Source organism: Streptomyces sp. NPDC017890 (genome assembly GCF_044328675.1).
In the GTDB taxonomy this organism is placed as follows: Bacteria; Actinomycetota; Actinomycetes; order Streptomycetales; family Streptomycetaceae; genus Streptomyces.
Genome location: NZ_JBIRHU010000035.1, coordinates 1 through 40,898 on the forward strand (window position 1 = coordinate 1; position 40,898 = coordinate 40,898).

Here is a 40,898-nt window from a genome sequence, read left to right on the forward strand (position 1 = left end):
TGGCCGGCGACCCGCGCCTGCCCGCCGTCGGCGGTGATGAGCGTGGAGAGGATCTTCACGGCGGTGGTCTTGCCGGCCCCGTTCGGCCCGAGCAGGGCGAACACGGAGCCGGCCGGGATGTGCAGGTCGATGCCGTCGAGGACGGTCTTGTCGCCGTACGACTTGCGCAGACCGACGGCGGAGACGGCGGCCGGGGATGCGTGACCGCTGCCCTGCCTGGGCGTGGGCATGACAGATGAAGGCATGGAGCCCTCCCGTTCGAAGGGTGAGGTGATCGGGGTGAGTGAGCGGGGTCGCGGAGGCGGAGGCGGGGGTGCGGGGCGGGCTCAGGCCTTGGCGCGGCGGACGTCGATGTTGCCGTACCGGGTGCGAGCGCGGACCTGGACGGTGTCCTCGGTCTTGTGCGGGGTCTCGGACGCGGTGAGCGAGTTGCGCACCTGGCCGGAGCCCGAGTGGACGTCGAGCCAGGCGGCCGTGCCCTCCCGGACGCCGACCTCGATGGCGCCGTAGCCGGTCTCCAGCTGGACGGTGCCCCGGACCGCGTCGGCCACCCGCAGGGTGCCGTGGGCGGTGGTGGCGGTGACCGAGTCCTCGGCGCGGGCGATGTCGATGTCACCGTTGGCACCGCTCACCCGCAGCTCGCCGGTCGCGGCGCCGACGGTCGTGGTGCCGTGCGAGTTCTTCAGGACGGCCGGGCCGTCGAGGAGGCCGACGCGCAGGCTGCCCGAGCTGGTGGTGATCTCGGCCGCGCCCTCGACCCGGTCCACGCTGATCGTGCCGTGCGACGCGGTCAGCTTCAGCGGGCCGGTCGCATCGAGGCGGACGTCACCGGACGAGGTCTTCACGCGGACTTCGCCGAGCCGGCCCTCGCCGAGCACCTGGGTCCAGGCGCCGGTCAGGTCGACGTGCGAGCCCGTGGGCAGTTCGACCGTCACGTCGACGGTGCCGGTGCGCCCGAACAGACCGGCCTTGGGCGTCCTGACGGTCAGTACGCCGCTCGCGTAGGTGACCTCGGTCTGGTCGGCCGCCCGCACGTCCACGTCCTTCTCGGGGTCGCGGGGCCGCACCTCGACGACGGTGTCGATGCGGTCGCCCGCGGCGAACTGGATGGAACCGGCCTCCACGCGCGCCGTGGCCGAGATCGCTTCGGGAGTGTCGAAAGAAGGCATGGCTGTCCCGTCCTCTTGGGTCTTCAGGACGTCCCGGCTGATGGGACGTGATGTGGGTGAGGTGGTGCGGGTGAGCTGCTGCTTGGTGATGCGGGTGAGGCGGTTGCTTGGTGATGCGGGTGAGGCGGTGCGGTGAGCTGGTGCTCGGTGAGGCGGCGGCGCGGCCCGGGAGAGGCCGGGCCGGGCCGGGCGTCGCTAGCGCACCCAGCCCGTGAAGCTCTGCCCGAGGGTCCGGGTCTTCTCCGTCGTACGCGGCCGGGGGCCGCCGTCGACCGCGGCCGACACGGCACGCACCAGCCACGCGTTGACCGACAGTCCCTCGCGGCTCGCGGCCTCCTCCGCGCGCGCCTTGAGGTGGGCCGGCAGGCGCAGGTTGACGCGGGCGGTGCCACCCTCGTCACCGTCGGCCGGGGCCGGAGCCCTGGGCGGTTCGACGGGTGCGGTCGGCTCGGCGGGGGCGCGGTCGTCGGTGGGCGGCGGCGTCACCACGAAGTCCGGGTCGAGCCCCCGCAGCCGTACGTCGACCGAGCCGGGGGCGAGTTCGCGGGTGATCTCGTCCATCGCGGCGGAGAGCACGTTGAGCATCGTCAGCCGGGTCGCCGACTCCAGCGGAGCGGTGAGCCTCTCGGCGAGCTCACGGGCGTCTTCCCCGCCGGCTTCGGCGGCCACCGCGAGTTCACGGCGGAGAGTGTCGACATACGGGGTGAGGTCCATGACGCCATCATGGCACCATCATGGCGCCACACGCAAGCGTCAGTGGTGCCGGACTCGACAGAACCTCATGAAGACCGCCCCGACCTGCGGAAACGTAACAGCTGCGGTTCGGGTGGCGACGCCGTCGGCGTGTTGACACCTTCCCAGCGGCCTCGAAGTGGCACCACCTGGCACCGCCTGGCGCCACCTGGCACCGGATGACACCGGGTGGCGCCGGATGGCGCCAAGCGAGCCAGCAGACGGCGTCACCGCTCGCTCGGACCTTCGTCTTCTTCGGCCGGGTGCGCGGTGTTCGACGCGTTCGCGCGCGCCGCGTCGGCACAGCGCGCGGCCAGTTCGGCGAACGCGCTGGTCAGTTGCGGTGGACCGACGACGTCGAGATCGGTGTCGAAGCGGCAGAGCGCGGCGGCGAGGCCGGTCCACGACCAGGAGCCGAGGGTGAGGCGACAGCGGTCGGGGCCGAGTTCTTCGACGATCGCGTCCTGCGTGAAGGGGGCCACGGTCCGCGCGGGGAGGTTGAGGACAGCCGTGCCACGGCAGGGCCAGTCGGTGGTGGAGCCGTCGGTGCCGCGGAAGCGGCCGGTGACGAACGCGGCCACGTCGCCGCCGGGGACCTCGCGCGGACGGAAGCGCGGGCCGGTGGGAGTGCGCGGGCGTACGCGGTCGACGCGGAAGGTGCGCCAGTCGTCACGGTCGAGATCCCAGGCGACCAGGTACCAGTGGCCGCGCCGGGTGACGAGGTGGTGGGGCTGTGCGCGGCGGGGCCGCCCGGCGCAGTCGGCGGCGTCGTGCCCGTAGTCGAAACGCAGCTCCTCGCGGGCGTGGACGACGCGGCTCAGTTCCGTCAGGACCTCCGTGCCGACCGGCGCCGCGTCACCGGTCCCGGGTGACGGGACGGCGGTGATCCGCACCATGTCGATGCGCTGACGCAGGCGGGGCGGCATGACCTGGCGAACGGTGGACAGCGCGCGTGCGGCGTCTTCGCCGATCGTGCCGCTGGTGACCGCGGACTGCAGGGCGACGGCCAGGGCGACGGCCTGGCCGTTGTCGAACAGCAGCGGGGGCAGTTGCGAGCCGGCGTCCAGGCGGTAGCCGCCGGAGGGTCCCTTGAACGCGAGGACCGGGTAGCCCAGCTCCCGCAGGCGGTCGATGTCGCGGCGCACGGTGCGCGGGGTGATGCCGAGCCGCTCGGCGAGGTCGTCACCGGACCAGTCGCGATGCGCCTGAAGCAGCGAGAGCAGTGCGAGCAACCGCGAGGACGTTTTCCGCATGCCCACCATTGTCCCGAAGTACAGGACACGACCTGTCCGCTACCCGTGGAACGGTGAACCCCGGGATCCACCGGAGAACAAGAACCGGCTCCACCGGCGAGCAGGAAACACCGAACAGCAGGGAGAAGGCCATGTCCGTCACGACCACCACCCATCTGAACTTCCGGGGCGACGCACGGGCGGCGCTGGAGCACTACCGGTCCGTCTTCGGCGGACGCGTCACCGCCGTCACGTACAAGGACACCGGCAACACGCGGAACGAGAACGAGGCGGACTGGGTGGTGTGGGGCGAGGTGGTGGGCGACAACGGCTTCCACGTCATGGCCTACGACGTGCCCTCCCAGCTGCCCTGGGACCAGGGCAGCCGCCCCTTCTTCGTCTCCGTGCGCGGTGACGACACGGACGAGATCAGCGCCCTCTGGCAGAAGCTGGCGGAGGGGTCGACGGTGGTGCAGCCGCTGGAACCCTCGCAGTGGGCCCCGCTGTACGGCATGCTCACCGACCGCTTCGGCGTGACCTGGGTCCTGGACGTGGCGGCCCCGTACAACGGCTGATCCGCACAGGGGCACAGCGGGTGGCGCGTGCGGACGGCGGACGGCCGGGCCGCCGGCCGCATCCGGCGCCCGCGGCAGGACCCACCGCCCGCGGCGGCATCCGGCACCCGCCCGCTCAGCCGTGGAGGACGGGCGGCCCCCCGGTGAGCGGCCCGTCCTCGGCGGCCCCGCCGACCGTGAACCCGCCGACCGTGAACCCGACCACCGACCCTCCCCCGTCCCGCCGGTACGCGAACGGCGCTCCCCCGTGCGCCAGCGCCACCTCCCGCACGATGGACAGGCCGAGGCCGGAACCGGGCAGTGAACGGGCGTCGGCGGTGCGGAAGAAGCGGTCGAAGACCCGGGTCAGGTCGGCGGCGCCGATGCCCGGACCGCGGTCGCGGACCTCGACGCGGATCGGGCCCTCGAGGGCGGGCCCGGCGACGGCGACCTCGATGGGCCCGGTGCCGCCCGGGTCGAACTTCGCGGCGTTCTCGACCAGGTTGGACAGCGCACGGGTCAGCATGGCGGGCCGGCCCTCCGTCACCGTCTCGCCGCGGACGCTCACGCCGATCTCCCGCCCGGTGCGGCGCCGGGCCAGGCTCGCCACGTCGCGCGCGACCCGCGCCAGGTCGACCCGCTGCGGGGGCTCCCCGGCGGACTGTCCGGCCGCCAGCTCGACCAGTTCGTTGACCAGGTCGGTCAGCTCGCGGGCCTCCTGGCCCAGGTCGGCGACCAGTTCCTCGCGGGCGCCGGACGGCAGCTCGTCGATCCGGCGCAGCAGCGAGATGTTGGTCCGCAGCGAGGTGAGCGGCGTCCGCAGCTCGTGCCCCGCGTCCTGGACCAGGCGCCGCTGGTCCTCCTCCGACTGGGCGAGGCGGACCAGCATCAGGTCGATGGCGCGGCCGAGGCGGCCCACCTCGTCGGGCCCGGTGACCGGCACCTGGACGCCCAGCCGACGGGTGCGGGCCACGTCCTCGGCGGCGGAGGTCAGGAGCACCAGCCGCCGGGTCATGCGCCGCGCCAGCCACCAGCCGAAGAGCCCGGCGGCCGTCACCACCGCGGCCATCAGCAGCAGCGTCCGCCGCTGCAGCGCCCGCAGCAGGTCCTCGGTGTCGCTGAACTCCTGCGCCACCTGCACCGCGCCCCGGCCACCGCCCAGCGACACGGTCGCGACCCGGAAGACGTCGCGCCCGACCCCGACGTCCTCGTGCTGGACCGTCCGCCCGGCCACGGCGGCGTGCGCGGTCCGCCGGTCGGCGTCGGTGACCGGCAGCGGCGGACCGGCCGGGTCGGACACCTCGCCGTCCGGCCCCAGCACCTGCACGTCCGTACGGGCCGGCCGCACGATGTCGTGGCCGGGCGCGGAGGAGGAGAAGTCGCCGGGCGACAACCGTTGCCGGCGCACCTCGGCCCGCAGGTCCTGCACGACCTGCTCGAAGACGGATTCCTGGTCCACCCGGACCAGCCGGGCCGCGCCGTTGTACGACAGCACGCCGACGACGACCGTGACCACGGCGGTGACCGTGGCGAACGACACCGCGAACGTCGTCCGCAGCGACAGCAGCCGGGGCCGGCGCCCGAGCGGGGAGGGGCCCACTCAGTCCTCCCGCAGCACGTAACCCACGCCGCGCACGGTCTGGATCAGCTGCGGCGCACCCGGCTGGTCGAGCTTGCGGCGCAGGTAGCCGACGTAGACGGCGAGGTTCTTGGAGCCGGGGCCGAAGTCGTAGCCCCAGATACGGTCGTAGATGGTGGAGTGGTCGAGCACGATGCCGACGTTGCGGACCAGCAGCTCCAGCAGCTCGAACTCGGTGCGGGTCAGCTCCAGTTCGCGCCCGCCCCGCCAGGCCCGGCGGGCCCGCGGGTCCATGCGCAGCCCGGCCGCCTCCAGGCAGCGGGCGGCGTCCGGCTCCTCCGGCACGTCGGCCGCGGCGGATGCGGAGGCGGATGCGGATGCGTTGTCCGGGGTGCCCGCCTCCTCACGGCCGGTGCGGCGCAGCAGGGCGCGCAGGCGGGCGAAGACCTCCTCGACGTCGAAGGGCTTCACGACGTAGTCGTCGGCGCCCGCGTCCAGGCCCGCGATGCGGTCGGCGGTCTCCACCAGCGCCGTCAGCATCAGGATCGGGGTGGGGTCGCCCTCGGCGCGCAGTTCCCGGCAGACCTGGAGGCCGTCGACGCCCGGCATCATCACGTCCAGCACGACGACGTCCGGCCGGCCGTCGCGGGCCCGCGCCAGCGCCTCGGTGCCGTCGGCGACCGCGGTCACCCGGTACCCCTCCAGGGTGAGGGCGCGCTCCAGGGCGTGCCGGATCGCGCGGTCGTCTTCGGCGAGCAGAACAGTCCGGGGCACGCGCCCAGTCTGCCAAGGCCAAGGGCCCTGGAACCGGACGGCCGGGCTTCTTACCGAGATCTCACCCGGCGGACCGCAGCGCGGCGGGCCGCTCCTCGAACGGCACCATCTCGTCGGCGTCCGCGGCCGGCCGCACGGCCGGTTCCCGGGCCGCCGACAGCCCGCCCATCAGCGCGTCCGGCGGTCCCGCGGGGACGACGAGCTTCAGGCCCGTACTCCTCCCCCGGCCGTGTCCTCACGGCCGGCCAGCAGGGACGCGTGGGTCGGCGCGTCCGGCACGCTCGCCGGGCGGTTCTTGGCGAACTCCTCGCGCAGCACCGGCACGACCTCCTCGCCGAGCAGGTCGAGCTGCTCGAGGACGGTCTTCAGGGGCAGCCCGGCGTGGTCCATCAGGAACAGCTGGCGCTGGTAGTCACCGGCGTACTCGCGGAAGGCCAGCGTCTTCTCGATCACCTGCTGCGGCGAGCCCACCGTCAGCGGCGTCTGCTCGGTGAAGTCCTCCAGCGACGGCCCGTGCCCGTAGACCGGGGCGACGTCGAAGTACGGCCGGAACTCGCGCACCGCGTCCTGGCTGTTCCTCCGCATGAACACCTGGCCGCCCAGGCCGACGATGGCCTGCTCGGGGGTGCCGTGCCCGTAGTGGGCGTAGCGGTTGCGGTACAGCTCGACCATCCGCTTGGTGTGGTCGGCGGGCCAGAAGATGTTGTTGTGGAAGAAGCCGTCGCCGTAGTACGCGGCCTGCTCGGCGATCTCCGGGGAACGGATCGAGCCGTGCCAGACGAACGGCGCGACGCCGTCCAGCGGGCGGGGCGTGGACGTGAAGCCCTGGAGCGGCGTGCGGAACCTGCCCTCCCAGTTCACGACGTCCTCGCGCCACAGGCGGTGCAGCAGGGCGTAGTTCTCGACGGCGAGGTTGATGCCCTCGCGGATGTCCTTGCCGAACCACGGGTAGACCGGCCCGGTGTTGCCGCGCCCCATCATCAGGTCCACCCGGCCGTCGGCCAGGTGCTGGAGCATCGCGAAGTCCTCCGCGATCTTCACCGGGTCGTTGGTGGTGATGAGGGTGGTGGAGGTGGAGAGGATCAGCCGCTCGGTACGCGCCGCGATGTAGCCGAGCATCGTGGTCGGCGACGAGGGCACGAACGGCGGGTTGTGGTGCTCGCCGGTCGCGAAGACGTCCAGCCCGACCTCCTCGGCCTTCAGCGCGATGGCGACCATGGCCTTGATGCGCTCACGCTCGGTCGGCGTACGACCCGTGGTCGGGTCCGGCGTGACGTCGCCGACGGTGAAGATGCCGAACTGCATGGTCGCTCAACCTCCGAATTGTTTACGGTTCAACTACACCGGCAACGGATGACCCCCGGACGTTATTCCGGCCACCGGCAGGTGGCCCGTCGGCCGACCCGGGACGCGAGCGCCCCGCCCCCGCCGTGCGAAGCTGCCCGCATGCTCGTGCTCCGCTCCGCCGCCCTCTTCGTCGTAGCCGCTCTCTTCGAGATCGGCGGGGCCTGGCTGGTCTGGCAGGGCGTACGGGAGAACCGCGGCTGGCTGTGGGCCACCGGCGGCGTCCTCGCCCTCGGCGCGTACGGCTTCGTCGCCACCTTCCAGCCCGACGCCCACTTCGGCCGCATCCTCGCCGCGTACGGCGGGATCTTCGTGGCCGGATCGATCCTGTGGGGCATGGCCGCCGACGGCTACCGCCCCGACCGCTGGGACATCACCGGGGCCCTGGTCTGCCTCGCGGGGATGGCCGTGATCATGTGGGCGCCGAGGAACGGCGGCTGACTACCCTGGGCGGCGACCGCCGTACCGCCCCGTGCACACCTCAGGAGCAGCCCATGGCCACCGCAGCCGCCCCGTCCGCCGCCTCCCGCATCGCCGTCGTCACCGGTGCGAGCAGCGGCATCGGCGCCGCCACGGCCCGGCAGCTCGCCGCCGCCGGCTACCGCGTCGTCCTCACCGCCCGCCGCAAGGACCGCATCGAAGCACTGGCGGAGGAGATCCAGGCGGCCGGCCACAAGGCGACGGCGTACCCCCTGGACGTCACCGACCGTGCGGCGGTCGACGAGTTCGCGACCGCGTTCAAGACGGTCGGCGTCCTCGTCAACAACGCGGGCGGCGCGCTCGGCGCCGATCCCGTGGCCACCGGCGACCCGGACGACTGGCGCCGCATGTACGAGACGAACGTCATCGGCACCCTCAATCTCACCCAGGCCCTGCTCCCCCGGCTGGAGGCGAGCGGCGACGGCACGATCGTCGTCGTCTCCTCGACCGCCGGCCTCTCCACCTACGAGGGCGGCGCGGGCTACGTCGCCGCCAAGCACGGCGAACACGTCCTCGCCGAGACCCTGCGCCTGGAGATCGTCGGCCGCCCGGTCCGCGTCATCGAGATCGCGCCCGGCATGGTGAAGACCGACGAGTTCGCCCTGACCCGCTTCGGCGGCGACACGGACAAGGCGGCCAAGGTCTACCAGGGCGTCGCCGACCCCCTGACCGCCGACGACGTCGCCGACACCATCACGTGGGCGGTCACCCGCCCCGCCCACGTCAACATCGACCTCCTGGTCGTCCGCCCCCGCGCCCAGGCGTCGAACACGAAGGTGCACCGGGAGAGCTGAGGCCCGGGGCGCACCCCGGGCGTCAGCCCTTCACGCAGACGACCTGCTTCAGCTTCGCCACGACCTCCACGAGGTCGCGCTGCTGGTCGATGACCTGCTCGATCGGCTTGTAGGCGCCCGGGATCTCGTCCACGACACCGGAGTCCTTGCGGCACTCCACGCCCCGCGTCTGCTCCTCCAGGTCCTTGGTGGAGAAGCGGCGCTTGGCGGCGTTCCGGCTCATCCGCCGGCCGGCGCCGTGGGAGGCGGAGTTGAAGGACTTGGCGTTCCCGAGGCCCTTGACGATGTACGAACCCGTGCCCATGGAGCCGGGGATGATTCCGTACTCGCCGGAGCCGGCCCGGATCGCGCCCTTGCGGGTGACGAGCAGGTCCATCCCGTCGTAGCGCTCCTCGGCCACGTAGTTGTGGTGCGCGCTGATCTCCTGCTCGAAGACGGGCTTCGCCTTCTTGAACTCCTTGCGGACCACGTCCTTCAGGAGCGCCATCATCAGGGTGCGGTTGTACTTCGCGTACTCCTGCGCCCAGAACAGGTCGTTGCGGTACGCCGCCATCTGCGGGGTGTCCGCGACGAACACCGCGAGGTCGCGGTCGATCAGCCCCTGGTTGTGCGGAAGCTTCTGGGCGACGCCGATGTGGTGCTCGGCGAGCTCCTTGCCGATGTTGCGGGAGCCGGAGTGGAGCATCAGCCAGACAGAACCGGTCGTGTCCGTGCAGATTTCGACGAAATGATTTCCCCCGCCAAGCGTTCCCATCTGCTTCCCGGCCCGCTCGTGCCGGAACCTCACCGCCTCCGCGACCCCGTCGAACCGCCCCCAGAAGTCGTCCCACCCGGCCGTCGCCAGCCCGTGGAAGCGCCCCGGCTCGACGGGACTGTCGTGCATCCCCCGCCCCACCGGGATCGCCTGCTCGATCTTCGACCGCAGCCGCGACAGGTCGCCCGGCAGGTCGTTCGCCGTCAGGGACGTCCGCACCGCCGACATCCCGCAGCCGATGTCCACGCCCACCGCCGCCGGGCACACCGCGCCCTGCATCGCGATCACCGACCCGACCGTCGCGCCCTTGCCGTAGTGCACGTCCGGCATGACCGCGAGGCCCTTGATCCACGGCAGGGTCGCGACGTTGCGCAGCTGCTGGAGCGCCACGTCCTCCACGGTCGCCGGGTCGGTCCACATCCGGATCGGCACCTTCGCGCCCGGCATTTCCACGTACGACATATCGTCCTCATTCCCCCGGAAACAAACAGAAGTCTCAATGCGCAAAACCGGCGCCAAGGTCGGCCAAAGGGACAGTCGACCGGCGTTCACGGCAGCGCGTGCGATACACATTGTCTGCAGGGCGAGCCCCGCAGCGGCAAGCGAATAACCAGCGGGGACACTGGAGCACCGACCACAGCCACACCGGCGAGAGGAGCCGCACCGTGCAGCGGAAGGCCTACGTACCCGGCGTCGCCGCCCTCCTGGCGGCGTTGCTGGCCGGCTGCACCGGCGGCTCGGGCGACGGCGCCACGTCGGACGACTCCAACCCGGGGCAGCCCGGTGTCGCGACCGAGGCGGCCGAGCCCGGCAAGTACCGCACCCTTCCGGAGCCGTGCGGCGCGATCGGCGACAAGTCGCTCGGCGCGCTGTTGCCCGGCCTCGAGGAGATCGCGGACGAGGAGCAGCGGGAGAGGGCGTACGCGGGCGAGGCGACGCTCGCCTACGACACGGACCGCAAGGTCGGCTGCCGCTGGAAGGTGGAGTCGGCGGATGCCACCAACCATCTCTTCGTCGACTTCGAGCGGGTGGTCTCGTACGACAACTCGGTGAGCGACGACAGCGAGGCCGAGCAGCTCTTCGCGGAGCAGGTGGAGGCGGCCGACCTGCCCGAGCCGGTCGCCTCGGAGTCGGAGTCGGAGTCGGAGTCGGCACCGGAATCCGCATCGGGTTCGCAGTCCGCGTCGGCATCGGCCTCGGGGCCCGCGTCCGGCGCCACGTCGGGTCCCGTGTCGCCGTCCGGCACCGCGTCGCCCCGCCCGCCCTCCGCCACGGCTTCCGGCTCCACGGCTTCCGGCTCCGCGTCGTCCGGCGCCCCCTCGTCGAGCCCGTCCGCCGACGCCACGCCCACCGATCTCCAGCCCCGGCTCCTCGACGACCTGGGTGACGAGGCGTTCGTGGACGACGAGCTGAGCAGCTCCGGTTCGACGGCGAAGCGGCGCACGGTGACTGTGGCGTTCCGCACGTCGAACGTCATGGTGACCATCGAGTACGCGGAGCAGCCGGCGACGCTCGGAGTCGAGCCGGACAGCGAGGAAATGCAGGACATGGCGCGGAAACTGGCCTCCCAGCTGGCGGATTCACTGAGCGGTTGAGCCCCGCGCGGGCGCCCCGGCGTCCGCGCGCGGAGCACCGGAAGCGGACCGCGCGGTTTCGCCAACGCGTACCGTGGCCCCCCGGACCCGTTCCGGACCGCAGGAACCACGAGTGTCATGAGTGAAGGAACCATGCAGCGACGAGCCCAGCGTGATCAGCGAGCGAAGCGACTTACCCGCGTCCTTGTCGGCGCGGCCGCCGTACCCGTGATGCTGGTGGCAGCCGGCTGCTCCTCGGACTCCGGCTCCGACGACGGCAAGGACAAGGCCGCGGACAAGAAGTCCGCGTCGAAGTCGGCGAGCCCGTCCCCGACGGTGCGGGCGGCGGCGTACGGGAAGCTTCCTGAGCCGTGTTCGGTGCTGTCGGAGAAGACGCTGGACGACCTGGTACCGAAGGCCGGCGCCGGCAAGGAGAGCACGTCCAACGACACCGCGACGCGCGCCGGTTGCTCCTGGGACAGCCTGGACGACAACGGTGTGAAGGGCTCTCAGTTCCGCTGGCTGAGCGTGTCGATGCTGCGCTTCGAGTCGGACGTGGCGCGCGGCGAGGGCGACAAGCTGGCACGCGACCACTACGCGAAGCAGCTGAAGGACGCCCAGTCCGCGCAGGGCGCGACGGGCCTGAAGACGACACCGGTGAGCGGCACGGGCGACGAGGCCGCGATCGTGGGCTACGACCTGAAGAAGAAGGAAGGCACCTTCAAGCAGCAGACGGTCGTGGCACGCGTCGAGAACGTCGTCGTCACCGTCGACTTCAACGGGGCGGGCCTGGCCGGTGACAAGACGCCGGACGCCGGTGACCTGGCCGAGGACGCGCAGAAGGCTGCCAAGGAGGCGGTGGCCTCGGTGACGAAGGCCAACGGCGGCGGTGCCGTGGGCGGTACGTCGAGCGGCTCGTCGGCGCCCTCCGGGACGGATTCCGGCTCGGACGCGAAGGCACCGTCCAAGTCGTCGTCGAAGTCGTCCGCCAAGTCGTCGTCGAAGTCGAGCTGACGGGTCGTACCGACCCACCGGCCACCCGCCCCCCGCACACATGTGCCACTCTGTTGCGCGCAACAACAGGCAATGGGAGGGGAGTACGGGTGGCCGCGCCACTAGAGCTGACCCGGACGCATCGCGTTCTCATCGGCATGGTCGTCTTCGGTGCCGTCATCATCGCCGGGATCGGCTTCGCGGGTTCCTACGCGGCGGTGCGGGAGCTGGCCCTGCAGAAGGGCTTCGGGAACTTCAGCTACGTCTTCCCGATCGGCATCGACGCGGGCATCTGCGTGCTGCTGGCCCTGGATCTGCTGCTGACCTGGATCCGCATCCCCTTCCCGCTGCTGCGGCAGACGGCGTGGCTGCTGACGGCGGCGACGATCGCGTTCAACGGCGCGGCGGCCTGGCCCGACCCGCTGGGTGTGGGCATGCACGGGGTGATCCCGGTCCTGTTCGTGGTGTCCGTGGAGGCCGCCCGGCACGCGATCGGCCGGATCGCGGACATCACCGCCGACAAGCACATGGAGGGCGTCCGCCTCACCCGCTGGCTGCTCTCGCCGGGGCCCACCTTCCTGCTGTGGCGCCGCATGAAGCTGTGGGAGCTGCGCTCCTACGAGCAGGTCATCAAGCTGGAGCAGGAGCGTCTGGTGTACCAGGCCCGGCTGCGCTCCCGCTTCGGCCGCGGCTGGCGCCGCAAGGCCCCCGTCGAGTCCCTGATGCCGCTGCGCCTGGCCCGCTACGGCGTGCCCCTGGCGCAGACGGCCCCGGCGGGCCTGGCGGCGGCGGGCATCGAGCCGGCCCTGCTCCCGCCGGCGCCGCAGCCTGACGCGGTCGCGGGCGGCGGGGCGGCGCTCTCCCTGCGGAAGGCGGAATCCGCCGGTGGGCAGCGCCCCGAGCTGACCGGCGGCCGGGAGCCGGAACCGGCGCGGGAGGAGCCCGTGGCGGACCGGGCACAGGACCCGGACCAGGACCAGGACCGGAATCAGGACCAGGACCGGAGCCAGGCCCAGTCCCAGGCCCGGAACCAGGACCAGGACCGGCCCGAAGGCGCCGCGGCGGACCAGAACCCGTGGCTGCACGCCCGGGACCCGCAGTCCGTCGAGTACCACGGCGACTACGACCCCGCGTACGACCCGGATCAGTACGCCCAGTGGGAAGCGGAACAGCGGCAGGCCGAGCAGTACCGGCAGCAGTTCGAGGAGGAGCCCCCGGTCCAGGAACCCTCCCCGGAGGAGACCGGCAGCTTCCCGATCCCGGTCGGCCCGACCCGCACCCGCGAGCTGGGCGAGGGCGGCGGCATGCCCGAGCCGGCGCCGACGCCGGACGACTACTACACGGTCTTCCGGAAGTCGATCGACGGCAGCTACCCCACGGCCGCCCAGTTCATGGACGACGTGGAGGCGACCTTCGGGGTGCCGCTGGCTCCGCGTGAGGCCGACCGCATGGTCAAGGTGTTCAGTGAGCGCCACACCCGGGAGCTTCAGGAGGAGCACATCGCGTAGCAGGCACGTGAAAGGGGGCCCTCCGTCGGCGGAGGGCCCCCCTTTCACGTGGTGCTCGCCTACTCCCCGAGCAGGGTCCGCACCCGGTCCTGTCCCACCGCCAGCAGCAGCGTGGGCAGGCGCGGGCCGGTGTCGCGGCCGACGAGCAGGTGGTAGAGCAGCGCGAAGAACGACCGCTGGGCGGTCTTGATCTCCGGCGGCAGTTCCTTGGCCGTGGCGTCGGCGGAGAAGCCGGCCTGGACCTTGGGCACTCCGTAGACGTGGTGGGTGAGCCCGTCGAGCGACCAGTGGCCGGCGAGCCCGTCGAGCAGCAGCCGCAGTGACTGCCGGCCCTGCTCGTCGAGGGACTTCAGCAGCTCGGCGTCGGGCTCCTCGCGCACGACGGTGCGCTGGTCGGCGGGTACGTGGGTGTTGATCCACGCCTCGGCCTTGTCGTAGCGCGGCCGGGCCTCCTCCAGCGTCCGCAACGGGTTCGCCGGGTCGAGCTCGCTGAGGATGCGCAGCGCCTGGTCCTCGTGCCCGGCGGTGATGTCGGCCACGGACGCGAGCGTCCGGTACGGCAGCGGCCTGGGCGTCCGCGGCAGCTCACCGGCGGCCGTGCGCACGGCGCGCGCGTGGGCGGCGGCGTCGGCGGGCAGGGCGGAGCCGTCGGCGACCTTGGCGTCGAGGCGGTCCCACTCGTCGTAGAGCCGCTGGATCTCCTGGTCGAAGGCGATCTTGAAGGACTGGTTGGGCCGGCGGCGGGCGTACAGCCAGCGCAGCAGCTGCGGCTCCATGATCTGCAGCGCGTCGGCCGGGGTGGGCACGCCGCCCTTGGACGAGGACATCTTCGCCATGCCGCTGATGCCGACGAAGGCGTACATCGGCCCGATCGGCTGCTTGCCGTCGAAGATGCCGACGATCTGCCCGCCGACCTGGAACGACGACCCGGGAGAGGAGTGGTCGACACCGCTGGGCTCGAAGATCACGCCCTCGTAGGCCCAGCGCATCGGCCAGTCGACCTTCCAGACCAGCTTGCCGCGGTTGAACTCGCTGAGGCGGACCGTCTCACCGAAGCCGCACTCGGTGCAGGCGTAGGTCAGCTCGGTCGAGTCGTCGTCGTACGCGGTGACCGTCGTCAGGTCCTTCTCGCAGTTGCCGCAGTACGGCTTGTACGGGAAGTATCCGGCGGCCGAGCCGGAGCCGTCGTCCTCGGCGGCGGCGCCGGAGCCCTCGGCGGCCTCCAGCTCGGCCTCGTCGACGGGCTTCTGCTGCTGCTTCTTCGCCGGAGCCTTCTTGGTCCGGTACTGGGCGAGGATCGCGTCGATGTCCTGCCGGTGCTTCATGGCGTGCAGGATCTGCTCGCGGTAGACACCGGAGGTGTACTGCGCGGTCTGGCTGATCCCGTCGAACTCCACGCCCATCTCGGCGAGCGAGGCGACCATCGCGGCCTTGAAGTGCTCGGCCCAGTTCGGGTACGCGGAGCCCTCGGGGGCCGGGACGGAGGTGAGGGGCTTGCCGATGTGCTCGGCCCACGAGTCGTCGACGCCCGCGATACCGGCCGGCACCTTGCGGTAGCGGTCGTAGTCGTCCCAGGAGATCAGGTGCCGGACCTCGTGGCCGCGGCGGCGGACCTCGTCGGCGACCAGGTGCGGGGTCATGACCTCGCGCAGGTTGCCCAGGTGAATGGGACCGGACGGGGAGAGTCCGGACGCGACGACGACCGGTTTGCCCGGGGCACGACGCTCCGACTCGGCGATGACCTCGTCCGCGAAACGGGAGACCCAGTCGGTGGTCTCTGTGCTCTGAGCCACGATCGGCACGTCCTCTTCCCTGGAACTTCTCTGGAACTACTCCTGAGGCAGCCCGTACGGTCGCACGGCTGACCGCTCCATTCTCCCAGCCCGGCCCGCATCCGCGAAAACCGCTTTTCACCAGCGCCCCGCAGGGGCGGCGGGACCGCGTCGCCGTGCGGCTCCGCCGCGCGGGCGCGACCGGCCCCCACCGGCCCGCGGCCGAAAACCGCTTGTCCACCCATGGGATACTGACCAGGTCTATCTGAACCCACGAGGAGAACGGCACCCACTCCTATGGCCTCGGTCACGTCGCTCACCGATCTCGTCAACCAGCAGCTGACGTCCGCCCTCTCCGCCACCCGGCCGGAGGCGCCCGCGGACCCGCTGCTGCGACGAAGCGACCGGGCGGACTACCAGGCCAACGGCATCCTCGCCCTGGCCAAGAAGGCGAAGGCGAACCCTCGTGAGCTGGCCGCCGAGGTCGTCGCGCACATCACCACCGGCGACCTGATCAAGGACGTCGAGGTCTCCGGGCCCGGCTTCCTCAACATCACCATCGGCGACCGGGCGATCACCGGGAACCTCGCCGCGCGGCTCGCGGACGGCGAGCGCCTCGGCGTGCCGCTGAAGGAGAACGCGGGCACCACGGTCGTCGACTACGCCCAGCCGAACGTGGCGAAGGAGATGCACGTCGGCCACCTGCGGTCTGCGGTCATCGGCGACGCCCTGCGCGGCATGCTCGACTTCACCGGCGAGAAGACGATCGGCCGGCACCACATCGGCGACTGGGGCACCCAGTTCGGCATGCTCATCCAGTACCTGTTCGAGCACCCCGGCGAGCTGGCCCCGGCCGAGGACGTCGACGGCGAGCAGGCCATGTCGAACCTGAACCGGGTGTACAAGGCGTCGCGTGCGCTCTTCGACTCGGACGAGGAGTTCAAGGAGCGGGCCCGGCGGCGGGTCGTCGCCCTCCAGTCCGGTGACAAGGAGACGCTCGAACTGTGGCAGCAGTTCGTGGACGAGTCGAAGGTCTACTTCTACTCCGTCTTCGAGAAGCTCGACATGGAGATCCGCGACGAGGAGATCGTCGGCGAGTCCGCGTACAACGACGGCATGCCCGAGACCGCCCGCCTCCTGGAGGAGATGGGTGTCGCGGTGCGCTCCGAGGGCGCGCTCGTGGTGTTCTTCGACGAGATCCGCGGCAAGGACGACCAGCCGGTCCCGCTGATCGTGCAGAAGGCCGACGGCGGCTTCGGCTACGCGGCGTCCGACCTGACCGCGATCCGCAACCGCGTGCAGGACCTGCACGCCACCACGCTGCTGTACGTCGTCGACGTACGCCAGTCGCTGCACTTCAAGATGGTCTTCGAGACGGCCCGCCGGGCGGGCTGGCTGAACGACGGCGTCACCGCGCACAACATGGGCTACGGCACGGTGCTCGGCGCGGACGGCAAGCCCTTCAAGACGCGTGCGGGCGAGACCGTACGCCTCGAGGACCTGCTGGACGAGGCGGTGCAGCGGGCTGCCGGGGTCGTACGGGAGAAGGCGCGGGACCTCTCCGAGGACGAGATCCAGGAGCGGGCCGCGCAGGTCGGCATCGGAGCCGTGAAGTACGCGGACCTGTCGACGTCGCCGAGCCGCGACTACAAGTTCGACCTGGACCAGATGGTCTCGCTCAACGGCGACACCAGCGTGTACCTCCAGTACGCCTACGCCCGTATCCAGTCCATCCTCCGCAAGGCCGGCGAGGTCCGCCCGGCCGCTCACCCGGAGCTGGAGCTGCACGAGGCGGAGCGGGCGCTGGGCCTGCACCTGGACGCGTTCGGGGACACGGTCTTCGAGGCGGCCGCGGAGTACGCCCCGCACAAGCTGACCGCGTACCTGTACCAGCTGGCGTCCCTGTACACGTCGTTCTACGACAAGTGCCCGGTGCTGAAGGCCGAGACGCCCGAGCAGGTGGAGAACCGTCTGTTCCTGTGCGACGTCACGGCCCGCACCCTGCACCGGGGCATGGCCCTGCTGGGCATCAGGACGCCCGAGCGGCTCTGACGCCTACCGGGGTGAGGGCGGCCGCCCTCACCCCGGTAGGCCCCACCGTATGCGCGGGTGCGGCGCCCACGCCTCGGCCTTTGGTCCTGGGCCGGGGACCTACGCCTCCCGCGACGCCTCCCGCAGCCCCTCCCCCAGCCTCCGCAGCCCCTCCGCGATCTCGCCCGGCGTCTGGGTGACGAAGCACAGCCGCAGGGTGGCGCGGTCGGGCTCACCGGCGTGGAAGGGGGCGCCGGGGACGTACGCCACGTCGTGCCGGACCACCCCGGGGAGCAGGGCGGTGGTGTCGTAGCGCTCCGGCAGGCGCGCCCACAGGAACATGCCGCCCTCGGGGCGCGTCCACACCGACCCCGCCGGCAGCGCGTCCGCCAAGCCCGCGAGCATGGCGTCCCGGCGTGCTCCGTAGGCCGCGGCGACGCGCGCGACGTGGGCGTCCAGGTCGCGGTCGGCCAGGTAGCGGGCGGCGGCGAGCTGGTTGACGGTCGGGGTGTGCAGGTCGGCGGCCTGCTTGGCGACCGCGCAGGCCCGGCGCAGTTCGTCGGGGGCCCGCAGCCAGCCCAGGCGCAGACCGGGTGCCATGACCTTGGAGAAGGAGCCCAGCAGCACGGTCCGGTCCCGGGCCCCCTCGCAGGAGGCGATCCACGGCACCCGCTCGCCCTCGAAGCGCAGCTCTCCGTACGGGTCGTCCTCGACGATCCACAGCCCGCACCGGCCGGCGACCTCGGCCACAGCGGCACGGCGGGCGGCGGGCATGGTGCGGCCGGTGGGGTTCTGGAAGGTGGGGACGGTGTAGAGCAGCTTGGGGCGCTCACGCGCCACCAGTTCCTCCAGCGCCTCGGGGTCGATCCCGTCCTCGTCACCGGGCACGGCGACGACGCGGGCGCCCGCGAAGCCGAAGGCCTGGAGCGCCGCCAGGTAGCAGGGGCTCTCGACGAGGACGGTGTCGCCGGGTTCGAGGAGGGCGGTGGCGAGAAGCGAGAGTGCCTGCTGCGAGCCGGTGGTGACGAGGACGTCGTCGGGTCCGGTCTCCAGGCCGCGCGCCGAGGTGCGGGCGGCGAGCGCGGCCCGCAGGGTGGGCTCGCCCTCGGTGGTGGAGTACTGCAGTGCCCGCGCGGGCGCCTCGGTGAGGACGGCCCGGTACGCGGCGGCTATGCCCTCCGCGTCGAACAGCTCCGGCGCCGGCAGCCCGCCCGCGAAGTTGATCACCTCGGGGCGGGCGGTGACGGCCAGGATGTCCCGTACGGGCGACCCGCCGATCGACCGGGCCCGCGCGGCGAGCGGCGGCAGCGCGGCCGGCGGCGGGACGGCGGCGGGGACGGCAGGTGCGGACACGTTCTCTGTCACGGTCATGCCCGCACCCTAGGGAAGTACGTGCCGCCTACACGAGACTTTCCGCGATCCGGACACCCGTGCGCGTGCCGAGCCGTCAGTCCTTGACGCCCAGCGCCCCGTACACGTTGATGTCGGCGTCCGTGACGTCGTTGATGTCCCTGTACCGGACCTTCTCGATGTCGTCGAGGCCCGCCAGGTAGGACTCCTCGGGCTGCTCGGGGACCGGCGCCGCGTGGTCCGGACGCCAGTGGTGCACCGGGACGACACCCGGCTCGGCGATCTCCAGCCCGGCCTCCTTGAAGAAGCGTGCCACGTCGTCGCGGGAGCGCAGCACGAAGGTGAAGCCCCGCTCGGTGTACGTCCGCTGGACCGCGCGGATGTTCTCCGGGTTGAGGTCCTCGGTGAGGTGGCTGAGGACGAGCCGGCTGCCGGCGGGCAGCTCGTCCATCAGCCCGCGGACGATCGGGTACGCCTCCTCGTCCTCGACGAAGTGCAGGACGGCGACGAGGCAGAGCGCGACCGGCCGGCCGAAGTCGAGTGTCCTGGCCGCCTGTTCGAGGATCTGGGCCGGGCTCTTCAGGTCGGCGTCGATGTAGTCCGTACGCCCCTCGGGACCGCTGGTGAGCAGGGCGCGGGCGTGGGCGAGGACGACCGGGTCGTTGTCGACGTAGACCACCCGCGACTCGGGGGCCACACCCTGGGCGATCTGGTGCACGTTCTCGGCGGTCGGCAGGCCGGTGCCGATGTCGAGGAACTGGCGGATGCCGTGCTCCTCGGCCAGCGTGGTGACCGCGCGCCGCATGAAGTCCCGGTTGTGCCGTACGTCGAGGTAGCCGCGCGGGTTGGCGGCGAGCCCGGCGGCGGCCGCGTCGCGGTCCGCGGGGTAGTGGTCCTTGCCGCCGAGGAAGACGTCGTAGACGCGGGCCGGGTGCGCCTTGCTGCTGTCGATTCTTCTTCTCAGCTCCGCGGGGTCCTGGCTGAGGGCGTCACCGGGCATGGGCGTCTCCTGACGAGGGAACCGTTGTCTGGTCAACAACCTATCCCCCGGCCCGGTTTGACGGTGCCCGGCCGCTCACCCGGCTCACCTCCCCCGCCTCGGCTCAGTCGCCCGGGAAGTACTCCCAGACGCCTTCGCCGCCCAGCATCTGCCCGTAGTAGGAGCTGCTCTTGGAAGCACTGGTGCGGAACGGCTTGCCGTGGTCGTCGACCCGCATGATGCCCTTCCGGCCGCCGCTGGACCACTCCAGTTCCAGGTACCAGGTGACGTCGTGGTCGCTGGTGTGCGCGTTGACGTAGAAGAGCTCGGGGTCGGACTCGGTGACCGTGTACGGGAAGGGCTTCTGTCCGGCGATCGGCATCGCCAGGGGGTTGCCCAGGTCGAGGGAGACGTCGAAGGACTTGGTGCTCGCGTCGCCGCCGCAGCCGACGCCCATGGCGTACTCGTTCCAGTCCAGCGGCTCTTTGCTGTCCACCACACGGACGTGCAGGTTCTCCAGGACCACGGTCTCCGGGCCGGTGCCCTGCACGGTGAACACGGTCATCTGCCGGTCGGCGGCGACCGCGCCGAAGGCGGTGACCCAGCCGACCACGTCCGGCTGGGCAGGCGGGTTCAGCACGTTCTGCGGACTGCGGTCCACCAGGAAGGACTGCTCGCAGGGGACGTCCCAGAAGTACGGGGTGGTCGTCACGGTGAGCGCGGGGCCGCTGTTACCCGGGGCTCGGCCGCTCGGCGTGGCGGTGCTCCGGCGCGTCGCGGACGGGGAGGGGACGGAGGACGCGGACACGGACGCGGACGGGGAGGCGGACGACGCGGACGCAGACGCACTCGCGCTGGGAGACGCCGACCGGGTGCCGCTCCCGGTCACCGACGCGGAGGTTCCGGCGGCGGCTCCGGCCGGACCGTGCTTCTCCCCTCCGTCGCCCATGCCCGGCAGGAGGCTGACGGCGACAGCCACAGCGGCGACGCCGGTCGCGGCGTACAGGGCGGCGCGCGGTACCCGGCGACGTCGTTCGACGGGGGCGGAGGACGCGGACGGCGCGGACGGCGCGCCAGGTACGGACGGCGCGGACAGTGCGTCAGGCGCAGGGGATGCGTCCGGTACGGACGGCCCGTCAGGTGCCGGCGGTGCCTCTTTCTCCGCGGCGGAGGCCTCGGGCACCTCGGCGACCTCGGGCACGACGGCTTCGGCTGACTCCCCCTTTTCCGTCCCGCCCTTTTCCGTCCCGCCCTTTTCCGTCTCCGCCGTCTCCTGAGTCTCCCGCGTCTCCTCCGGCCTCTTCACCCCGCGCAGAGCGTCGGCACGGATCCAGTGGCGGTGGAGTTCGAGCAGCTCCTCGGCGGTCGCCCGGCACGCCCGGGCGAGGCGTTCGACGGGCGCGAACTCGACGGGTACGACCTCCCCACTGACGTACCGGTGGAGTGTGGACGCACTCATGTGCAATCGCTTGCCCAGCGTCCCGTAGCTGAGTCCGGACCGCTCCTTCAGCTCCCGCAGCAGTCCCGCGAAGTCGTCCCCCGCCACCGTTTCTCCCTCTTCCCGTATCCCCGTACGGCATCCCAGCGGGACACCGTTCCCGCAGGTCAGAGCCGTTATCAGTGTCCCATTATCCCGCATGTCCCGGCACTGCTGGCGACTGGGACGGCTTCGGACCCAAGCTGTGGTCATCCAAGCAGCCGCCCCCGGCGAACCGCCGAGCGGCTTACCTCAACTCCACCCGAAGGGGCATACCTCATGTCCGTACGCACCACCCGCACCCGCCTGTTCGCCGCCACCACGGTCGCACTGGCCGCGCTCGCTCTGACGGCCTGCGAGGGCGACGAAGGAACGGACACGGGCGCCGCGGCCCCCTCCTCCGCCTCCTCCGCCCCGGCTTCCTCCGCCCCGGCCGGCGAACAGGCGGCCAAGCCGTCCACCGGCGGGAGCGAGTCGGGCGGCGACAAGGGAACCGGCGGCGCGAACGGCTCCAACGGCTCCAATGTCTCCAACAGCTCCAACGGCTCGAACGGCTCGAACGGCTCGGACAAGTCGGGTGGCGGCTCGTCGGGCTCCGGCTCGAACGCCGGTGACAAGGACGATTCGCAGATGCCGGGGAAGTGCTCCGCGTCCGACGTGAAGATCACCGCGACGAAGGTGTCCCGCCCGATCAACCACCTGCTGCTGACCGCCACCGGCACCGGCTCGAAGACGTGCATGCTGCCGCCGTACCCGGTGGCGCGCTTCGGCGAGGCCCAGTCCGTGCCGCCGGTCATCGAGGAGTCCCAGCCGCATTCGGTGGCCGGGGTCGGCCCCGGTGAGACCGCCTACGCCGGGGTGCGGCTGACGATGGCCGACGGCAGCGGCGGTGAGCCCATCAGCGTGGGCACCCTCACGATCCCCTTCGACGACGACTCCGTCGTCAAGGTCGCCCTGCCCTCCGGCGTGGTCGTCGACAGCGAGCTGGCGGTGACCTACTGGCAGACCGGCATCGACCACGCCCTCAACTACTGAAGGCATCCGCGCACCCGCTGCGCGAAGGGCCGGCCGAGGATGCTCAGCGCAGCGTGCGAGCGACCTCGGTCGCCCAGTAGGTCAGGATGTTGCGCGCGCCGGCCCGCTTGATGCCGGTGAGCGCCTCCAGGATGGCCCGGTCCCGGTCGATCCAGCCCTTCTCCGCGGCGGCCTCGATCATCGAGTACTCGCCGGAGATCTGGTAGGCGGCGACGGGCACGTCCGCGGCCTCGGCGACCTTGGCCAGGATGTCGAGGTAGGGCCCGGCCGGCTTGACCATGACCATGTCGGCACCCTCCGCCAGGTCCAGGGCCAGCTCCCGCATGGCCTCCCGCGCGTTGGCGGCGTCCTGCTGGTAGGTCTTCCGGTCCCCCTTCAGCGAGGAACCGACGGCCTCCCGGAAGGGCCCGTAGAAGGCGGACGCGTACTTCACGGTGTAGGCGAGGACGGCGACGTCCTCGCGCCCGATCTGGTCGAGCGCGTCGCGGACGACGCCGATCTGCCCGTCCATCATCCCGCTGGGGCCGACCACGTGGGCGCCCGCGTCGGCCTGCACCTGCGCCATCTCGGCGTACCGCTCGAGCGTGGCGTCGTTGTCGACGCGGCCCTGGTCGTCGAGCACACCGCAGTGCCCGTGGTCCGTGAACTCGTCGAGGCACAGGTCGGACATGACGAGCAGCTCGTCCCCGACCTCGGCCCGCACGTCGCGCAGGGCGACCTGGAGGATCCCGTCGGGGTCGGTACCGGCCGTCCCGAGCGCGTCCTTCTTCTCGTCCTCCGGCACGCCGAACAGCATGATCCCGGAGATCCCGGCCTCGACCGCCTCCACGGCGGCCTTCTTCAGCGTGTCCCGGGTGTGCTGCACGACCCCGGGCATCGCCGTGATCGGCACCGGTTCGCTCACGCCCTCGCGCACGAAGGCGGGGAGGATGAAGTCGGCGGGGTGGAGCCGGGTCTCGGCGACCATCCGACGCATCACGGGGGTGGTCCGCAGCCGCCGGGGCCGGGTGCCGGGGAAGGATCCGTACGTCGTCATACCACCAACGCTACGCCCGCCCCGCCGGTGCCTTTGCCGACGCGGAGTCGGCCCGGGCGGCGCTTGACCTCAAGCTTGGTCGAGCTTCTACGGTCGCTCCCACAGCCCACCGACCGAGGGAGCGACCGTGCAGTACTCACACACCGACGCCGAGCTGATCCAGCAGCCCATCGGCTACTGGAGCTGGGCCGCCTACAACGCCGTCGTCACCCGCACCCGGGCGGCCCTCGCCGAGATCGGCACGACCCAGCCGCAGTGGTGGGTCCTCAACCAGGTCGCCCGCGCCGACACCCCGAAGACCCGCGACGAGGTCTCCCGCATCCTGCGGAACTACCTCGACACGGGCCCGGAGGCGATGGATGCGGAGATCGACGCGACCATCGCGCAGGGCTGGATCACCCAGACCTCCGACCAGCACCTGACCCTCACCCCCGAGGGCAGGGCGTACTACGAGAAGGCGGCGGCCCTCCAGGGCGAGTTGTGGACGGAGCGCCACGCCGGCATCTCCGACGAGGAGTACCTGACCACCATGAAGGTGCTCCAGCGCTTCATCCACAACACGGGCGGCAGGGCCTGGCACCACTAGGGCGCGGTCGGGGGCCCGACCGGCGGCCACGGCACGTCGGCCAGCAGCGGAATCAGCGCCTCCTCCTCGTGGTCGAGGTGCGCGTTCAGCTCCGCCGACATGGCCTCCAGTTCCGTACGGAAGCGCTGCGGCTCGGCGATGGTGATGCCGGCCAGCAGCGCCGCCAGCTCACCCTGGATACGGGCGACCGTACGGTGCTCGTCGCCGAGCCGGTCGAAGACGTCGGCCAGGTGGGGGTGATGGCGGGCGATCCCGGGGAACAAGTGCCCGTCCTCACTGGCGTGGTGGAACTCCAGCGCCTGGCAGAACGCGAGGCAGCGCTGCCGTATCTGCAGCCCGAGCCCCGGAAGCACCGGCGGCGCACCGGCCCCCTGACGCGCGGCCCGCGCCGCGAAGTGGACCTCGACCTCCGCCCGCACCTGCCCCAACTGCCCCCGCAGCCAGGTGTGCACCTCCATGAGCTTGTCGGCGAGCGTACGGACCTCGCGGGGCCCGTCCCACCCGTCGGGCTCGGCCCGCTCCAGCACCACTACCGGCAGCAGCCGATCGGTCCCGGCCTGGTAGTCGCCGTACCCGGGCTCCACCCGCACGACGTGCGCGAACAACTCCTCGCGCCGGTCCCCCTCGGCGGGCACGGCGAGGGCCTCGAAGGACCGGTCACCGACCTCCACCCGCACCACGGGACGGGCGAGCAGGTTGTGATACCAGCCGGGATGCCGAGGACCCCCAAGATTGGACCCGACGACCAGGAGGGAGTCCCCGTGGCGGACATACCCGAGCGGGGTGGTCCGCGAGACTCCCGACCGGGCACCGGTGGTCGTCAGCAGAAGCAGGTCACCGCCTTCGAAAGGACCGCCGACCTTCCCGGCGTTGGCGCGGAACTCGTCGATGACGGACTGGTTGAAAGACGTGGGCATACGTTTCCGTGTCTCCATGACGGCAGCCCGCGACGCGCGTGCGGCACGGTGCCGGAAAGGGGTGAGAAGGAAGAGGAAAGGAAAAGGACAACGACGTGCGAACGCGCTACGTCATGTCAGGGCGCGGAGCAGAAACTCATCACGTACCCCTTGAGTGCGGGATGCTCGCCCGATCGCCGGCCGGCCCACCGCTCTTTGACCGGCGCCACGCGGCACCACCCTCATTACACGCACCCGCCCACGGGGCTGTCAACGCACGTTACCCCCCGGCCGGTTGGTCCTACGTCTCGGCCGTGGTGGCCTCGTCGGCCACGGCGCCCAGCTCTGCCGCCCGGGAGGCCAGGGCGCGCAGTGCCTCGAGGTGAGCGAGAAGGGCCTGGCGGCCCTCCGGGCTCAGCCGCAGCCAGGTGCGCGGGCGCTTGCCCACGTATCCCTTGCGCACCTCGACGTACTGCGCGGCCTCCAGAGCACTGACCACCTTGCTCAGCACCGAGTCCGAGATCTGGCATCCCTCCCGCACGGCACGGAACTCGGCCTCGGCGCATCCGGAGAGAAACGCCATGACCGTCAGCCGGGTGGGGTGGTGAATACGCTCGTCCAGTGCGGGTCGCATCCGCCCCTCGTCCTTCACGGCCGCCGGTCCCCTGCGCGTTCCCGGGTCAGCAGCCACCAGTTGGCCGGCCCCCCGCCGAGACCACCGGCGATGAACAGACCTGCCGCCCCGAAGTACACACCCGCACCCACGGCCACCACGAGCACGACGGCGTACGTCAGCATCACCCGCCGACGGCCGGTATGACGCGGAAAGGCATGGACGATACCGGGCTTGTGCTCGAAGCGCTGGGCGAGCACGATCTTGGCCGCCACGAGCAGGGCACCCGCCATGAGCAGCGCGACGGACAGCGGCAGGGGGCCGGCCACGACCCACCGCAAGCCGATCAGAACGAGCCCGGTGCCCATCAGTCCGCCGTTGACGGCCGGGTACCAGGCGGGCAGGCCCGCGCCGGGCCGGGCGGCCGCGTCTCGCGCGACCTCGGCGGCGCGCAGCGCGGCAACGGCGGTGACGGCGTCGTGCATCGGGTCCTCCAGAACCTCGGGTTCGGCGTCTGGTGACAACCCTCGCATGCACTTTCCACTCTGGCAACTACTAGCCTCGCGGAAAGAGCAGGCTGCGGCAGGGCTGTGACGCGCGCCCCACGAAGCGTCAGCCGCAGGGGAGTTGATGACCTGCCGGACAGTCGGCCGGACGCCTCCACCCGTCGACGTTCAGGCGGCGCGGGCCATCTCACCGGCCCTCCCGGCTGCCGTCCGGCAGTCGCGGCAGCGACCGGGGTCCGAGGCCCGGAAGGCACGCTCGCAGCCGTCGCAGGTCTGGAAGGGATCGGGCCGACCAGCGACAGGCACCGAGGCCGGTGACGGCGTCGGTGCCGTCACCGCCGGAAGGGGCGGAGGCAGCAGCTCGCCGAGCCGATAGGCGAGCACCCCGGCCGCCCGCCGCATGTCCACGGGAAGATCGAAGGTCAGAACCCGGTGTACGACGTCGGCCGTGGCCCCTCGCTCGAACCAGCGGATGACACTCGGGGCCAGGGTGTTCACGTCCCGGGCGGAGAGGGTGAGCCGGTCGTCGGTGCGGCGCAGACCCGCGAGCAGGGCGACGGCCTTGTCGTGGTGCCGGTGCGTGCGCGAGGGCTCGCCTCCTTCCGGCACTGCGGACGGAAGGGCCTCCTGGGGCAGGACGGCGTGACGGGACGCCGCGACTTCCTCGGGCACCACGGAGGAGTCCGCGGACGCTGCGACAGCCTCCGGACCTGGGAGATCCCCGGCCGGTACGTCCACGGCCGCGGGCTCACAGGACCGGATCGGCGGCAAGAGCGCAGCCCGGGCTTGGTCGCCCTCCTGGGACGTTCCGGACGTTCCCTCGGTACCAGCCGCCGTCGAGCGGGCCACGGGACCACGCTCACGGGCCGCCCCGGTACGCCCCCGCACGAGGTACGGGACGGCCCGCTCCGGCGTGTGGTGGGCGTAGGTCCGCGTGACCAGGCGCCCCGTCTCCGAACGCTCACGCACCCGCTTCAGGTAGCCGGTCTCCTCCAACTCCCGCAGCCCGGAGGCGATCCGCTCACGACCCTCCGGGAAGCGGTCGGCGAGGGTGCGGATGTCGACGAGGGCGCTCTCCGGCAGCGAGAAGATGTGCGTGGCCAGCCCGATCGCGGTCAGCGACAGCTGGTGGTGCTGGGCGAGGTGGTTGCCGATGACGACGTACTGGCCCGAGTAGGACGTGCGTACGTGGATGACGCCGGAGGGGTTGGCAGCCTGGCGAACACCCTGCTGCGGGCGCACGGCGGCGTTAGGCTTCTGTTCAGCCATGGGGAAGTCCTTGTCTTCCTAGATGGTTAGGCCCTCGCATTGGGATTGCAGTCCCAGCGGGGGCCGACGTATGTCTGCGGTGGTCATGGAGACGTGCAGTCGCCTCGACCCGAGACTGCACTCCGCAACGGCCCTCACGCCACCCATTCGGCCGCTTTTCACCCGGCCGTGTGATCCGAACCGGGTTTGGTTGGTTGGGTAGGTTTTTTCCCAGGGTTATTTGGTCTTTTACCGCCCGAAACCCCGCCGCCCACCCCACCGGCTCCCGCGTTTGCGGGCCCCACTGCCGGGAGCGTCACAGGACCAGGTCCAGCTCCGCCCACACGGTCTTGCACGGCACCGGCCCGGTCCGTACACCCCAACGATCCGCCAACTCCTGTACCAGCAACAGCCCGTACCCGGACTCGGGCTCGGAGATCCCGGCCACGGCCGCTCCCTTGGGATGGGGCAGCTGATCGCCCCGCGTGTCGGTGACCTCGATGCGCAGCACCGAGGGATGGGCGACAACGGAAAGACCGAGGCGAAAGCTCCGGCCGGGAACACGGCCGTGCAGGGCCGCATTCGTAGCGAGCTCCGCCACGATCAGCCGGGCAGGGTCCAGCGGCAGCCCCCACGCCTCCAGTTGCTCGACCGCGAGCAGCCGGGCCAGCCGGGCACCACGGCGCGTCGCCGACAGCGGCACGGAGAACTGGTGCAGTGGAACGCGCAGAGTGCAGATTCTCTGGTTCACGTCACCCAGCGTGTTCAAGCGTGCCTACCCTGTGAAGACGGCTGACCCGTGCGGTCGGTGGCTGTCCGTGACGCGTCCGGTTCCGTCCGGGCTGCCCGGGGTGACCGGTTACGGGCGCCAGAGGTTGGTCCGGGGAAGGGCGCGCGGCGGGAAGGCGGCGGCATGAGCGAGTGGGAAGCGGGGCTGGACGACGAAGAGGCCGGGGCGGTGATGCGGACCGTCGTACGGCAACTGAAGCTGTGGCGTGAGGCGGCCGGCCTCACTCAGGCCGAGTTCGGGACGGCCATCGGATACGGGGAGGAGTTGGTCTCCTCAGTGGAGCGGGGGCGGCGGATTCCCCGGCCTGAGTACTTGGACGCGGCGGACGACGTACTCAACGCGGGCGGCAGGATCGCTGCGATGAAGGGGGACGTCGCGGAAGCCCGGTACCCGAAGAAGGTACGGGACGTGAAGCGGCTGGAGGCGGAAGCCGTAGAGATCTGCTCCTACAACAACTCCGTCATCGACGGGCTGTTGCAGACCGAGACGTATGCGCGGGCCGTGTTCAGCTCCCGGAGGCCGCAGTTCACAGAGGAGGAACTGGAACAGCGGGTAGCCGCTCGGTTGGCCCGCCAGGAGATCCTCGGTGCATCAACAACTCGCCCGCTCCTCAGCTTTGTCCTGTGCGAGGCGACGCTGCGTCGTCTGATCGGGGGCAAGATGGTGATGCGCAACCAGATCGAACGATTGTTGGAAGTGGCCGGGCTGCGAGACGTCGATCTACAAGTGCTGCCTCTGAGCCGGGAGGAGAACTCCGGTCTCGGCGGTCCCTTCCGACTGCTCAAGCTCAGGAACGGAGCGGCCGTGGGTCTCAACGAAGTCCAGCTCACCAACCGCGTGATCATCGAGCCGAAAGAGACCACGGTCCTCGACATGCGCTATGGGATCATCCGCGCGCAGGCTCTCACGCCCCGAGAGTCGCTGGCCTTCATCGAGACAGTGCTGGGAGAGTCATGACCCTCAAGCCCTCTGCCGGAGCCGATGGCACGCTGGAGTGGATAAAGAGCAGTTACAGCTCGGACGACGGGCCGTCCTGCGTCGAGGTGGCCCCCGCCCCGGAACGCATCCTCATCCGCGACTCCAAGATCTCCCACGGCCCCCGCCTCACCCTCACCCCCACCACCTGGGCGCACTTCCTGCCGTACGCCTCCGCTAGTGCTCTGACCGCATAGGTTCGCCGGGTTGGTGGTCGGGGCGGTTGGATGTCGGTGACGTCCGATCCGACCCGCTGGAGGCACGGTGGCCGAGCCTGTCCGTGCGCGCAGATTGACCAACCAGGAGGGGCAGAAGCTGCAGCAGATCGTGCGCCGGGGAAACACCAGTTCGGTTCGCTACCGGCGCGCGATGATGCTGCTGGCCTCGGCTGGCGGAAACCGCGTCCCGGTGATCGCCCAGCTGGTGCAGGCCGACGAGGACACCGTCCGGGATGTGATCCATCGGTTCAACGAGATCGGCCTGGTCTGCCTGGACCCTCGATGGGCGGGAGGTCGTCCCCGCCTGCTCAGTCCTGACGACGAGGACTTCGTCGTCCAGACGGCCACCAACCGACCGACCAAGCTCGGCCAGCCCTTCACCCGCTGGTCCATCCGCAAACTGGCCGCCTACCTGCGGAAAGTCCACGGCCGCGTCATCCGCATCGGCCGCGAGGCGTTACGCCGTTTGCTCGCCCGCCGCGGCGTCACCTTCCAGCGCACCAAGACGTGGAAGGAATCCCCGGACCCCGACCGCGAGACGAAGCTGGACCGGATCGAGAAGGTCCTGGACCGGTTCCCGGACCGGGTCTTCGCCTTTGACGAGTTCGGACCGCTCGGCATCCGGCCCACCGGCGGTGCGGGCTGGGCCCCGCCGGTCACCCCGAGCGGCACCCGGCGACCTACCACCGCACTCACGGCATCCGGTATTTCCATGGCTGCTACTCGGTCGGCGACGACGCCCTGTGGGGCGTCAACCGCCGCAAGAAGGGAGCCACGAACACCCTGGCCGCACTGAGGTCAATCCGGGCCGCCCGTCCGGACGGCGCTCCTATCTACGTAATCCTGGACAACCTTTCCGCGCACAAGGGCGAGAAGATCCGTTGCTGGGCGAGGAAGAACCGCGTCGAGCTGTGTTTCACCCCGACTTACGCGTCCTGGGCCAACCCGATCGAGGCCCACTTCGGGCCGCTGCGGCAGTTCACCATCGCCAACTCCCACCACGGCAACCACACAGTCCAGACCCGAGCCCTGCACGCCTACCTGCGCTGGCGAAACAAGAACACACGACATCCCGATGTCCTTGCAGCTCAACGGCGTGAGCGCGCCCGGGTCCGCAGCGAGAAGGGCGTCCGCTGGGGCGGACGACCTGCCGCTGCCGCAGTCTGATCAACCCGGTGAACCTTGCCGGCCGGCCTTAGCGGTAGCCGTCCACCCTGGCGCCTGCTGAAGGAGCGAGATCGGGCCAGGGATGCCCTGCCCTGTCGGAGGCAGCGGACCGAAGGAGGTCAAGCAAAGTAGACCCTGGGTAGCCCCGGAAACTCGAATAGGCGGAACGGTAGTAGCAGCTCCAGTAGCTCACGACCCGCCGCTGAGTACGGGCGAAGAAAGCCGGGTTGTCCACGATGAACTGCCCATAGGCGACGTGGCCCCGGGCGCCCGGAGCGGCAAGATCACGAAGCCTGTCGCAGATGTCGACGAGGATCTCCAAGACGTACTCGCCGACCAGCTGCACGACGAACGGGACGACCCACGGGTCCGTGGAGTCAACGACCTTCGCCAGGTGGCGCTGCCTGACCATCCCGTCGCAGTGCCTTGAGTACAGGCAGTGCAGAGGTTGCCGTTGACGCGACGAGAGCGACGCCATCGCGTCGGGCGGCGGCTCGTCGTTGTAGAGACGCCCCGGGATGGTCACCTGCTGGCCCTCTACAACGACCGAAAACGACGCTGCCGGCCGGAGGCGAGAAGCAGGCATGACCGCCAGAACTGCCTCAGCGTCTCCCGCGAGCTCCACTGGGAACGCCGTGATCAACGGATCGCTTCTATCGAAAGGCGGCTGCACGAGCTGAGCATAAGCGGACGCTCCCGCCGCGAGGTTGGCCCCACCACCTCACGGTCGCCCAACCCGGTCAACGTATGCGGTCACAGCACTAGCTGACAAGGCGCGGGGCGCCCACCAGGAGCGCCCCGCATCACCTCACGTCACCTCAGGTCGAGGTAGACCGACGCCTCCGCGCCCCCGGCCGCCGCTCGCTCGGCCGCGTCACCGGGTCCCCGGCCTCCACCGCCGACGCGCGGCGGCGCAGGCCGAAGTCGGCAAGGGCCTCCGCCAGCTTGTGGACGGACGGCTCGGGAGCCATCACGTCGACCCGCAGGCCGTGCTCCTCGGCCGTCTTGGCCGTCGCCGGGCCGATGCAGGCGATCACCGTCACGTTGTGCGGCTTGCCCGCGATACCGACCAGGTTCCGCACCGTGGACGACGACGTGAACAGCACCGCGTCGAAGCCGCCGCCCTTGATCGCCTCGCGGGTCGTGGCCGGCGGCGGCGACGCGCGCACCGTCCGGTAGGCGGTGACGTCGTCGACCTCCCAGCCCAGCTCGATCAGCCCGGCGACCAGCGTCTCCGTGGCGATGTCGGCGCGGGGCAGGAAGACACGGTCGATCGGGTCGAAGACCGGGTCGTACGGCGGCCAGTCCTCCAGCAGGCCCGCGGCCGACTGCTCACCGCTCGGCACCAGATCGGGCTTCACACCGAAGGCGATGAGGGCGTTCGCGGTCTGCTCCCCGACCGCGGCGACCTTGATGCCCGCGAAGGCACGGGCGTCCAGCCCGTACTCCTCGAACTTCTCCCGGACCGCCTTCACCGCGTTGACCGACGTGAACGCGATCCACTCGTAGCGGCCCGTCACCAGGCCCTTGACCGCGCGCTCCATCTGCTGGGGCGTGCGCGGCGGCTCCACCGCGATGGTCGGGACCTCGCTCGGCACGGCGCCGTACGACCGCAGCTGGTCGGAGAGCGACGCCGCCTGCTCCTTCGTACGCGGAACGAGCACCTTCCAGCCGAACAGCGGCTTGGACTCGAACCACGACAGCTGGTCGCGCCGGGCGGGGGCGGAACGCTCACCGACCACGGCTATCACCGGGCGGCCCCCGTCCGGGGACGGCAGCACCTTCGCCTGCTTCAGCGTCTGCGCGACCGTGCCGAGCGTCGCCGCCCAGGTGCGCTGCCTGGTCGTCGTACCGGCGATCGTCACCGTCATCGGGGTGTCCGGCTTGCGGCCCGCCGACACCAGCTCACCGGCGGCCGCGGCCACCGAGTCGAGCGTCGTCGACACGACGACCGTCCCGTCGGAGGCACCGACCTCGGTCCAGCAGCGGTCCGACGCCGTACGGGCGTCCACGAACCGCACGTCCGCGCCCTCGGCGTCCCGCAACGGCACACCGGCGTACGCGGGGACACCGACGGCGTTCGCGATACCGGGGACGACCTCGAAGGGCACCCCGGCGGCGACGCACGCCAGCATCTCCTCGGCGGCGTACGTGTCGAGCCCGGGGTCACCGGTCACCGCACGCACGACCCGCCTGCCGCCCCGCGCGGCCTCCATGACAAGATGTGCGGCATCCCGCACGGCGGGGACGCCCGAGGTCGTCGACGCACCGTCAACTACCTTCAGCTGGGGCGCGCCTGTGCCCGGATCCGACGGATCGGCATCCGTGTGCACTTCCGACACGCCCTGCCTCGCGTGCGTGCGTACGACGTCGAGCACCTCGTGCTCGGCGACGAGGACGTCCGCGTGCGCCAGTGCCTCCACGGCGCGCAGAGTCAGCAGTCCCGGATCTCCGGGTCCGGCACCCAGGAAGGTGACGTGCCCGTGCTCCGGACCGGTGGGAAAGGTGGTGGGGCTCAATGTGCTCGCTCCCCCATCAGACCGGCCGCGCCCTGGGCGAGCATCTCGGTGGCGAGTTCGCGACCGAGTGCCATCGCCGCCTCGTGCGTTTCAGGCACGGGACCGGTGGTGGACAGCTGCACCAGCGTCGAGCCGTCGGTCGTACCGACGACACCGCGCAGGCGCATTTCCTTGACAATCTGCCCGTCGGCCAGGAGGTCGGCCAGCGCGCCCACAGGGGCGCTGCAGCCGGCCTCCAGGGCGGCGAGCAGTGAACGCTCGGCCGTCACGGCGACCCGCGTGAACGGGTCGTCGAGTTCGGCGAGCGCGGCGATCAGGTCCGCGTTGTCCGCGGTGCACTCGATCGCCAGTGCCCCCTGGCCGGGGGCGGGCAGAACCGTGTCGACCGACAGGAAGTCGGTCACCTCGTCGATGCGGCCCACCCGGTTCAGTCCGGCGGCGGCCAGCACGACGGCGTCGAGCTCCCCGCTGCTGACGTACCCGATGCGGGTGTCGACGTTGCCCCGGATCGGGACCGTCTCGATCTCCAGCCCGTGGGTGCGGGCGTACGCGTTCAGCTGCGCCATGCGGCGCGGTGCGCCCGTCCCGATGCGCGCCCCGCGCGGCAGGTCGGTGAGCTTGCGCGCGTCCCGGGCGACGACCACGTCCCGCGGGTCCTCGCGCTCCGGTACGGCGGCCACCACCAGGCCCTCGTGCTCCGCGGTGGGGAGGTCCTTGAGCGAGTGAACCGCGAAGTCCACCTCGCCCCGCAGCAGCGCCTCGCGCAGCGCGGCCACGAACACGCCCGTACCGCCGATCTGCGCCAGCTGCTCGCGCGAGACGTCACCGTACGTCGTGATCTCGACCAGCTCAACGGGCCGACCGGTCACCTGGCTCACGGCGTCCGCCACCTGCCCGGACTGGGCCATGGCGAGCTTGCTCCGCCTCGTCCCCAGCCTCAGTGCCTTCTCAGTCATGCCGGCCCTCGGTTCTTCTCAGTGGTGCTGTTCTCGGCGCGGGAGACGGAGGCCACCGTCTCCTGGTCGAGGTCGAACAGGGTGCGCAGCGCGTCCGCGTACCCGGCACCGCCGGGCTCGGCGGCGAGCTGCTTGACCCGTACCGTCGGCGCGTGCAGCAGCTTGTCGACCACACGCTTGACGGTCTGGGTGATCTCGGCGCGGTGTTTGTCGTCGAGGCCCGGCAGCCGCCCCTCCAGCCGGGCGATCTCGCCCGCCACGACATCGGCGGCCATGCTGCGCAGCGCGACGACGGTGGGCGTGATGTGCGCGGCCCGCTGGGCCGCACCGAACGCGGCGACCTCGTCGGCGACGATCCGGCGGACCATGTCGACGTCGGCGGCCATCGGCGCGTCGGCGGAGGCGTCGGCGAGCGACTCGATGTCCACCAGCCGGGCCCCGGCCAGCCGGTGCACGGCGGCGTCGATGTCGCGCGGCATCGCGAGGTCGAGCAGGAAGAGGACCGGCTGCGGGCGCGGCACCTCGGCGACCGGCTCCGGCCGGCGGCGCTCGGGGATACGGCCCGTCGCCGTCGCCGTCGCGGCGAGCGCGGTGATCAGCTCGGCGTCCGCCTCGGCACCCGGCCGCCCGGCCTCACGCGGCCGGTCCACGACCGCACCGCCCGCGGCCCAGGCACCGTGCTGCTCCAGCGTCGCCGCGTCCATGCCGGCCACCGCGGCCTCCCCCATGACGGAGAAACCGGACGGCACGGGGGACAGGTCCAGCGGGCAGTTCTCGTCGGCACCGGCACCGGTCGCGGCACCCTGCAGAGGCGTTTCAGCTGCCTCCCGTACGCGGCCGGGACCGGCGTCGGCCACGGGACGCCCGTCGCCGAGTTCGACGGCGGGGGCACCGGTACGGCCCTCCACCGCCGCGGCCACGGCGTCGGCCGTGAGGACCAGCCCGGTCGCACCGGTGCAGGAAACGGCCACGTCGGCACGTGTCAGCTCGACCGGCACCGAGTCCATCGGTACCGCGCGGGCCAGCACGTCCGTGTCGTCGCCCTCGGAGAGGATCTGTGCGAGCCGCTCGGCGCGCTCGTAGGTGCGGTTGGCGACGACGATCTCGGCGACCCCGGCGCGCGCCAGCGTGGCGGCGGCCAGCGAGGACATCGAACCGGCGCCGATGACCAGGGCCTTCTTGCCCCGCGCCCAGTGCTGGACGTCGGCTCCGGCGGACAGCTGCTCCAGGCCGAAGGTGACCAGGGACTGCCCGGCGCGGTCGATGCCGGTCTCGGAGTGGGCCCGCTTGCCGACCCGGAGCGCCTGCTGGAACAGGTCGTTCAGGAGCCGACCGGCGGTGTGCAGGTCCTGCGCCCTGGCCAGGGAGTCCTTTATCTGGCCGAGGATCTGGCCCTCGCCCACCACCATCGAGTCGAGCCCGCAGGCCACCGAGAAGAGGTGGTGGACGGCCCGGTCCTCGTAGTGCACATAAAGATAAGGAGTGAGCTCCTCCAGGCCGACCCCGCTGTGCTGGGCGAGCAGCGTGGACAGCTCGGCGACACCGGCGTGGAACTTGTCCACGTCGGCGTACAGCTCGATGCGGTTGCAGGTGGCCAGCACCGCGGCCTCGGTGGCCGGTTCGGCGGCGACCGTGTCCTGCAACAGCTTGAGCTGCGCGTCCGCGTTCAGCGAGGCCCGCTCCAGGACGCTGACGGGGGCGCTGCGGTGGCTCAGTCCGACGACGAGGAGACTCATGCCGGCATCACGGCGGGAACGTCCCCGTCGGGTCCCTTGTCGGCGGAGCCGGCCGAGTGCTGCTGCCTGCGGGCGACGGCGGGCGGCGCGACACCGTCGGCCGCCGCCTCCTCGCCCGCCTTGCGCTGCTCGTGGAAGGCGAGGATCTGCAGCTCGATGGAGAGGTCGACCTTGCGCACGTCGACGCCCTCGGGCACGTTCAGCACGGTCGGCGCGAAGTTCAGGATGGAGGTGACACCGGCGGCCACGAGCCGGTCACAGACCTGCTGGGCGGCACCGGCGGGGGTCGCGATCACACCGATCGAGACACCGTCGTCCTGGATGATCTTCTCCAGCTCGTCGGTGTGCTGCACCGGGATACCGGCGACGGGCTTTCCGGCCATCCCCGCATCGGCGTCGATGAGCGCCGCGACCCGGAAACCGCGGGACGCGAACCCGCCGTAGTTGGCGAGCGCGGCACCGAGGTTACCGATACCGACGATCACTACCGGCCAGTCCTGGGTGAGCCCCAGCTCGCGGGAGATCTGGTAGACGAGATACTCGACGTCGTAGCCGACGCCCCGGGTCCCGTAGGAGCCGAGGTACGAGAAGTCCTTGCGCAGCTTCGCGGAGTTGACCCCGGCCGCGGCCGCCAGCTCCTCGGAGGAGACCGTGGGCACCGAGCGCTCGGAGAGCGCCGTGAGAGCGCGGAGGTACAGCGGAAGCCTGGCGACGGTGGCCTCGGGAATCCCTCGGCTGCGGGTCGCCGGTCGGTGTGTTCGGCCAGTTGCCACGGTGCTCCTGCGGGTAGAGCGGGGCTGTAGGCGGTCATACGTCCCTACATGACCGCCCCGTCGAATGCAGGCTATGTCTTTGTGAACGCGTGCACAAAGATGGTGTCCGATTTGCCCGGCCAACGTGACCGGGCTCACGCGCTCCCGGCGCGCGAACCGGGAACCGGCGCACTCGCACCCGCGTTCCTCTCCCATCGGGGGCAAAGCCGCACACGCTCCTCACGATCAACGCCCCCGAGACCAAGTCACCATCGATCCTAAGCGACCATCCGGACTACTTGGACTCGTCGGTCAGTGCCTTGCGCAGGCGTTCCTCGTTGACACGCCAGAAGGTGTGCTGCCTGCCGTCGACGAGGACGACCGGGATCTGCTCCCAGTACTCGTCGTGGAGCGCGCTGTCCTGGGTGATGTCCTTCCCCTCCCAGGGGACACCGAGGTCGGCACAGACCTTCTCGACGACGAGCTGTGCGTCATCACACAGGTGACAGCCGGGTTTGCGGATGAGGGTGACGAGATGGTTCTCGGAGTACTCAGAGGGCTCAGAGGACTGCGCGGGCCGCGGGGCCCCCGCGGTCGGCGAGGGCTTTCGACGGAAGAGGGGACTCATGCCGGCCATTCTCGCGCGCAAGGCGGTGCGAGCCGACCCCTCGGTGACGGGCGCACCGCCCGCCGGACCGGCACGCCGAAGCGCCCGCCGGACCGGCCCTCCTCCAGCGAGCCCTCGACCGCACCCTCCTCCATGCCCTTCACCGAGCGCTCCAGCGAGCTTTTCCACGAGCCCTTTAACGAGACGGTCGCCGGGAGTTCACAGCCTCCGAACCTCTCGGCTCCGAAGCCTCCGAACAAACTGGCTATGCTCACGGGCATGGCCGCTCTTCGATGGCTCACTCCCCGTAGGCGCCCCGCCACGGCGCGGAGCGTGTTGGCAGGCGAGGCCTCGGCGGAGGCAGCCCGCAAGTCCGCCCAGTCCGCCCAGGCCGCAGCGCCCGACACGGGCACGGAAGCGGAATTCCCGGTCCACGGCGACGACAGGGCAGCCGCGTTCTTCGACCTCGACAACACCGTGATGCAGGGCGCCGCGATCTTCCACTTCGGCCGGGGCCTGTACAAGCGGAAGTTCTTCGAGACCCGCGACCTCGCCCGGTTCGCCTGGCAGCAGGCGTGGTTCCGGCTCGCCGGGTTCGAGGACCCGGAGCACATGCAGGACGCCCGCGACTCCGCGCTGTCGATCGTCAAGGGCCACCGCGTCTCCGAGCTGAAGTCGATCGGCGAGGAGATCTACGACGAGTACATGGCCGAGCGGATCTGGCCCGGCACCCGCGCCCTCGCCCAGGCCCACCTGGACGCCGGGCAGAAGGTCTGGCTGGTCACGGCGGCCCCGGTGGAGATCGCCCAGGTGATCGCCGGCCGCCTGGGCCTGACCGGCGCGCTGGGCACCGTGGCCGAGTCGATCGGCGGCGTCTACACGGGCAAGCTCGTCGGCGAACCGCTGCACGGCCCCGCGAAGGCCGAGGCGGTACGCGCACTGGCGACGGCGGAGCGCCTGGACCTGTCCCGCTGCGCCGCCTACAGCGACTCCCACAACGACATCCCGATGCTGTCGCTGGTCGGACACCCGTACGCGATCAACCCGGACAGCAAGCTGCGCAAGCACGCCCGGGAACTGGAGTGGCGGCTGCGCGACTACCGCACGGGCCGCAAGGCGGCCAAGGTCGGCATCCCGGCGGCCGCGGGCGTCGGCGCCGTGGCCGGCGGCACCGCCGCGGCCATCGCGCTGCACCGCCGCCGCCGTTGACCCATCCATGTGACGTACCCCGGGGGCACCCCCGCCAGTCCCCATTTCTCACATTGACCACAACACGCTCTGTAGTCACAAGGAACTTGAACGGTTCCGGTCATCAACCGATCACTCTGTCGCAACCGATCGAGCGCCATTCGGGCACGGAAGCGACGTAATCGATGATTTGAGCAACTGGGCGTAGCAGTGCCTGTACGAAGCGTTATTCTCCTCAGACGCATTCCGGCACCCCACCTTCGCTATGACGGGTGAATGGTTCCGTACTGAACGTGATGGAAGCTCTGCCTCTGGGAGTCCCGTGTACCCACACGTCGGGGTTGACGCCTCGGGCCTGGCTACGCTGCGCGCTACGGTCAAATCAGCCCAAGACCTGTTGCGCGGCCTCGTCCCCACCGCGTACGCCTTTCCCGCCCTCGCCGCGGCCACCGCCCCCGTCGGCCCGTGCTACGCACTGGCCGACGGAAGCGCTGCCGTCGGCAGACGCGCGCGGTCGTCCTCGTCCGGGACCACCGCCGCCACCACCCACCGCCGCCCCGCCGCGGACAGCGACAGCGCCCGCATGATGGACCTGGTCGAACGCGCCCAGGCCGGCGAGTCCGACGCCTTCGGGCGGCTCTACGACCAGTACAGCGACACCGTGTACCGCTACATCTACTACCGCGTGGGAGGCAAGGCGACCGCCGAGGACCTCACCAGCGAGACCTTCCTGCGCGCCCTGCGGCGCATCGGCACCTTCACCTGGCAGGGCCGCGACTTCGGCGCCTGGCTGGTAACCATCGCCCGCAACCTCGTCGCCGACCACTTCAAGTCCAGCCGCTTCCGCCTCGAGGTCACCACCGGCGAGATGCTCGACGCCAACGAGGTCGAGCGGTCCCCCGAGGACTCCGTCCTCGAATCACTCTCCAACGCCGCCCTGCTGGACGCCGTACGACGGCTCAACCCGCAACAGCAGGAGTGCGTGACCCTGCGCTTCCTCCAAGGCCTCTCGGTCGCCGAGACCGCCCGCGTCATGGGCAAGAACGAGGGCGCCATCAAGACGCTCCAGTACCGGGCCGTACGCACCCTCGCCCGGCTGCTCCCGGACGACGCGCGCTGAGTTTCCCGGCGCCCCGGAGGCGCCGCACCCGCCGCAACCCCCCGCGACCTTCAAATCACCGTCGGTAAAAGTCGGTTGCGCCCGCGGTCCGGTCATCCATCGTCCGTAACCCAAGTGCCGCGCCGCTCGTTGTGCGGGATGCAGGCTCCCTGTGGTCACTCCCTGGCCGACTCCGATCGCACGATCGGGCGGTGCGGAACAGGGTGTGCAACCCTCAGGACCCCCTGGGGAGTCGACCGTCATGACGAGAGGAGGTGCCGCCAGTGATCGCGAACGTATCGGCACACCGGCGGGCGAACGCCTTCGCCCAGGCTCTGGAGGAGCAGCCCGATCCCGGGGCGGCGACCGAGCAGTCCGGAGGGCCGGCCGACGCCGGGGCCACCGCGGAACCGACCGGGCAGGGTCGTCTGTTGACCCTCGCCACCGGCCTGGAGACGCTGCCCCGGCCCCAGCTGGATCCCGAGGTCAAGGTCGTCCAGCGGGCCCAGCTGGTGGCCGCGTTCGAGGCCATGCTGCAAGAGGGCACCGCGGGCGACGGGGCGAGGGACACTTCGGTACCGGAGCAGCGGCGGGCGCGCGGCACCCACCGGGCGGCCCCACTGAGCAGGTTCCGGCCACGGTCGCGGCTGGCCAAGGGCCTGACCGCGGGCGGACTGAGCGTGAGCGTGGCCGCCGGAGCCTTCGGCGGAGTCGCCGCCGCCAGTTCGGACGCCCTGCCCGGAGACTCGCTCTACGGCCTCAAACGCGGCATAGAGGACTTCCGCCTCGGCCTCGCCGACGGGGACGACGAGCGCGGCCGGGCCCACCTGGACCTGGCATCGACCCGGCTGAACGAAGCACGCCGGCTGATGGAACGCGATCGCGGCGGGCCCCTCGACCACGAGTCCCTCGGCGAGGTCCGCCGCGCCCTGTCCGGCATGGAGCACGACGCCTCCGAGGGCCACCGCCTGCTCAGCGCCGCCTACGCCAGCGACCCCGACTCGCTGGCTCCCATGCAGGCCCTCTCCACCTTCTCCCGCTCCCACCGGGAGACCTGGGGAGCACTGCGCGACCGACTGCCCGTGCAGCTCGGGGACGTCAGTGAGCAGGTGTCCTCGGTCTTCGACGCCATAGAGGACGACGTGGCCCCACTGCAGTCCATGCTGCCGGAGCAGCAGCCCCGGGACGACGACAGCGGGGACAGCGGCCGACAGGACGGCCCCGAGTCCGCGACCACGGGCACTCCCGGCTCCAGCCACCCGTCCGCTCCCAGCACCGGCGACGCCGGTACGTCCGAACACGGGCGCACGGACAGCGGCAGGCCCAGCGAGTCGGCCGACTCCGGCCAGGAGAACGACGGCCTGCTCGGCGGCGGCACGGGCGGCCTGCTCGACCCGCCGAAGGACACCGGCACCGCCTCTCCGTCGACGGGCGGCAACACCCCGCCCACCGAACCGGACGTCACCCTCCCGCCCCTCCTCCCCGGCCTCCTCCCCGGCCTGGGCATCGAAGCGGACGACACGGACTGAGCCGGTACGACGGTGGGGTGCTCCCCCTGCGGAACGGGAGCACCCCACCGTCGTACCGCCCTCCCTCAGAAGAACACCGACCTCCGCTGCACCAACAGCTTGTACAGCGTGTGCTGGATCTGCTCCCTCACCTGATCGGTGAGATTGAACATCAGCATGGCTGCCCACCCACACCGCCGGACTCGCACCGCTGCGCGGGCTTCGCCCGGCTGCGCCGGACTCCGTCCGTCGGCTCCCGCTCCCCAGCCTCCGTACCGCCCTCCCTCAGAAGAACACCGACCTCCGCTGCACCAACAGCTTGTACAGCGTGTGCTGGATCTGCTCCCTCACCTGATCGGTGAGATTG

General features: G+C 71.3%; 38 protein-coding genes and 3 pseudogenes. 15 read left to right on the forward strand and 26 right to left on the reverse strand.

Going from position 1 to position 40,898, the window contains the following annotated elements:
• The 4 genes from ACH4F2_RS32595 to ACH4F2_RS32610 form a co-directional block, all read right to left on the reverse strand.
• Positions 1 to 245, reverse strand: a 245-nt coding sequence (locus tag ACH4F2_RS32595) for an ATP-binding cassette domain-containing protein (protein WP_398136352.1), incomplete at its 3' end; no start/stop codon positions are given.
• 81 nt (positions 246 to 326) lie between these two features.
• Complete coding sequence (locus ACH4F2_RS32600; protein ID WP_398136353.1) at positions 327 to 1,169, reverse strand: DUF4097 family beta strand repeat-containing protein; 843 nt, start codon at positions 1,167 to 1,169, stop codon at positions 327 to 329.
• A 195-nt stretch (positions 1,170 to 1,364) separates the two neighbouring features.
• Positions 1,365 to 1,883: a hypothetical protein gene (locus ACH4F2_RS32605; protein ID WP_398136354.1), complete on the reverse strand. Its 519-nt coding sequence runs from the start codon at positions 1,881 to 1,883 to the stop codon at positions 1,365 to 1,367.
• Positions 1,884 to 2,128: 245 nt separating this feature from the next.
• A complete protein-coding gene (locus ACH4F2_RS32610) occupies positions 2,129 to 3,154 on the reverse strand; it encodes a helix-turn-helix transcriptional regulator (protein ID WP_398136355.1) in 1,026 nt (341 codons plus the stop codon).
• Between the two features lie 131 nt (positions 3,155 to 3,285).
• On the opposite strand from ACH4F2_RS32610, the gene ACH4F2_RS32615 reads away from it, so the two are divergent.
• On the forward strand, positions 3,286 to 3,708 hold the full coding sequence (locus tag ACH4F2_RS32615) for a VOC family protein (protein WP_398136356.1): 423 nt from the start codon (positions 3,286 to 3,288) through the stop codon (positions 3,706 to 3,708).
• 115 nt (positions 3,709 to 3,823) lie between these two features.
• On the opposite strand, the gene ACH4F2_RS32620 is transcribed toward ACH4F2_RS32615, so the two are convergent.
• The 3 genes from ACH4F2_RS32620 to ACH4F2_RS32630 all read right to left on the reverse strand — a co-directional run bounded on the left by ACH4F2_RS32620 (position 3,824) and on the right by ACH4F2_RS32630 (position 7,345).
• The gene (locus tag ACH4F2_RS32620; protein WP_398136357.1) at positions 3,824 to 5,287 is read right to left on the reverse strand and encodes an ATP-binding protein; all 1,464 of its coding nucleotides are present in this window, start codon (positions 5,285 to 5,287) and stop codon (positions 3,824 to 3,826) included.
• Positions 5,288 to 6,040 carry a response regulator transcription factor gene (locus tag ACH4F2_RS32625; RefSeq protein WP_398136358.1) on the reverse strand — a complete coding sequence of 251 codons (753 nt, stop codon included), beginning with the start codon at positions 6,038 to 6,040 and terminating at the stop codon, positions 5,288 to 5,290.
• Between the two features lie 204 nt (positions 6,041 to 6,244).
• Entirely contained in the window at positions 6,245 to 7,345 is a 1,101-nt protein-coding gene (locus tag ACH4F2_RS32630) for an LLM class flavin-dependent oxidoreductase (protein ID WP_398136359.1), read from the reverse strand.
• Between the two features lie 141 nt (positions 7,346 to 7,486).
• On the opposite strand from ACH4F2_RS32630, the gene ACH4F2_RS32635 reads away from it, so the two are divergent.
• Positions 7,487 to 7,825 carry a YnfA family protein gene (locus ACH4F2_RS32635; RefSeq protein WP_398136360.1) on the forward strand — a complete coding sequence of 113 codons (339 nt, stop codon included), beginning with the start codon at positions 7,487 to 7,489 and terminating at the stop codon, positions 7,823 to 7,825.
• Between the two features lie 53 nt (positions 7,826 to 7,878).
• On the forward strand, positions 7,879 to 8,658 hold the full coding sequence (locus ACH4F2_RS32640) for an SDR family NAD(P)-dependent oxidoreductase (RefSeq protein WP_398136361.1): 780 nt from the start codon (positions 7,879 to 7,881) through the stop codon (positions 8,656 to 8,658).
• A 22-nt stretch (positions 8,659 to 8,680) separates the two neighbouring features.
• Here the strand turns inward: ACH4F2_RS32640 and ACH4F2_RS32645 are convergent, their stop codons facing one another.
• Positions 8,681 to 9,874, reverse strand: a complete 1,194-nt coding sequence (locus ACH4F2_RS32645) for an RtcB family protein (RefSeq protein WP_398136362.1) — start codon at positions 9,872 to 9,874, stop codon at positions 8,681 to 8,683.
• A gap of 203 nt (positions 9,875 to 10,077) precedes the next feature.
• On the opposite strand from ACH4F2_RS32645, the gene ACH4F2_RS32650 reads away from it, so the two are divergent.
• The 3 genes from ACH4F2_RS32650 (at position 10,078) to ACH4F2_RS32660 (ending at position 13,487) form a co-directional block, all read left to right on the forward strand.
• Complete coding sequence (locus ACH4F2_RS32650) at positions 10,078 to 11,007, forward strand: DUF3558 domain-containing protein (RefSeq protein WP_398136363.1); 930 nt, start codon at positions 10,078 to 10,080, stop codon at positions 11,005 to 11,007.
• Between the two features lie 117 nt (positions 11,008 to 11,124).
• Positions 11,125 to 12,000: a DUF3558 family protein gene (locus ACH4F2_RS32655; RefSeq protein WP_398136364.1), complete on the forward strand. Its 876-nt coding sequence runs from the start codon at positions 11,125 to 11,127 to the stop codon at positions 11,998 to 12,000.
• Between the two features lie 89 nt (positions 12,001 to 12,089).
• Positions 12,090 to 13,487, forward strand: coding sequence for a DUF2637 domain-containing protein (locus ACH4F2_RS32660; RefSeq protein ID WP_398136365.1), 1,398 nt, complete (start codon positions 12,090 to 12,092; stop codon positions 13,485 to 13,487).
• A 59-nt stretch (positions 13,488 to 13,546) separates the two neighbouring features.
• On the opposite strand, the gene lysS is transcribed toward ACH4F2_RS32660, so the two are convergent.
• A complete protein-coding gene (gene lysS / locus ACH4F2_RS32665; protein WP_398136366.1) occupies positions 13,547 to 15,289 on the reverse strand; it encodes a lysine--tRNA ligase in 1,743 nt (580 codons plus the stop codon).
• A 267-nt stretch (positions 15,290 to 15,556) separates the two neighbouring features.
• On the opposite strand from lysS, the gene argS reads away from it, so the two are divergent.
• A complete protein-coding gene (argS, locus tag ACH4F2_RS32670; RefSeq protein WP_398136367.1) occupies positions 15,557 to 17,311 on the forward strand; it encodes an arginine--tRNA ligase in 1,755 nt (584 codons plus the stop codon).
• A gap of 99 nt (positions 17,312 to 17,410) precedes the next feature.
• On the opposite strand, the gene ACH4F2_RS32675 is transcribed toward argS, so the two are convergent.
• From ACH4F2_RS32675 to ACH4F2_RS32685, 3 genes are all read right to left on the reverse strand, one after another.
• Positions 17,411 to 18,661: a PLP-dependent aminotransferase family protein gene (locus tag ACH4F2_RS32675; protein ID WP_398136368.1), complete on the reverse strand. Its 1,251-nt coding sequence runs from the start codon at positions 18,659 to 18,661 to the stop codon at positions 17,411 to 17,413.
• 76 nt (positions 18,662 to 18,737) lie between these two features.
• Complete coding sequence (locus tag ACH4F2_RS32680) at positions 18,738 to 19,640, reverse strand: SAM-dependent methyltransferase (protein WP_398136369.1); 903 nt, start codon at positions 19,638 to 19,640, stop codon at positions 18,738 to 18,740.
• Positions 19,641 to 19,743: 103 nt separating this feature from the next.
• A complete protein-coding gene (locus ACH4F2_RS32685) occupies positions 19,744 to 21,165 on the reverse strand; it encodes a helix-turn-helix domain-containing protein (RefSeq protein ID WP_398136370.1) in 1,422 nt (473 codons plus the stop codon).
• 210 nt (positions 21,166 to 21,375) lie between these two features.
• Between ACH4F2_RS32685 and ACH4F2_RS32690 the strand changes: the two genes are divergently transcribed.
• The gene (locus tag ACH4F2_RS32690; protein WP_398136371.1) at positions 21,376 to 22,131 is read left to right on the forward strand and encodes a DUF4232 domain-containing protein; all 756 of its coding nucleotides are present in this window, start codon (positions 21,376 to 21,378) and stop codon (positions 22,129 to 22,131) included.
• A 43-nt stretch (positions 22,132 to 22,174) separates the two neighbouring features.
• Here ACH4F2_RS32690 and hemB read toward each other — a convergent pair whose 3' ends face one another.
• The gene (gene hemB / locus ACH4F2_RS32695) at positions 22,175 to 23,167 is read right to left on the reverse strand and encodes a porphobilinogen synthase (protein ID WP_398136372.1); all 993 of its coding nucleotides are present in this window, start codon (positions 23,165 to 23,167) and stop codon (positions 22,175 to 22,177) included.
• A 127-nt stretch (positions 23,168 to 23,294) separates the two neighbouring features.
• Between hemB and ACH4F2_RS32700 the strand changes: the two genes are divergently transcribed.
• Positions 23,295 to 23,753, forward strand: a complete 459-nt coding sequence (locus ACH4F2_RS32700) for a MarR family winged helix-turn-helix transcriptional regulator (protein WP_398136373.1) — start codon at positions 23,295 to 23,297, stop codon at positions 23,751 to 23,753.
• On the opposite strand, the gene ACH4F2_RS32705 is transcribed toward ACH4F2_RS32700, so the two are convergent.
• From ACH4F2_RS32705 to ACH4F2_RS32725, 5 genes are all read right to left on the reverse strand, one after another.
• The gene (locus ACH4F2_RS32705) at positions 23,750 to 24,670 is read right to left on the reverse strand and encodes a nitroreductase/quinone reductase family protein (protein ID WP_398136374.1); all 921 of its coding nucleotides are present in this window, start codon (positions 24,668 to 24,670) and stop codon (positions 23,750 to 23,752) included. The two genes, ACH4F2_RS32700 and ACH4F2_RS32705, sit on opposite strands and share 4 nt — an antisense overlap.
• 280 nt (positions 24,671 to 24,950) lie before the next feature.
• A complete protein-coding gene (locus ACH4F2_RS32710) occupies positions 24,951 to 25,283 on the reverse strand; it encodes a transcriptional regulator (RefSeq protein ID WP_398136375.1) in 333 nt (110 codons plus the stop codon).
• Between the two features lie 14 nt (positions 25,284 to 25,297).
• Positions 25,298 to 25,795, reverse strand: coding sequence for a hypothetical protein (locus ACH4F2_RS32715; protein ID WP_398136376.1), 498 nt, complete (start codon positions 25,793 to 25,795; stop codon positions 25,298 to 25,300).
• Between the two features lie 141 nt (positions 25,796 to 25,936).
• A complete protein-coding gene (locus ACH4F2_RS32720; protein ID WP_398136377.1) occupies positions 25,937 to 27,037 on the reverse strand; it encodes a helix-turn-helix domain-containing protein in 1,101 nt (366 codons plus the stop codon).
• Positions 27,038 to 27,332: 295 nt separating this feature from the next.
• Positions 27,333 to 27,767, reverse strand: a complete 435-nt coding sequence (locus ACH4F2_RS32725) for an ATP-binding protein (RefSeq protein WP_398136378.1) — start codon at positions 27,765 to 27,767, stop codon at positions 27,333 to 27,335.
• 162 nt (positions 27,768 to 27,929) lie between these two features.
• On the opposite strand from ACH4F2_RS32725, the gene ACH4F2_RS32730 reads away from it, so the two are divergent.
• From ACH4F2_RS32730 to ACH4F2_RS32740, 3 genes and pseudogenes are all read left to right on the forward strand, one after another.
• Positions 27,930 to 28,763, forward strand: coding sequence for a helix-turn-helix transcriptional regulator (locus ACH4F2_RS32730; RefSeq protein ID WP_398136379.1), 834 nt, complete (start codon positions 27,930 to 27,932; stop codon positions 28,761 to 28,763).
• The gene (locus ACH4F2_RS32735; protein WP_398136380.1) at positions 28,760 to 28,978 is read left to right on the forward strand and encodes a DUF397 domain-containing protein; all 219 of its coding nucleotides are present in this window, start codon (positions 28,760 to 28,762) and stop codon (positions 28,976 to 28,978) included. The genes ACH4F2_RS32730 and ACH4F2_RS32735 overlap by 4 nt, the downstream gene beginning before the upstream one ends.
• A gap of 67 nt (positions 28,979 to 29,045) precedes the next feature.
• Positions 29,046 to 30,166: pseudogene (locus ACH4F2_RS32740) on the forward strand (IS630 family transposase).
• A gap of 28 nt (positions 30,167 to 30,194) precedes the next feature.
• Here the strand turns inward: ACH4F2_RS32740 and ACH4F2_RS32745 are convergent.
• From ACH4F2_RS32745 to ACH4F2_RS32770, 6 genes are all read right to left on the reverse strand, one after another.
• Complete coding sequence (locus tag ACH4F2_RS32745; RefSeq protein ID WP_398136381.1) at positions 30,195 to 30,839, reverse strand: hypothetical protein; 645 nt, start codon at positions 30,837 to 30,839, stop codon at positions 30,195 to 30,197.
• Between the two features lie 145 nt (positions 30,840 to 30,984).
• Complete coding sequence (locus ACH4F2_RS32750) at positions 30,985 to 32,685, reverse strand: uroporphyrinogen-III synthase (RefSeq protein ID WP_398136382.1); 1,701 nt, start codon at positions 32,683 to 32,685, stop codon at positions 30,985 to 30,987.
• A complete protein-coding gene (gene hemC, locus ACH4F2_RS32755) occupies positions 32,682 to 33,641 on the reverse strand; it encodes a hydroxymethylbilane synthase (protein WP_398136383.1) in 960 nt (319 codons plus the stop codon). The genes ACH4F2_RS32750 and hemC overlap by 4 nt, the downstream gene beginning before the upstream one ends.
• Entirely contained in the window at positions 33,638 to 35,377 is a 1,740-nt protein-coding gene (locus tag ACH4F2_RS32760; protein ID WP_398136384.1) for a glutamyl-tRNA reductase, read from the reverse strand. Before ACH4F2_RS32760 ends, hemC begins: the two co-directional genes overlap by 4 nt.
• Positions 35,374 to 36,150: a redox-sensing transcriptional repressor Rex gene (locus ACH4F2_RS32765; RefSeq protein WP_398136385.1), complete on the reverse strand. Its 777-nt coding sequence runs from the start codon at positions 36,148 to 36,150 to the stop codon at positions 35,374 to 35,376. Before ACH4F2_RS32765 ends, ACH4F2_RS32760 begins: the two co-directional genes overlap by 4 nt.
• A gap of 274 nt (positions 36,151 to 36,424) precedes the next feature.
• Positions 36,425 to 36,766 carry a glutaredoxin family protein gene (locus tag ACH4F2_RS32770; RefSeq protein WP_398136386.1) on the reverse strand — a complete coding sequence of 114 codons (342 nt, stop codon included), beginning with the start codon at positions 36,764 to 36,766 and terminating at the stop codon, positions 36,425 to 36,427.
• A 249-nt stretch (positions 36,767 to 37,015) separates the two neighbouring features.
• Here ACH4F2_RS32770 and ACH4F2_RS32775 point away from each other — a divergent pair, with 249 nt between their 5' ends.
• The 3 genes from ACH4F2_RS32775 to ACH4F2_RS32785 all read left to right on the forward strand — a co-directional run bounded on the left by ACH4F2_RS32775 (position 37,016) and on the right by ACH4F2_RS32785 (position 40,552).
• Positions 37,016 to 37,945 (forward strand): HAD family hydrolase, encoded by a 930-nt coding sequence (locus ACH4F2_RS32775; RefSeq protein WP_398136387.1) that lies wholly within the window; start codon positions 37,016 to 37,018, stop codon positions 37,943 to 37,945.
• 301 nt (positions 37,946 to 38,246) lie between these two features.
• Positions 38,247 to 39,044 (forward strand): ECF subfamily RNA polymerase sigma factor, BldN family, encoded by a 798-nt coding sequence (locus ACH4F2_RS32780; RefSeq protein ID WP_398136388.1) that lies wholly within the window; start codon positions 38,247 to 38,249, stop codon positions 39,042 to 39,044.
• 263 nt (positions 39,045 to 39,307) lie between these two features.
• Positions 39,308 to 40,552 carry a DUF5667 domain-containing protein gene (locus tag ACH4F2_RS32785; protein WP_398136389.1) on the forward strand — a complete coding sequence of 415 codons (1,245 nt, stop codon included), beginning with the start codon at positions 39,308 to 39,310 and terminating at the stop codon, positions 40,550 to 40,552.
• 65 nt (positions 40,553 to 40,617) lie between these two features.
• Here ACH4F2_RS32785 and ACH4F2_RS32790 read toward each other — a convergent pair.
• Positions 40,618 to 40,710, reverse strand: a pseudogene (locus tag ACH4F2_RS32790) (glycerol acyltransferase); the annotation flags it as partial.
• Between the two features lie 106 nt (positions 40,711 to 40,816).
• Positions 40,817 to 40,898 (reverse strand): annotated as a pseudogene (locus ACH4F2_RS32795) (glycerol acyltransferase); the annotation flags it as partial.

Excerpts from the sequence above, each read along its gene's own strand:
- ACH4F2_RS32600 (WP_398136353.1), bottom strand. The coding sequence starts at position 1,169 with ATGCCTTCTTTCGACACTCCCGAAGCGATCTCGGCCACGGCGCGCGTG.
- ACH4F2_RS32605 (WP_398136354.1), bottom strand. The coding sequence starts at position 1,883 with ATGGACCTCACCCCGTATGTCGACACTCTCCGCCGTGAACTCGCGGTG.
- ACH4F2_RS32610 (WP_398136355.1), bottom strand. The coding sequence starts at position 3,154 with ATGCGGAAAACGTCCTCGCGGTTGCTCGCACTGCTCTCGCTGCTTCAG.
- ACH4F2_RS32615 (WP_398136356.1), top strand. The coding sequence starts at position 3,286 with ATGTCCGTCACGACCACCACCCATCTGAACTTCCGGGGCGACGCACGG.
- ACH4F2_RS32630 (WP_398136359.1), bottom strand. The coding sequence starts at position 7,345 with ATGCAGTTCGGCATCTTCACCGTCGGCGACGTCACGCCGGACCCGACC.
- ACH4F2_RS32635 (WP_398136360.1), top strand. The coding sequence starts at position 7,487 with ATGCTCGTGCTCCGCTCCGCCGCCCTCTTCGTCGTAGCCGCTCTCTTC.
- ACH4F2_RS32640 (WP_398136361.1), top strand. The coding sequence starts at position 7,879 with ATGGCCACCGCAGCCGCCCCGTCCGCCGCCTCCCGCATCGCCGTCGTC.
- ACH4F2_RS32645 (WP_398136362.1), bottom strand. The coding sequence starts at position 9,874 with ATGTCGTACGTGGAAATGCCGGGCGCGAAGGTGCCGATCCGGATGTGG.
- ACH4F2_RS32655 (WP_398136364.1), top strand. The coding sequence starts at position 11,125 with ATGAGTGAAGGAACCATGCAGCGACGAGCCCAGCGTGATCAGCGAGCG.
- argS (WP_398136367.1), top strand. The coding sequence starts at position 15,557 with ATGGCCTCGGTCACGTCGCTCACCGATCTCGTCAACCAGCAGCTGACG.
- ACH4F2_RS32675 (WP_398136368.1), bottom strand. The coding sequence starts at position 18,661 with ATGACCGTGACAGAGAACGTGTCCGCACCTGCCGTCCCCGCCGCCGTC.
- ACH4F2_RS32680 (WP_398136369.1), bottom strand. The coding sequence starts at position 19,640 with ATGCCCGGTGACGCCCTCAGCCAGGACCCCGCGGAGCTGAGAAGAAGA.
- ACH4F2_RS32690 (WP_398136371.1), top strand. The coding sequence starts at position 21,376 with ATGTCCGTACGCACCACCCGCACCCGCCTGTTCGCCGCCACCACGGTC.
- hemB (WP_398136372.1), bottom strand. The coding sequence starts at position 23,167 with ATGACGACGTACGGATCCTTCCCCGGCACCCGGCCCCGGCGGCTGCGG.
- ACH4F2_RS32705 (WP_398136374.1), bottom strand. The coding sequence starts at position 24,670 with ATGCCCACGTCTTTCAACCAGTCCGTCATCGACGAGTTCCGCGCCAAC.
- ACH4F2_RS32710 (WP_398136375.1), bottom strand. The coding sequence starts at position 25,283 with ATGCGACCCGCACTGGACGAGCGTATTCACCACCCCACCCGGCTGACG.
- ACH4F2_RS32715 (WP_398136376.1), bottom strand. The coding sequence starts at position 25,795 with ATGCGAGGGTTGTCACCAGACGCCGAACCCGAGGTTCTGGAGGACCCG.
- ACH4F2_RS32720 (WP_398136377.1), bottom strand. The coding sequence starts at position 27,037 with ATGGCTGAACAGAAGCCTAACGCCGCCGTGCGCCCGCAGCAGGGTGTT.
- ACH4F2_RS32730 (WP_398136379.1), top strand. The coding sequence starts at position 27,930 with ATGAGCGAGTGGGAAGCGGGGCTGGACGACGAAGAGGCCGGGGCGGTG.
- ACH4F2_RS32735 (WP_398136380.1), top strand. The coding sequence starts at position 28,760 with ATGACCCTCAAGCCCTCTGCCGGAGCCGATGGCACGCTGGAGTGGATA.
- hemC (WP_398136383.1), bottom strand. The coding sequence starts at position 33,641 with ATGACTGAGAAGGCACTGAGGCTGGGGACGAGGCGGAGCAAGCTCGCC.
- ACH4F2_RS32760 (WP_398136384.1), bottom strand. The coding sequence starts at position 35,377 with ATGAGTCTCCTCGTCGTCGGACTGAGCCACCGCAGCGCCCCCGTCAGC.
- ACH4F2_RS32770 (WP_398136386.1), bottom strand. The coding sequence starts at position 36,766 with ATGGCCGGCATGAGTCCCCTCTTCCGTCGAAAGCCCTCGCCGACCGCG.
- ACH4F2_RS32775 (WP_398136387.1), top strand. The coding sequence starts at position 37,016 with ATGGCCGCTCTTCGATGGCTCACTCCCCGTAGGCGCCCCGCCACGGCG.